The following is a 57,671-nucleotide window of genomic DNA, read 5'->3' as shown; positions in this document are numbered from 1 at the left end:
CATGATTAGACGTTGACTGAAATAAGTCATTTCTACTTAGTGCTAAAAACGTATAATGAACTGTTAATTGCTGAATCCAATTCGAACGATCCTGATCAGAAGCCAATAAATCCGATAAATAATGGTTTACCGTGTTCACGCCACTTTGAGCTGCTGTGATATACGTTTCTCCACTAGCCAACAGTACATAGGTAAGTTGAGATTGAAATGGAAGTTGTTGGTTTAAATGAACGATAATGGACTCATTATTTCCAGACCTTAATTGCTCTGTAAAATTCTCAGGTATATGTACAATGGCAGCATTTTGTTCCTCTTCAGCTTTTAGAGATTCCACCGACTGATGATGATCTCGTTTGAATGTCAAATGATTTTGCAAGGTCTCATCAGATTCAAGTTGACTTATTAACATTTCCGTTTCAAACGTTTGGTCTTCGTCATTCACTGTAATATTTATATTTGTAATTTCATCACCTAGGCTTAGGTAAATCACGAATCCTATCATTCCTATTAAAGCTAATGGAAAAAGTAATGTGAATATAAAAAGAAGCGGCTTCTGAATAATTCTTTTCCATTCATAATGTATTAAATGAAAAATCATATTCAGGCCGCTCCTTTCGAGTCACTTCTGTAATGGTTGTAGAATTAAAATGGAAATAACGAGTCAACAAAATCATCATAGTACTCAGTAGCATGTAGCTGTATTTCCGTCATGAATGTAGTCAATTCTTCCTGTGAATATTCATTAACTAATAATACAGATTCCGTATCAAATTCAGGCATTTCTACTTCATCACCAAAATAATAATCTTGAGCAATATGAATCTCAAAACGATTCATTTCGTCTGTTTCACTGTCATTAAAATGCAGTTGAATCTCATAATTTTCACTCGTTAAGGAGTCGTCACGCTCTAACGACTGTTTCACCCTACCATTAATGGAAGGGAAAAGGGATTGCAACATATCCGATTGTAATGAAAAGCTAGTATTAGCCAAATTATTGTCATATAAAGTGTCAGCCGTTAATTGAACAGACCCAGATTCTTCATGCTCATAACCGAGAGTTAAATGGCGATCCACTTTATATCCGTCTTCTTCCTTTTGTCCGTTTACATCTAACTGAAGAGTTACAAAATTATTAGTGTTTAAATCTTCTAAGCGTAATCTAGAATCTAGTTCATAAGCTTGATCTTCATACAATGTTGTGTCCGCATTCCAATCAATTTGATACAATTGATCTTCTAAAGCGGCATTTCCTGATAATTCCCTGTGTGCTACATATTCATTACTGTAATAAGCTTCATAGGTTAATCCCTCTGGAAATGTGATTTCATGTAATAACTCAGTAATAGCTTCTTCATTCCCTGGTATACCAGCAGTTAACTGTGCTTCATATTCATTTAATAACCCTCTAAACAGGGAATTTGCTTCTTCTTCTGGTATAAAAACAGAAAAACGGGCAAGTGTTTCCTCACCATAGGTTACATCCTCTTCTGTTTCAATTTCAAACTCCCCCATAGCATCTCTAAGGCGATTCACTATGTCTTCTGATAACCCGTCTTCAGATTGGGAGACAACATTTTGCTCTTGTTGCATCTCACTAATGTTAGGGATTTGTTCAATGACAGGGGCTTCACCAGTCGTTTGTAGAAGTTCACCTACTTTATTATTTTCAATACCAAATGGCTGATTATATAATATTGGTGAATCGAAAGCAGAAATTCGTTGGTCTTGGTATAGTTCTCCAGAAAATAACTCCGTTGCTTGAATTCTCATTCTAAGATCCATAAGTGTTTGATGTTGATGGGGATTCATATATGTATCTACCTCTAAAGTTGTTCCACCAATAAATGATTGAATCATTGAAAAAATCATATTATCTTGTGCGAAATTGTCATTTGCCAATTGCATGTCACCAGTAATAACAGATTCTTGCATACTCATTTCATTTTGAAGTTGTGACCTTAGTTCATTCTGTTCTTTTTGATGAGAAGCGGTTGGCTCGGTTATATGTGCAATAGTCTTTTCTTCTGCCTCACGATATTGAACCAATGGATGGTTCACCACAAAATATTGATAAGCTAAGGCGCCTCCTGCAGTAATAATCGCTAAGAATACAGAGACTACAATTATAATTTTTTTCTTACTTCCTCCACCACTAGACATAGTCTTCCCTCCTATAGATGGACAGTTATCGTATTATCATATGTACTTATACTTTGTTTTAGAACTATAATTGCTATTCTAACACAAGAAAAATAAAATGGAGATACGATCTTAAATATTTTATAATTCGAAGTACTTACTATAGATGAATCAGTTAGATCGTATAGGCAAGCATTCATCCGCTTCTAAGGGGCACCAACAATATTAACAATGATCATTAAAAGTGCCTACAAATAAAAAAACAGACCTTTTTGTTGGTCTGCGTTAATCATTAGCATTATTTTCTTTTTTCTTTTGTCCTGGCGGTGTAAAGTCTTTATCCTTACCTGAATTTCCAGGTGGACCTTCTGACTTGTCTTTCTCTTCGTCTTGATCAGTTGAATCCTTTTTTCCATTATTATGATCTTTAGACTTTCCCTTTTTGCTTGGATGGTTCTCATCCTTATCGCTATTATTGGATTTTTGGTTGGATGGGTGGTCCTCATCTTTATCACTATTATTCGACTTTTGATTGGATGGATGGCTCTCCTCTTTTTCACTATTATTCGACTTTTGATTGGAAGGGTGATCCTCATCTTTATCACTATTGCCTGATTTCTTATTGGAGGGGTGGTTTTCATCCTTTTCCCTATTATCTGAATTTTGGTTGGATGTTTGTGGTTCATTACTTTCTTCTTCAGCAACAGTAGGCTCAGGATCTTCTTCATGATCTACTGTTTCTTCCGTAGTTTCGGCATCACTAGAATAATCTTCTTCAGCATTTATTTGTTCTTCATTTTCCGAATCAAGAAATCGATTAAGTGCATCGCGCGTTTCTTCTTCCACATTGGAAAAGTTCATTTCTCCTTCTCCATCTTCTGGGTTCTCCATCAATTCATTGGCAAATACCGAATTCATCGATGATTCCAGTTCTATTGATTGTTCTCTAATATTCTTAGGTACCTCAAATAAAGACAATTTTCCATTTGAACCAAGTTGGTCACTTAACGTTTCAGAAAGGAGATCCAGAGCTTCTTGGTCGGTATCAAGCATTCGCTTAACGAAACTAACACCAAATAGAATATCTTGATCTTCTGATATAAAACCTAATTCCTCACTTGTATCTATCAACCCTTTGGAAACAAATTCTAACGACCTGCCTTTCCATTCACTCATTTCTTCCAACAGTTCATTTCCGTCATCATTGAGAGCATGGGCGTGAATAACTTTGTATCCTTGGTCAACTTGAAGTTCGATACTTGGATTAATATCAATATTTACATAGGCATATGTTTGGTCCTGAGACATCCATGTGTAAAATGGTATAATAAGGGCAAGACATAGGACGATACTCAGTATTGCTTGCCACTGTAAACGTCCACTGAACCAAGAAAGGATTCGGTCAAGTGAAAAAGATGCTTGTTGCTTAGGGTCAAATACAATTTCCTCACCAACAGCAACTTCTCGCTCTTGTTTCGTTTTATAGAAACCACCATCACGAGTCATTACTATTGATTTTTTTCTTTTTTGCTCCACGACAATTCCCTTTTCCATTTTAATTCACCCCCTCTACATATTCTCGTAAGTACACAAAGTCCTCTGAAAACAGAACAAAGATTGCTAATATGTACCTTCGATTTCTTTCAATCGTTTTTTTACTCACATTGACATGAGGTTCAATCTTTTTGATAGGTAATCTTTTTTGTTCCAGCACATAATCTCTAATTTCATCATTCTCATATACGAAACGTGCAACCTTTTTAGCTGATTCTTTTGCATCTTTATGTTTGGGACAAATATCTACCAATTCTTGAAAAGATAATTTATACTCTTTTAACTTCTCGTTGTACTCTTCAATTTCTACTTGTCTGTACCAGCTTTGTTGATCGAGTTCGTATGCTTCTTTTGAAACATTTGCCAATCTCCAGTCAGCACTAGAGGTCATCTCCTCATCACTACCATCATCCAATGGTATGTATGTCATTTCATCTGCTTCACTTCGGATGTAGTCAATCACTCTACGAGAGATAACAAGACGTGCGAATGTTAAAAATGAACTGCCTTTTTCTTCAGAATATAAATTGATTGCATCGTTAAATGCCATCAGACCTATACTATATTCGTCATCTCTTTCTGCATCAATGTAACGTTTACAAACTTTTGATACAGCTGTTGCTATAAATGGCTGATAATTTGACAACAGATGATGACGGGTTTGTTCGTCCCCGTTCTGAATAGCATTGATTTGCGATTCGAGGGACGCGCCTTCTGTTTCTTTACGACGCTTCAGCACCCCTCATCACCCCCAACTATTATAAATTTCGTTATTCCCCCCTCTTTTATGGGTGCAAACGATTAAATGTTACTCATTTTCTGATTTTAAATAATAAGAATCGATTGGAATGGACAATCCGATTCTACCGTGTTCCTCATCCTGTCTTGTTGCATAAATTACAGCAATCACTTCTCCATCTTGATTGATTACCGGACTACCACTATTGCCACGGTATATCGGAGCGTCAAGCAATAATACTGACCCTTCCACACTACTTGAACTTGCTTCGCCTATGATTTCACCTTGATTGGCGATGCCACTGAATCCTAATGGGCTACCTATAAAGTAAAATGGTTCTTGAGGTAAATAACTCGTCTCTTCTGCGAGTTCTAAATAAGGATGTCCATCTCCTTCTATTTGAAGAAGTGCTAAATCAATTTCTGGGTACTCTTCTACTATTGTAGCATCAACTGGACCCTCATCGGCTAGATAAATCCACAATTGCTCTCGGTCATCGATTACATGTTGATTCGTAAGCATATATCCATCTTCAGAGATTATGAAGCCTGTACCTGTACTTACACCGGTGTCAACTGTCACAATCGACTCACGATATTCTTGCACATCCTCATCCAACATAAGCTCGGCTGATGTTCGAATGAAATCAATTGCTGGCAAGGAAAAAATTGATGGCAATGCAGCTGCAATATTAAAAAATAATAAAAATGCGATAAGCCAAAAAACCCACTTCGGAAAGGGGCGTTTTGGCTTTTTTTCTTCTTCTAATTCTTCTTGTTTTTTTCTAGCACGTTCTTCTTCAATCAATTCACGCATTTCATCTTCATCTAAGTCTTCATACAAATCTTTATCTATTATATCTTTATGTTGATTATCACTCATTGCCATACCTCTCCCACTGGGAATTAGAAGATGCTACTAGTTTTTTTACCAAGTTGCATTTGATACATCTTATAGTATTCTCCACCAGTATTCAAGAGACTTTGGTGGGTACCTTGTTCCATTATTTCCCCTTGGCGTAAAACAAAGATTTGATCGGCATCTTGAATCGTCGATAACCGGTGTGCAATAACAATCGTTGTTCTGCCCTCTTTTAAGACTTTTAGAGCCTTATGGATCATTGCTTCGGTTTCTGTATCAATGTTTGCAGTAGCTTCATCTAATATCAGTATAGCAGGATTAAATGCAAGTGCACGAGCAAATGATAATAATTGACGCTGACCTGTTGAAAATTCCGATCCTTTTTCTTTTACAGGTTCATCATATTGATTAGGAAGTTTTTCAATAAACTCATCGGCCCCAACTGCTTTTAAAGCTGCAATTGCTTCTTCTCGCTTAATCGCTGGATTATTCATCGTAATATTTGAAAGAATGGTTCCAGTAAAAATATAAGGATCTTGAAGAACGATTCCCACATGCTTCCTCGCTTGCTGTCTACTTAACCGTTGAATATCTATGCCATCAATATATATCGTTCCTTTCGTAGGATCATAAAAACGGAAAAGTAAGTTCATAATTGTACTTTTACCAGAACCAGTATGACCCACAAAAGCTGCAGTCTCTCCTGCTTTAATGTCGAAAGCAATATTCCGAAGTACCCACTGATCCGTTTCATAGGCAAAAGAGACTTGATCGAATTGAATTTTCCCATAATAACGTTCAATCGGTAAATTCTCTACCTTTTCCCCAGGTTCATCTAACAGTTCGAAGACACGTCTACCGGCTACTCTAGCTTGTTCCAATTGCTGAAGCTGACTTACAATCTGGTCCATTGGTTCAAATAAACGCGTAAGATAATCGACAAATGCATAGAGTACCCCTGCGGTGATGACTCCTGTGCCATCTAACGAGATACCACCAAAATAAATAATAAACACTACAAAAGACGTGTTACGTAAAAAATCAACTAAATTAAAGGCGGTAAGTGCCGTGAAAGTATTCATTTTCTTTTGATACGTGTAATGGTGGTGATTTAATTGTTCAAACTCTCCAGTCATTCGATCAACTTGGTTATATGCTTGAATCATCGACATACCTTGAATAGATTCATTGATATTTGCGTTAATATTACTATTTGTTTCTCTAATTTCAAGGTTGTATTTTCCAGCAATTCGCTTATATAACCGCATGATTCCATACAATATTGGAATAAGAATTAAACAAATCATAGCTAGTTGAACGTCTAAAATAAACAAAGCAATAAAGATTCCCAACATATAAATAAATCCTGATGCAAACACTTCCAATACTTTCACATATAACTCTCTGATTGCTTCTGTATCATTCGTAATTTTCGCAACAATTTTACCTGCTGGTTGATTAACAAAATAATTAACGGGTAATCGTTGCACGTGATTAAATACATCTAAACGCATATTTCGAATAATTCTATTTGACGCATGCTGTAGCAAGTACGTTTTATAGTACAAAAATACCGATGCGATTAAGATTAATACCATGTATAAACTTAACCAAAAGATAATGGAAGAAATCTCCGGCTCAAAAAACGGAAATACCTCCGAAGTCGCTAACTCCTTACCAGGAACAGCAAAGGTGGCACCGTCTAACTCAAACACAATCTCCTCTGAGCCCGCCTCCACTAACCGAGCCTGAGTAGATACCGCATCCTCTGCAAAATAAAAGTTTAATCCGTCTTGATAAAGCGTTACTTGATCTGTATCTTCGCCACCTGAAGCACGACTTGACCTGATATAGTAATCACCTTCAAATTCCACTTCTCCAGTAAATTCATCCGTTACAGCATACTGACTCGCTACACCAACAATATGATCATCAATTACCTTCTTAGCAATTAAAGGGCCACTTAACTCTAGGCCAACAGCAATGATTAAACAAATCAATCCAATAATAATAATTTTCTTTACAGTTAAAGCATAACGATAGAGGCGCTTTTCCGTTGATGATTGTTGCATCTTATTCGCCCCCTTCCATTTGTTGCTTGATGAACTGACGGTAATACCAACCTTGTCGATCCATTAATTCCTGATGCGAACCATGTTCTACGACTTCCCCGTTTTCTAACACCAATATTTGATCAGCATGTTTAACAGCGGATAAACGGTGAGCAGCAATCCAGGTCGTTTTGTTGGAGCGCTCTTCGATTAAATGCTTGATGATTTTTGCTTCCGTCTGCCCGTCTACAGCCGATAAGGAGTCATCTAAAATGAGCCATTCCGGTTGTCTAATGAGAGCTCGCGCTAATGATACACGTTGCTTTTGACCTCCCGATAAAGTGACACCACTTTCTCCTACAAGTGTTTCTAATCCATCAGGTAATTGCTCGATATCCTCTTGAAGGGATGCCAATTTTAAAATATGCTTCATTTCTTGTTCGTCGATTCCATCACTACCAAAGGCAATATTATCCCAAACCGACTTTGAAAAAAGCACATGATCCTGCGGCACATAACCAATCCACTCACGAGTTGTTTCTAAAGAAATGTTTTCTAACGGTTGATTATTCACTTCAAGGAACCCTTGCTGAGAAGCGGGGTATTGTCTTAACAATTGTCGAATCAAAGTTGTTTTTCCTGCTCCTGTCTTACCTACGAGACCAACCGTTTCTCCGCGCTTTACTTCCAGGTTTATGTTTTTAAGTGCTTGATCTGAAGCGTTCGGATAGGCAAACGATAGATTTTGAAATCGGATCACATTTGGCTGATCAATTTTTATTGGTTTATCTGGATCCTTTACATCCGCCTCGTGCGACAATAATTCATCCGTACGATCTAAGGATGCATTCCCCCGCTGCATGACATTGATCAACTCTCCCACTGCGAACATTGGCCAAATTAACATTCCTAAGTAAACGTTAAAACTCACCAATTGACCAATTGTAATACCACCTTGCATCACTAAATAAGAACCAAATCCAAGGCCAACTGTGTAAGATATCCCAACTAATGTTTTAATAGTAGGTTCAAATAAAGCATCCATTTTAGCAACATGCATATTTTTTTCAAAAACATCTTCAGCCTTTGCTTCAAACCGACTTACATCTTCACGCTCTTGGACAAATGCACGTATCACCCGTACTCCTTGGATGGATTCCAACGTATCATTATTTAAATCACTAAAAGCTGTCTGGGCTTTCATAAAACGCTCATGAATCGCTTTTCCGTATTTTTGCATTAATAAAGCCATGATAGGAAGTGGAATTAAGGCGGCAAGTGTTAACTGCCAATCAATTAAAATTACCATCATTAAAACAATTAAAAACATAAAAACGGTTGCGTCTACTAATGTGAGAATACCGAATCCTGCAGTTATTTGAATTGCCCGTAAATCATTAGTAGATCGTGCCATTAAATCTCCTGTGCGATATCGACCAAAAAATGTCGGTGTCATTCTCATGAAATGACTCATCAATTTAGAACGCATCTTTCTTTCTAGTAAGAGAGCACGACCGAATAATGTATAGTCCCAGTAAAATGAGATCACATAAATTGCCACAACTAATGAAATAAATATGAATAATAATTCCATAAAACGTTCTTGGGTCAGTTGGTTAAACTGAATTAAATCAATAGCTTCTCCAATTAAGATCGGAGGAATCACTCCTAAAATATTCACGATGATTAATGCTGTAATAGCTAACGTATAACGCAACCATTGTTCTTTAAAATACCAACCTAATTTCCTGAAAACAGATATCATTTAAATCTCCCCCTTTCCTATTTACAAGAAATTCTTTACCCACCTTCTGTCCGCTGTCTCTTACGAACTAATTGCAACTGTAGTCGAATCATTTTTTTCACTCCTTTTCTCGTTTTATATTCAATGGAAAATGCAATCATCTGGATCCCTCCTTTGTATAGGTAGATGTAACGTATACTGTAAAATGAGATAAAAAAACACACTAGACCAATAGCCAAGTGTGTTCATCAAAAAAAGCCGCAACATACTAATGTATGCGCGACTTTACACGTTACGTCCTATATTTTTAAATAAAATTAAGAATAATAGGCATAAATCGGCAAGGTCGCATTCATATCATATTTAATTCCGCGTGTTTGTAGTAAATTTAATGTCATAGTCAGCAACCTACCTTTCTCCTATTTTCTTTTCATAGTATATACTTAAATTTGGAAAACAACAACCTCTTTTTTCAAAATTGTTTGTAAAATCTTTATTCGAATGTTACGACCGGCATTGGGTGTTGTTTTAATAAATTGGCCATATAGATGGTGTGATGAGCTAGCCATTTGACATGACTCTTTGTAAATTCATTTTCTATCCCGTTTGCCTCAATAAATGATGGGCCAGGTCCTGCCTCTCCAACCCAATACGCATCCACGTTTGGTGGTATAACAAAACCTATATGTGACATGCCATATAAGATGGAGCGTGCAGCATGTTTTGCTCCGTCCTCATTTCCAGTAATCACAGTACCTGCTACTCTATTTAAATAGATCGGATTGCCATCATCATCCTTTAATGTACTACTTCCATACAATCTTTCCATAGCAACAGTTGCTAGACTACTTTTCTCACCCAACCATACCGGTGTACCTAGAATAACGATATCCGCTTTTTTCACTTCTTCTAAAATTTGTGGCCACTCATCTCCATCCCCTAGATCATCAGCTATTCCATATTTAATATGATAATCGGCTAAGCGAATAGATTTGGTTTCGACGTGATGATTCGTATAAATTTTTTTCACTTCCTCAAATAGTGCGTCTGTATTTGATTCCTCTTCGCTAGATTTCAAGGAAGCATTTAAAAATACTGCTTTTAATACACTCATAACATTTCGCCTCTTTTCCTTATTTAAGAAATCATATTCCCTTAAGTGAAACGAGGTAAACGAATGGTTAACGGGTCAACTCAAGAACTGTCACCACTAAAAGTGTAATAAATAGTAAGGATATAAAAATAATCGATAAAATTCGGGACACATTCACTGTTACTTCTTTCTTCCATTTGACAGGTCGAATTCCTGTAAGAATAAATATAACTACCGCGCTTAATAAAATACAACTAACATTTGTCGTAATTAAAAGCAATGCTCCATACGTATCTGCCCATCTCGCTTGTCCGATCGACATTCCAAAAGTTACACAAGGTGGAAGAAGTGCAACAGCAACCATCACACCGATTAACCCACTAGATACACGGTTAATAATCGATAAAGCTCCAGCCGCGCCTGATGCAAGTGCCAACATAAAATCAGCAAGTGTCACTTCCGTTCGCATTAAGTATTGCCTTGTATCAAGTATTTCTTCAAAGAAAAAGCCGAAAGTAATAGCAATCACAGTAACAATAATAAATCCAACAAACAATGATAATCCAGCTCGGTATAGTCGTTTTCCATCACCTAAAACAGTCGCAAATCCGATAGAAATGGCTGGCCCAATCAAAGGAGCAATCGCCATGGCTCCAATTACAACAGCTTCACTATCCTTCATAAACCCAGCAGTTGCGACGATTGCTGAGAAAATAATTAATAAGGTGTAATTCATATTGAGCATACCTTTTTGCTCCATAATATGTGTTAATTCTTGTCTGCTAGCTCGCAATAGTTTCTTTGAGCTATTTTGATCAGACCCTTGCTCACTGTCACCATCATGTTTGGAACGCTCTTTTTCAATCGTCTTACGAGAAAAATACGTATGCACAGGAGATAAGATCGTTTCAAACCCTTCCGTAAGCGTAGAAATTGCTTCTAAATAGTCCAGTACTTCTTCTACATCATCATCCGCTACGATCATTCGAATTAAGTATCTTGTTTCTAGTTCATTTTCCTTCCATGCCCCTCTTGAGGAGAAATCTTTTAATACTTGTTCCACGGCATCATAGCGATCTTTCGGTATATACACTTCTACTAATTGCATGAAACTCACGTCACTTTCATTCAAATCTTATTTATTCATAGTATTTACATAAAAAATATTTTCCATCACATACTACCTAAGAAGATTAGATGACATTTCACCCAAGGGGAGAGTCCTATGAGAAGAAGAACAAATAAATCAAAAGGTATTTTTCCTTGTCAATTAACGGAATTAGAAAAGAAATTACATGAAGATTACTTTCTGGATTCACCTGATTTAACAACAAAACAAATCGATTTTGATAATAAATCCTGTGTTATTTTGTATTTAAACCACATGGTGCGCAAACAATACTTATATAACCAATTAATTAAGCCCATCCAATTTTCCACGACTGCTTCCTATGAGCAATTTAAACGAATCGTTCCGGTTGCTGGAGATGAAGCACTAAACACTTTAGATGCTATTGGAGAAGAGTTAATTGGTGGCGCAGCTTGTGTTTATATTGAAGGGGAGGATTACGCACTTACCTTTCCAGTACCAAAGTTAGAAAAAAGAAATCCAGAACGAGCAGAAGCAGAGTCATTAATTTTCGGTCCTAAAATCTCTTTTACAGAATCGTTAGATACGAATTTAAATATCGTGCACTGGCGTATGGATACAAAAACGTTAAAAGTCGAAAAATTCATCATTGGTAACACTGTGCCAACTGAAGTGCGGTTAATTTATTTAGAAGAATTAGCAAACGAGGATAATGTTATCGAAATGAGGAGGCGGTTAGAAGAACTCTCCGTCGATGACATCATTGAAAGTTCTACTTTAACCCAATATATTGAGGATAATTCTTATACGATCTTTCCTCAATTTCTCGTTACCGAACTGCCAGATCGATTTTGTTACAGCCTAAAAGAAGGAAAGTTAGGATTGTTAGTAGATAAGAGCCCCACTGGTATAATAGCTCCCATTAATTTTTTGAGCTTTTTTGAATCAACGGAGGATCTATACACTAGATGGAGCATGGGTTCGTTTATCCGGGTAATGCGGATCGTTGCTATGTTTATTTCAGTGGTGCTTACACCTTTATATGTTGCTGCATTAACCTTTCATTACGAAATCATACCAACTGCGTTACTTGTATCACTCGGACACTCGAGATCGCGCGTCCCCTTCCCCCCTTTAATAGAGGCGTTTGTATTAGAAATTTTAATAGAACTCGTACGTGAAGCTGGTGCTAGGCTACCTACTAAGGTCGGTCAGACCATGGGTATTGTTGGTGGGATCGTAATCGGACAGGCTGTTGTGCAAGCTGGATTCACAAGTAATATTTTAATCATTATTGTCGCACTAAGTGCCCTTGCCTCATATACTGCACCTAGCTATTTAATGGGCTCTGCTATACGGATTATTCGCTTTCCAATCATTTTATTAGCTGGAATGTGGGGCTTTATCGGTATCATTTTCAGTTTATCTTTTATTGTCATTCATTTAATTAAACAGCGTTCTCTGAACCGTCCATATTTTGCACCTATATACCCTTTTCAACCAAGAGACGTAGATAACTCACTAATACGACTACCGTTTTTGTCCAGTAATAAAAGAGCTTATTCCGGCTCACCTAAGAAAATTACTCGCTTTAAGAAACCAAATAAAAATAAACCTAAAGATATCGATGAGTAAGGTGGATCTATGAAAACACCACTACAAATTCCAATAGATAAAAAAATAAAAGCGGTTTATCTCTTGTTAATCATTCATACGATGCAAGTTGGTGTGGGAATCGCTGGACTTCCTCGGTTTATTTTTGCGGAAGCGAAACAGGATAGTTGGATTTCTTTGCTACTTGCTGGAATTATCATTCATATCGTTGTAGCAATTATCATATTTGTTTTGCGTACCTATCCTAATACGGACCTACTTGGTGTATTGTCATATTGTTTTGGAAATATATTCGGTAAAATACTTGGAATGATCTTCACGTTTTATTTTTTCCTCGTGTTTTTGAGTATTCTTTTGAATTATGTAGAGTTCGTACAGGTGTTTATTTTCCCAAGGATGCCTTCTTGGTTTATTTCTTTATTGTTAATATCACTAGTTTTCTATGCAGTTTACAGCGGCTTGAGAGTAGCAGTGGGTACGTGTATTGTATTCTATTTCGCTACGTTTTGGATTGCCCTTTTACTTATAGAACCAATCACAATGATTGAATTTGACCATTATTTCCCTATCTTTCATGCTTCACCTACGGAAATATTAGAAGGTGCTAGAATTACTACTTATTCACTATTAGGCTTTGAGTTGCTTTGGTTGATATATCCTTTTATCCAAGACCAGCGTAAAATCGGTAGGTACGCCCAAGGGGCCGTTGCCATAACGATTTTATACGGATTATATGTCGTGATAGTTTCTATAGGATATTTTAGTGCAGATCAATTAGAAGAAAAGATATGGCCCCTTCTTACAATGTTTAAGATCTTATCGCTTCCAATGTTTGAAAGGTTCGATATCTTAGCAGTTGCTTTATGGATGATGGTTATTCTCCCTAATCTAATTATGTTTGCCTGGATGATCTCTTATAGTTGTAAACGTGTTTGCGGTTTCAAGCAGAAACATTCTTTAGTTGCTTTCCTCCTAGTTGCTTTAATTATTTCAAGCATTGTTCAGAAGAGAGAGAACGTAAACGCATTCACTACCTTTATAGGTGAAATCGGTTTTGGGTTTGGAATTCTCTTTCCACTGCTCATTCTTCCGTTTGCTATATTCCATCGTTGGAAAGGAAAGAAACAATCATGAAACGTATCCTTCTTTTTTTTATAATAGGTAGTTTGATGTTCTCCTCTGCTTGTGTGGAGGAAAATTTAATTGAAGAATTGGGAATCGTGACTGCCTATGGTTTTGATTTTAATAAAGAGACTAATGAATATGATGCAACCACCGTTTTATATCAATTTAATCCAGATATCACCGATGCCTCGCAGATTATTAAAAGTAGTGGCCGTACGTTTCAAATGGCAAAATCTAAGGCAAATAAAAAAATCGGGATATAAAATTGTAAACGGACAGTTGCAAACAATATTATTTGGACCAGAAATAGCTGCTGAAGGGATCTTCCCTTTACTAGATACTTTAGAACGAGATGCCTCTATATCTGATATGCTCCATGTAGCAGTTTCCAGACAAAAATCGGATGATATACTTTCTGCTTCTAATTATGAGCAAGCACCTAATATTGGTACCTACTTAGACCGATTAATAAATACCGCTGTCGTTAACGAAAGATTAATAAGTAGTACCTTACATGAATTTTTAAGAGATTATTTTGAAGTAGGAAAAGATCCAATGGTTCCCATGCTTTATGTGGATGACAATAAAGTCGAAGTTAATAGCATCGGTGCCATGCAAGATGATCGTCTTGTTGGAGAGTTTACTCTTGAAGAAGCTTTCTATGTCAGATTATTAAACGGAACTTTTCACTCTGGGAGTGCAGAAGTGGAGATAAAAACAGATTTAGTGAAGGAATATTTATCAGAGTTTGTCACCGATGAAATGTATGAAGAATCTTTTATTGTTGTAATTGACAAGTTGAATAATAAAATGAATAGAACTTTAATTAGTAAAGATCCTCTCAAGTTTCACGTCGAATTAGATGTTTCAGCTCGAGTAATTGAAATGAATCAGCGTGTAGATTTAGATATTCCGGAAGCTTTAAAGATTATTGAAGAACAATCGGAGCTACATTTAAAAGAAGAAGCTGAGAAGATCTTGAAAGAAGCGCAAGAAATGAATTCAGATATATTTGGGTTTGGTCAAGAATATAGTACTCATGTACGTGACAAAAGATTAACTAAAGAAGAGTGGCGAGAGCTTTATCCTGATATGGAAGTCGATATCACTATTAACTTGGATATTGAACGTTTTGGGATTATCCATTAAAACAAAAATAGAAGCGCTCCCTATAAACTGGGGCGCTTCGTATATTTATAAATCAAAAGGTTAAGTTACTCCGCATCTTCCGCGATCAAACTAGATAGCACATGAACTCGCAGGATAATGCCCTCTAATCGATTTTCTTCATTTACAACTGCGATCGGATACGTGGTCTCTACTGCTTTCGGAATGATCTCTTCCAAATAATCATCCTTTTTAACCGTAGCTACATCCGTAAATACGACGTCTTCAAGCGTCTTCTTTTGATTAATGCCTTCTATTGCAGCATCAATCGTTACAATTCCGTGTAATTGGCGCTTTCGATCAGTCACAAATACACTTGAAAGGCCATTGGATTCCATTTCTTGTACCGCAACTTTTAAACCATCTTTTAAAGAAACCATCGCGTTCGGTCTAATCATAATATTTTCTGCTTGGATGATTTTCGAACGATCAATATCTTTAATAAAGTCAGATATATACTCATTTGCTGGATTTTCTAGAATTTCTTCAGGAGCACCGGTTTGAACCACTCGTCCATCTTTCATTACTGCTACGCGATCTCCGATTTTAAATGCTTCATTGATGTCGTGTGTAATAAAGATAATAGTTTTTTGTAGTCTTTCTTGTAGGTCTAATAATTCCAACTGCATTTCGCGTCGAATAAGTGGATCCAAAGCACTGAATGGTTCATCCATTAATAAAATATCTGGGTCATTGGCAAGTGCACGCGCTAACCCAACACGTTGCTGCATACCACCAGAAAGCTCATCTGGATACTTATCTTCCCATCCTTTTAACCCAACACTTTCTAGGTTTTTAGTAGCAATTTCTCGTCGTTCCTCCGCAGATACTCCACGAATTTCAAGACCATACTCTACATTGCCTAAGACGGTACGGTGACTGAATAAACCAAAGTGTTGAAATACCATCGCGATTTTATTTTGTCTATAATTTTTAAGCTTTTCCGTTTTGTATTTTACTACATCTTCTCCATCTACAACTATCGAGCCAGAAGTCGGCTTGTTTAGTAGGTTTAAACAACGAATGAGTGTTGATTTTCCACTACCGGAAAGCCCCATAATAACAAACAGCTCACCTTCATTTACATCGATCGTTGCATCATAAACCCCAACGGTATTACCTGTTTCAGCTAATATCTCATCTTTTGATTTGCCTTCCTTAATTAAAGGAATAGCTGATTTTGGTTTCGGCCCGAAGATCTTTGATACATGCTGCAAACTCATTTTTACACCCATTAGTGATCCCCCTTATCGCGTTGGAATTTATCACCGATACCTGCTGTAATACGGTCAATAATAATAGCTAAGAAAACAATACTGATTCCTGCCTCAAAACCGAGTGCAATATCAATTCTGTTAATAGAGATTAATACCTGTTCACCTAAACCACCTGCACCAACCATGGATGCAATAACCGCCATCGCTAAAGCCATCATTGTTGTCTGGTTTACACCAGCCATCATTGTTGGAATTGCTTGTGGTAATTGAACCTTTTTCAAAATTTGCATGCGAGAAGAACCGAATGATTCAGCCGACTCGATTACTTCACGATCCACATTACGTATTGCTAATTCTGTTAAACGAATTACTGGAGGTACTGCATAAATAATCGTTGCAAATACCGCCGGAACATTCCCTAATGAGAAAAAGAAAATAACTGGGATTAAATAAACAAAACTCGGCATCGTTTGCATTGCGTCCAATACTGGTCGCATAAAAACAGAAAAGGCTTTATTCATTGCCATAAATATACCTGTTGGAATACCGATTAATAAGGATATTATGACGGCTGTTAATACGATAGCTATCGTAATCATCATTTCATCCCATAATCCAAAACTACCGACTAAAAACATAAACCCTGCGTAAAGTATTCCAGCAGACACATTTTGAAAATAATATCCTAAAGCAAAAATTAGAATTAAAAATACCCACCATGGCAACATGGTTAAAAAGCCATCAAAACCTTGAATTGTATTCGATGTTAAGTAAAAAATAAAATCGAAAAATGGGGCAAATGTGGAATCGATCCACCTAACGATGAAATCAACCACATCACCAATCGGTATAGAAATATCCGGGAATTCTTGCATTTCATCTCACCTCTTTAAATTTATGTAAAACTTTGATTGAAACAAGAAAGTAGTTAGCCAACTAGCGTTAGTGGCTAACTACTACTTTTAAAACTACATTCCTAGACCAGATTTTACATCGTCCGCTACATCTTCTGGTAACCAATCTGTCCATAAATCTTCATTTTCTTCCATCCACCATGCTGCTGCTTCATCTGCATCAACATCTTCTTCTAACATGTATGCCAATGCATCTTCCGTTAAAGCCTCAGATGTTTCATAGTTTTGCAAGAACTCATATACTTCAGGAGCTTGATCAGGAAAATCACCATGAACAGCTACTGTTACATCATTTGGTGGAAATTCAGTACTGCGGTCTTCTTCCCATGCTTCTCTTTCGAATTCATTATCTTCTAATAAAGTCATATCATAAGAAGCAGTTACCCAAGTTGGAGACCAGTAATACCCAACCCAAGCTTCACCTGAGTCATATGCAGAAGCTAATGAAGATACTGCTGCAGAGTCTGAACCTGGTGATAGTACATTAAACATCTCATCTAAACCATATGTTTCAACTTTCTGAACGATTTGTTCGTTCACAGCCCAACCAGATGGACCATTTACAATACGACCCATGGAAGGATCTTCTGGATCTTCAAATACTTCTGGGTAGTCAGCCAAGTCTTCTACTGTTCTTAAGTCTGGCGCCATTGGTTCAATATCTCTTTCTTCGTCCCCTTCAATTACAAAGGTTGGAACATAAAGACCTTGTTCGTTATCGTCAAAGTTGATAGAGGTTTCAATAATGTCCCCATCATCGATTGCCCCTTCATATACTTCACGAATATTATCCGTCCAGATTTCGGAATAAACGTTTACATCTCCATCAATAAGTCCTTGAACGGTGTTTGCAGTAGAACCACTAATGACGTCCGTATCGTACCCATATCCGTGTTCCATGATGTTTTGCATGACTGAGTTATGGAATTTAATACTATCCCAACCAGCGTCAGCTAAAACAATTTCTTCTAATTCACTTTCGTCATCTCCTCCACAAGCTGCTAGTACCAGCATGGAAGCGACAATCACTAATGTAATTAACTTTTTCATGTCTCTTTACTCTCCCCTTTTATTTAATAATTTTACGAAACCATTATGTAGAATTTCGTTCCGCCCCACTCTTAATAAAAAAAAGACGGTTTTTTTCAAACCATCTTTAAGTATACGTATCAATGAACTTTCATTCAATTTTCAAATTAGCTTATAAAATTCGATATTCCGACAAATTTTACGAAAATATTTACTTAAGGTATGCGAGTGATACAATCAAGTAATTTTTCGCTTATTTATAAGCAATAACGAAAGATCATCGGCTAGATTTATTTCATTGTATCGTGAATTAACGAGATTACATCATTTTTTGTTTGTTTTGCTTCATATGTCTTCATCTGATCTTGCATGCTTTGTTTATTTTTATAAAGCTGGTTCACTTCTTTTGCCAATGACTCTGCAGTTACTTCTTCATCTTCTAATACAGCTGCAAAACCACGCTTTTCGAACGATTGAGCATTTAAAATTTGGTCCCCACGGCTAACTTGCTTCGATAATGGAATTAAAAGCATTGGCTTTCGTAAAGCGAGAAACTCAAAAATTGCATTGGAACCTGCACGAGAAACAATAACGTCTGACATAGCTAATAAATCTTTGAGTTCATCCGTCACATACTCATACTGAACATAACCAGGTTGTTCTATAGTGGGGTCTACCTTTTCTTTCCCACATAGATGAATCACTTGATATGTTTGAAGTAACTCTGGTAAGGCTCCTCGAACCCCTTCATTGATACTTTTTGCTCCAGCACTCCCACCCATCACAAGAATGGTTGGTTGATTCACATTTAAGCCTGTAAATTCAGCTGCTTGTGCTGGATCTCCTTGCATTAACTCTTCTCGAACTACTGCACCAATATGCTTTACCTTCTTTTGAGGTAAATGTTTGCCCGATTCTGGAAATGTCGTTAACACGTATTTTGCAAAATTCGTTGCTATTTTATTCGCTAGTCCAGGGGTATAATCCGATTCGTGAATAATAGAAGGAACTTTGGACCATTTCGCTGCCATAACAACCGGTACAGATACGAAACCTCCTTTTGAGAAGACTACTCCGGGTTTGAGCTTTTTCATCAATTTTCTAGCTTGAAGAACACCTTTAAGTACTCGAAACGGATCTTTCATATTTTCTACAGAAATATATCTTCGTAGTTTACCTGTTGAAATGCTATGATACGTAACACCTTTCATACCTTCTACTAATTCTTGTTCAATTCCTTTATGTGACCCTATATAGTGAACATCATAGCCATCTTCTACAAAGGAAGGGATTAATGCAAGGTTCACGACTACATGACCTGCAGTGCCTCCGCCTGTAAACACAATTGTATTACTCATTTTATATAAACTTCCTTTCTATTCTTTTCATCTAAACTAAGATATAATAACATACTAGCAAAATATGTACATGTGGAATACAGATGGAGGTAAAAAAGTGTATCAAACTAAAACGACCAAAGAAAAATTCAGCTTATTCATACGCATTCTTATTCCAATTCTTATTACACAAGTTGGAATTTATCTCATGAATGTGGTTGATACGATCATGGCAGGTCAAGTTTCAGCAGAAGACTTGGCTGGTGTGGCGATTGGCTCCTCTATCTGGATTCCAGTTTTAACAGGTATCAATGGGATTTTACTTGCGATTTCTCCAATTGTTGCTCAACTTCTTGGTGCGAATCAAAAGCAGTTGATTAGCAATGCGGTTAAACAAGGAGTGTATCTAGCAATAATCTTATCAGCTGTCATGTTCCTTGTAGGAATATTTACTTTAGATCCGATTTTAAACTTGCTTCAAGTAGATCCCGAAGTAAGACATATTGCTTTTTATTACGTAGTTTCTTTAGGTGTTGGGATGATTTTCTTATTCAGCTTTAATCTATTAAGATCATTCATTGATTCTTTAGGCCAAACGAAAATCTCCATGATCATTATACTTATTGCTTTACCCTTAAATGCATTTTTTAACTACATTTTTATCTTTGGAAAACTTGGAATTCCAGAACTAGGTGGAATTGGCGCAGGAATTGCTTCTTCGATCACGTACTTGATTACGTTTTTAATTACTGCTTTAATAGTACAATTTATGGACCCTTTTCGTAGATATCAAATTTTTAGTTATTTTGTGAAACCATCTCTACGGAGTTTTAAAGAAATTCTATTAATTGGCGTGCCAATTGGAATTACCATTTTCTTTGAGACAAGTATATTTTCAGCTGTTACGCTGTTAATGAGCAGTTATGACACTGTTACAATCGCAGCGCACCAGGCAGCTTTAAATTATGCTTCTATCTTCTATATGATTCCACTAGCAATTGCTATGGCATTAACCATAGCTGTGGGATTCGAAGTAGGTGGGAACAGACTTATTGATGCAAAAAGGTATAGTCAAATTGGAATTATAACAGGATTATTTTTTGCGATCATGAGTGGTATATTTATTTATGTGTTGCGTGAGCCAGTTGCCCAGCTATATAGTAATGACCCTGCCGTTATTGTACTTATGCAACAATTTCTCATTTATGCAGTCTTCTTTCAAATATCTGATGGATTTGGAACACCAATTCAAGGGGCTCTTAGAGGATACAAAGATGTTAACGTCACCTTAACAATTGCTTTTGTCTCTTTCTGGGTGATCGGGTTACCATCAGGAATTGCACTTGCCCACTTTACTGATTTAGGTCCATTTGGTTATTGGATGGGATTAATTATTGGTTTAGCAACAGGTGCATTTATATTAATCATCAGGTTGTTCTATATTGTTAAGCGATTCAAGTTAACTTAATTAAGATTTTATATAAAAAAATCCAGCCCTTTTTTAAAAAGAGCTGGATTTCTTTATTGTCTATCTTTTCTTGTTAATAGATAAAAAATCGGTGTATCTATTACCGCTATTGCAAGCTTAATAAGGTACTGACTTACAATCATAATCCATAACTCTGGAACTACACCTGCAAAGGCAATGGTAATAAATATCGTGGTATCAACAAACTGCGAAGATGCTGTACTGACATTATTACGTAACCACTTAAAGCGTGAGTTCGTTAGTTTTTTTAGTTTCGAAAAAACATAAACATCTAAGAATTGAGAAGCTAAATAAGCAGCCATAGAGGCAATAACAAATCGCCAATTTTGTCCAAGTAAAGTTTCATACGCTTCCTGTTGCTCGGGTGCAAAAGGAGCAACAGGTAGGTAATATCCAATTAAAATCATTATACTTGCAAATACTTGAGCAATAAAACCGAAAATGATCGTTCTGCGTGCTTGTTCTTTACCATATTTTTCATGAATGATATCGGTGATTAAGAATGTAAATGCATACGTAACAACGGCCGCAGGAATGACAAAGTTGTCACCAAACGCGACAACTTTTCCTGCTAAAACGTTAGCTGTTACTAGCGCAGTTGCAAAAATCGTATTTAAAAGAATCAATAATTGAGACCTATCCAGCATATTCACGAACCGCCTGAGTCGTTAGTTCAATTCCACCTCGTGCCGTTTGGTGAACCGTTACCGTCACGTTTTGAGCTTCTATTGCATACATCACATCATCAGCAATTTGAGCTGCAAGCGATTCACAAAAAGCACCCTGATCACGAAAGGACCACAGGTAGAATTTTAATGACTTTGACTCGATACATTTATCGCGAGGAGTATAGGTAATTTCTACTTTTCCGAAGTCGGGTTGTCCAGTCTTAGGACAAACAGCCGTGAACTCTAATGCTTGAAATGTAATAGACTGTACATTCGGTGCATCAAACGCTTCATTCTTCAAAATTTCTCTTCCATCTTCCACACTTTTTGGCCTAGGCATGGGCCCAGAACGCGGTAAATAATAGTTCTCTGACATAAATAATCTCTCCCTAGTTTTGTTTAAGCAGGATGGTTTCGAACTGCTTATTTCGGTAATCTACCGAATGGATATTATATCAGACTACACTGTATTTGCAATGAAAATAGAATGGCAAAAAATTTGAACAATTATTAGAGCTGGGTATAAGGGCAGTTGTGATGAGCTGACGAGCGATTGGAGCGTGCTGACGGGCGATTGGATATCAAGATAACAAGGAATGAATCGTTATCCAGAAAAGCCACCTCATATCCAGAATTCTCATCGTTTATCCACGAGAATTTTTTTATATCCAGAATAGTTACGAGGATATCCAGAATTCTTATGAATATATCCATAAAAAGTAAACTTTATCCATGAAAGTAACTTTATATCCAGAAATGTCTGCTGGCCAATAATAATTTATATAAAAAAGCTTTGAGTCCTCGGACTCAAAGCTTTTTGTGAAATTAATTATTTATAGGAATAAACCAGCGATTGTTGCAGAAAGGATCGATGCAAGTGTAGCACCAACAAGTAGTTTCATACCGAAACGAGAAACCATTTTACCTTTCACACTATCAATACCAGCTACTGTACCAGCAATAATACCAATGGAACCAAAGTTCGCAAAGCTTGTTAAGAATACAGATACAATACCTACTGTTTTATCGGACATTTCATCCATTACTTCTAAGAACTGTAGCATAGCAACGAATTCATTCGTTACAACTTTAAGTCCCATTAAGCTACCTGCTTCAACTAACTCTCCAGGTGCAATACCCATTAAGAATGTTAATGGAACAAAGAGGTAACCTAGGAATAGTTCTAATGAACCTCCTGGGAATATAGCACCAACAGCAAAGTTAACCATTTCTAGTGCAGCTAAGAAGGCAATTAACATTGTAGCAACAATTAACGCAATCTTACCACCATCCATGGCACCATTTGCCATTGCTTCGAAAACACTTTTCGATTCAGACACATTTTTAATATCTACTTCGTCGTCTTCTTCTGTAACGACAGGAGGTGCGATGATCGATGCAATGATTAGCGCACTGAACATATTAAGTGGAATTGCTACTAGTACGAACTCAGGCGGTAGCATTGTCATATATGCACCAATAATTGATGCAGATACAGACCCCATTGCAGAAGCAGAAACAATATATAGTCGGTTCTCCGTAATACGGTGGAACTGAGATTTAATTGCGATTAACGCTTCTGACTGTCCAAAGAACATACTGTTAACACCGTTAAATGATTCAATCTTCGGTAGACCAGTGATCTTAGATAATCCGCCACCGATATACTTTATGAAAAACGGTAGTATTTTTAAGTAAGTTAATACAGATAGAATAGTTGCAAAGAAAATAATAATTAATAGTACATCAAAGAAAAACACGTTTGGATCATCCGGATTTGTCATTGCGATTCCGCCAACAACAAATTCAACTCCGTTTCTACCAAACTCAATTAACTTTTCAAATACTGCTGCAATACCTTCAATAATGATGCGACCGATTTCCGTGTTAAACATAAATGCAGTAATCACTAATTGGAAAGCGATCATGATACCGATTCCTTTAAATGGAATCTTCGTGCGATTATTAGACATCAACATTGCTAGACCAAGGGTCGCAGCAATGGCGATGATCCCTAAAATAATATCCATGCTATGTAATCCTCCCCCAAATTTTTAGATATATCTCATATCGTTATTGAATTTTATCAATATATATATATGAAAACGCAATCATATATATAAAATAAATTCATTTCTCTCTATTTTTCTCTATTTATTTCCTATATACGCCATTGATTCTTATTTTTGGATAAACATTTGCGTCCAATATGTGGAATAGCTTCCACCAGTTGCATATCCTACCCCGATGTGTGTCATATTAGGATTTAAAGTGTTTTCTCGGTGCCCTTGACTATTCATCCAACCATCTACAACACCTTGTGCCGTTTGTTGACCTGCTGCAATATTTTCAGCACCACGCTGATAAGAAACATCAAAGTCACGCATCATCTGAAAAGGAGAGCCATACGTTGGTGACTGATGAGCAAAATAGTTCTGGTCCCGCATATCAGCTGATTTATATCTCGCGACTCTCGCAAGCTGCCAATCAATCTGTAATGTGGAAAGCCCGTTTTGTTGACGATATTGATTGGTTAGCTCCACCACTTCTTGTTCGATTGCTTTTACCTCTGTCTTAAGAGGAATTTTCACTTCATCGTTCGGATAAATTAAATCAGGGTTTTGAATTTGCTTATTAGCATTAATGATCTCGCTTAAGCCTATTTGATAACTGCGTGAAATTTTCCACAAGGAATCCCCTGGCTGTACAATATAAATATCATAACTTTGTGCATGACTTGTTATATGCGGTGGGACCAATGATGTAGAAGTCAACACAATTAATAACATTCCTGCAAGTACTTTTTTTATCAAAAGATACACTCCTTCCATTTAGAAAGTAGTGTCACCTATAAAAGTACTTTTTATGTGTGGATTTTGTAAACCTTCCGTAAATGCCCGACTGTTGTTTGACACGTGGATTAAATGATAACACGCATGTTGGTTTACTAAACTTAAAAGCTTGCTGACTGCACGGTCTACTAGCCTAGAAGAAATCAAACTATCTGTAACATGGGTGATTTCCATTTCTACATGTAGGTCTGTAAAATAATCTAAAACATGATGATAACTAGTTCCACCATCACATTCAAAATCCAATAGAAGCGAGTCGGAGTAAGCATTTATAAATTCCGTATGATAAAGGTTTAACCCAGGCTTCAATGTACTATTTATGATCTTTTTATTCTCAGAAGCTTTCCAAAATTGTTGCATGGACCGAGATACATCAATTAGGTTTATTATTATTTTCTTATTTTCTGTTACTAAGTCAATTTTATTAAATACGACTATATCATCCTGTAGCTTTTGATAAAGCAACTGATTAGTAATTGTTTTGGGAATATTAATAGTTTTAGTTTCTCTTGCTGCGTGTATTACGTGTTCATTAGACGCTTGGGCTTTTTCTAGGATCAATTGCTGCACTTCTTTTTTTGAAATAGGGTCACGATTGAATGATAAGGAACTGTTTCCTGTGAGTACTTGCTTCGAATCCAAATACTCTTCTGGAATCGATTGATGACCATGGAAGAAAGTGACATTACTTGCCTTAGAATTAAAAATTAACCTCACCACCCCCTACTTCCAAACTATTCATCTGAGACCATTATTATCATTCATTTAATATTCACTAAAAATAAGTGACTTAGATTGCTATATCGCTCGATATGGGTTAAGTTAGCCTTACTCATCAATTATGAATTGGTGTTAGTTATTCCTAACCGATAGATAGAGACAAAAGGGAGGGTATAACAATGCGAATGAATTATTTAGTTGCCTACAGCCTCGTTATTGTAGGGGCAGCATTTTGGGGGTTAACTGGATTATTCGTAGAGAACTTGTACGCGTTTGGGTTTACTCCATGGCAAGTTGTTACAGTTCGACTTACGATCTCCAGCCTAATCTTAGTAACCTTAATCACGACATTTGCAAAACACTATTTAAAGATCAAATTAAAAGATCTTCCATTCTTCATTGGGATTGGTGTTATTAGCATTGCCCTATTTAATTGGTGTTATTTCGAGGTGATGGAGCGTTCATCAGTTTCTGTCGCTGTAATTTTTGTCTACACTTCACCAATTTTTGCGGCGCTTATAGCAAGTGTTTGGTTTAAGGAGAAATTGACCCTTCAAAAAGCTATCGCTATATTCATAACGATGATTGGCTGTGGACTCGTCATTGAATTTTTACCTATCGGAGGACTATCTTTATCAGTGGGGACAATCATTTTAGGGTTTTTAGCCGGCTTATTCTGTGCTTCTTATAGCATATTTGGGAAATTTGTCAGTAGAAGGTATCATCCACTGACAATAACAGTATACGCCATGGTTTGCGGAACATTATTTATGTTTCCAACTAGCTCGATCTGGTCGCAAGGAGAAGCTTTTGTACACGGTGAAGTTTGGTTAAACATTTTTGCTATATCGATTATTTCAACGATCGCTGCATACATTCTATATACAATCGGACTAACTTATATCGAATCTAGTAAAGCTACGATCTTAGCATCCATCGAATTAATTGTTGCAGTATTGGTTGGAGTATTCGTTTTAAATGAAATTTTAACCGGTTGGCAATTAGTTGGTATTGCTTTAGTGATTTTATCGCTGTGCTTAACCGTTTTTTCTTTCAAAAACATAATAGCTTTACTCTTTAAATCTCGATTAGAACGATGATTGTGAACATTTATTTCCCACTAACAAGTACTATTTTGGTACTTGTTCTTTTTTTTTTAAAAAAACTCCCTAGCTCTAATAAAGAACTAAGGAGTTTGAAGTTAAGTTTAACCTTCTAAAAGTAGATCATACGGATCTTCAATCAATTCTTTCACACGTACAAGGAACTGTACTGCTTCACGACCATCAATAATTCTATGGTCATAAGACATTGCGATGTGCATCATTGGACGAACTTCGATAGAATCATCATCCATTACCATTGGACGTTTTTCGATTTTATGAAGTCCAAGGATCCCAACTTGTGGTGCGTTGATGATCGGTGTAGAATTCAATGAACCGAAAATACCACCATTTGTAATGGTAAAGGAACCACCTTGAAGCTCATCTAAAGAAAGCTTTCCATCACGTGCTTTCTTCGCTAAGTTCATGATTTCTCCTTCAATTCCAGCGAAGTTTAAACGGTCTGCATCACGTACTACTGGTACAACTAGACCTTCTTCTGTAGAAACTGCCATACCGATATCATAAAACTTCTTCATGACAACTTCATCACCTTGAATTTCAGCATTTACAAGCGGGAACTCTTTCAATGCTGCTACAACTGCTTTTGTGAAGAATGACATGAAACCAAGCTTGATGCCGTGCTTATCTTGGAATTCATCTTTACGTTCGCCACGTAGCTTCATCACGTTCGACATATCGACTTCGTTGAATGTTGTCAACATCGCTGCGTTCTGTTGTGCTTCGACAAGACGCTTCGCAATCGTTTGACGACGACGGGACATCTTCACACGCTCTACAGGCTTATCAAATTCTGTCTTTTCAGAAGAACCTTTATCTTCTTTTTTAGACTTAGATTTTTCTTTACTACCTGAGTCTTTAGATTTCGCAGCAGCTTCTACGTCTTCTGTAGAAATTTTTCCTACTGGATCTTTAGGTTTGATTTCAGAAAGGTCAATGCCAAGTTCACGAGCGCGTTTACGAGTTGCAGGTGACGCTACTGGCTGTTCAGACTTATCTTTCGAGTCTTCTTCCTTACTTTCTTGAGAATCAGATTTTTCCTCTTTCTTCTCTTCTTTCTTTTCCTCTTTGGACTCATCTTTTGCTTCTACTTTTGACTCTTCTTTTGATTCCTCTTGATCATCACCGGAGTCATCAGATTTAGCACCTTCGCCATTTTCATCGATCTTCGCGATTGCGTCGCCAACTTCAACGTCATCGCCTTCTTCAACTAGTAGTTCAGCAACGACACCTGAATGATCCGCGTTCACTTCTACGTTTACTTTGTCTGTTTCAAGTTCACAAACTGGATCACCTTTTTCTACTTGGTCACCTTCTTTGACTAACCATTCAGCTACGGTACCTTCCGTAATCGATTCAGCTAATTCAGGTACAATAATTTCCTTCACGTTATTCTCCTCCTTTAATCAAGCTTTAGAGCTTCGTTTATAATGCGACTTTGTTCAGATTTAGAGATATTTGGATCACCAACTGAAGGTGAAGAGCGGTATGGACGACCAATATAATGAAGTTTCTGTTTCACTTTCTTGATGTCTTGAATGCGTTCTTTAACGAAGTCCCAGCTACCCATGTTCTTCGGTTCTTCTTGAACCCACATGATCTCTTCTACATTTTTATATTTCTTCAGTAATTCTTTTAACTCTTCATCAGGGAAGGGATAAATTTGTTCTAAGCGTGCGAAATGAATTGCTTCATTAGCATCGCGTTCTTCAATTGCTTCTTCCAAGTCAACCATTACTTTACCACTTCCGATGATTAAACGTTTCACCGCTTCTGCATCTTCTCCGGTAGTACTTTGTTCCATCAATGTTTCGAATTTACCTTCTGATAATTCCTCGTGAGCCGACGCAACACGCTGGTTACGAATTAAGCTCTTCGGTGTCATTAAGATCAGCGGTCGAGCAGCCTCTGTTCCGACAATTGCAGCTTGACGCCTTAGTAAATGGAAGTATTGAGATGCAGTAGTTACATTCGCCACTGTCCAGTTATTTTCTGCTGAAAGCTGTAAGAAACGTTCAAGTCTTGCACTAGAGTGTTCTGGTCCTTGTCCTTCATAACCATGTGGAAGAAGCATAACCATACTAGCGATTTGTCCCCACTTTGCACGACCAGACGAAATAAACTGATCAAATATTACTTGAGCAGCATTCGCGAAGTCACCATACTGAGCTTCCCAAAGTACAAGTGTGTCATCAGACTGAACACTATAACCGTATTCAAAACCTAATACACCAGCCTCCGATAAGGGACTGTTATAGATACTAAATGACGTATCAACATCTTCTAACCCATGAAATGGACTATACGTTTGTTGATTTTCGACATCATGTAAAACCGCATGTCGGTGAGCAAATGTACCACGTTCTGAATCCTGACCAGACATACGAATCGGTGTACCATCGTTAAGGATCGAAGCAAAAGCTAAAGCTTCGCCTAAAGCCCAGTCAACCTTCTCGTCATCTTCAAATGCTTTCTCACGGCGTTGTAAGATTTTTTCTAGCTTTTTAAATCCATTAAAATCTTCTGGACGGTTCAGCATATCTGCATTCAATTTCTTAAGCGTATCTTCTTTAACCGCCGTCTCGATTTTATTTAATCCATTAACCACTTCGTCCGGAAGCTCTGGAATCGAAGGATCAGACTTTTCATGCTCAGTCATATTATTATAGATTTCACGCAAATCTTTGACTACATCATCTTTAAACTTGTCCACTTCGTCTTTTGAAATGACGCCTTCATCTGCTAACTGATTTGCAAAGATTTTATACGTTGTATCATGAGCATCAATGTCTTGGTATAGATGTGGTTGTGTACCACGTGGTTCATCCATTTCATTATGACCATATCTTCTATAACCAACCAGGTCAATGATCACGTCTTTCGCAAACTCTTTACGATACTGATAAGATAGTTCCACTGCATTTTGACAGGCAATTGGATCATCCGCATTTACATGAATAATTGGAATTTCAAATCCTTTTGCAAGGTCACTAGCATACTTCGTAGAACGAGCATCAGTGTGGTTAGTCGTAAAACCTACCAAATTATTCGCAATGATGTGGATCGAACCACCTGTGTGATAACCTCTTAGTTGAGACATATTAAGTGTTTCTGCTACAACACCTTCCCCAATAAAGGCTGCGTCTCCGTGAATTTGAATAGTAAATGCTTTATTAAAATCAGAACCTGCATAACCACTTTGATCTCGCAAGTCTTGAACTGCACGTGTATAACCTTCCACAATTGGATTGACGAATTCTAAGTGAGAAGGATTGTGTGCGAGTGTCACTTTTGTCGTGTGCTCGTCATTTCCATATTCGCGATCCGCTCCAAAGTGATACTTCACATCGCCAGTCCATCCATAGTTAATACCCGTTGAACCTTCAGAAGGAACTAACTCTTTATCTGGTGAATGCGCAAATTCAGAGAAAATCATATCATAAGGTTTTCCTAATATATGTGCTAAAACGTTTAGACGACCGCGGTGTGCCATACCCATTAAGATATGTTCCACTTCATCTTTATTACCGTTTTTCATCATTCGATCAATCATCGGTACCATCATGTCTAAACCTTCGATAGAGAAACGTTTTTGAGCTACGAATGTTTTCCCTAAGAAGTGTTCAAAACCTTCCACTTTAGCTAAGCTATTTAGAAGTTCTTTCTTCTCCTCATTATCAAGAGAAACATCAAATGCGCCAGTTTCGACTTTATTGTAAAGCCACTCACGCTCATCATCTTCTGGTATATGGTTGAATTCAAATGAAATATTACCAGAATATTTAGCTTTTAAATGATTGATTAAATCTAAACCATTCTTAACATTTTTAGGTGGATCGGATGTAAGTAATTTTACATCGATTTGTTTTAAATCGTTTTCACTTAAGTCATACGTTTTCGGATCGACCATTGGTGCGGTACGCTCATCTTGCTTCCCTACAGGAAAAATATTAGCTTCTAAATGTCCATGACGACGAATGGAATCAACTAACTTCATAGTCGAAGTCAATTTCTTCAAATCTGCCTGTGAAGATCCTCCACTAACAGCTGTTTCATCACTTGAAGACATCCAGTCCGGTTCACCGTGTTCTTCAAACATTTCACGTAATGATTCATCAACTGCATCGGGGTCATTTAAAAATAATTCATATTGCTCTTCAATATAGCCCATGTTAGGACCGTGAAAAGCATGCCACACGTTGTCGCTAGACCCATTGATTGCCACTATTACTACCCCCATTAAAGTTTGGTTAAATAAAGAATTAACTATTATTAGTCTATAACAGTTTTTCATCACAATCTATAAAGATGTTTTCCCTAAAAGAAATGGAAACAAACAAGCTTCTTTAGAATCGACGAAAAACAAAACATATCTCCAATTAGTATATATGAAAATGGTTCATACGAAAAGGTTATGCTCCATTAAAGTACAAAATTTTCATTTGAGAATGGACTCATAAACCCAATCTTCTATCATTTCAAACGTAATTTGTTGATTTCTGTTTATTTCCAGTAGAAAGGTTTCTCTCACCCAATCTAAAAATTTTTCAGGAGATTGAAATTGATGAAAGAAGGAAAGAAATATTTTCTGTCGAAGTTCTTCTTGAATGAAATCAGGAAACATACTCATGGATTCCGCCCTAATCGATTTAGAGCAGATCCATTCTTCAAGCCTTTCTTCCTTAAAAGAATCTGTAGTCTCTTTATCGATAAAAAGGTCTTTAGCACTTAATTTCTTTACTATTTGCTGTAAAAGTTCTTGCCATCTGTCATACTCATACTCTTCAAGAGCTTGATACACTTCAAATGCTATTCGATTATAATACAACTCTCTAGCTATTTCGATACTTATTTTATACTTCTCTTTTTCAGAGGATTTTAACCGTAAGTCGCTATCAATTCGAAACTTTAACTGGTTTAATAAGACATTTGCATCCACAATTTCAAACTTACTCATACACTCACTGAGTACATCTAGAACAAAACGAGGCTGCATTCCAATAAATCCATCTTTTCCGAACGGTTCATCTAACCCACTCTTATATAACTTTAACCTCTCTTCGATCGAATACTCAGCAGTGTGAAACACGAGTCTTGAAATAATCACAGTTTCTGCAAGTGTATTTAATGCATGAAAACATAATTTTTCATGATCCTCGCTCTTCATTTTCATTCTATAATATTTCACCTCATCATCTACATTTAAGTTATAAGGGATCGAATGAAACAACATACGAGTAGATAAACTTTCATTTTCTGGTCTTTTAAGAAATGATTCTAATTCAGCCATATTTGTATGAGCAATGGGAAGAACATCTGGATATACATTTGATTGCTTTGGAATTTTATACAATCGCTCCTCCGTTATACTTTGAAAGACATAGAGAAAACTAGGAATATTTTTAAAAAATTCATGTAATTCTACTATACCTCTATTGGCAACTTGAAACTCTCCATCATATCGATAGCTTCTAGGATCAGAAGAACTTCCATAAGTGGTTATGGAACTAAAATCTATTGACCCTATCAACTCATTTAGTTCCTGATTATATGGGTCTCCCGGATGAAAATCTCCAATGCCAATTCTTTTTTCAAAAGAAAGATACACTCTTTCAACAGGAAGTTTTCGCCAGTCCTCTTGGAAATTCTCCTTTAATCTAAGCTGATTTTTCGATGAAAGAAACCCTTCAATTTGTAAGCTCACTGCATGATTTAATTCTTTTCTCTCTTTTTCTGGTAAGGCTAACAACGGGTCCTCATGTAACGGGCATTCTTTAAGCTGAAATATTGCTCCTTCTTCTGTCTTTGATATATATACCAATGCTTCTTTTAGCAAATGTACCAAGGTAGACTTTCCACTGCCAGGGGGACCAGCTAAAACAAGCATTCTTTTTCGAACATCATAGCCTTCAGCAGCAGGTGTGATATAACGATCCAGTAGATCCTGAAGATGTTCTTGTAAATGTCCTAATGTTTCAACTCTATGATTTAATAGCCAGTGTACTGCCATTTCTAAGCGCTCATGAACTGTTCGTGGTCTAAATTCCCCCTCATGAATCAAGGTATAATATTCTTCAAGTGTTCCTTCTTTAAACATGTAATCACCTCAATCATCAGATGATACAGTTTATTCATTCGTCATAAAATAAGAAGATTATTTGAACTTATTTACACTTTCATTAACAAATCGTATACTTTTGGTTATAATGAATGTAATATGTAATGTGGACAAAGAGGAGGATTCTTCATGCGAACTGCAATTGTCATGGGTGTTTGCCTAACGTTTCTAGTGTCAATCTTTACAGCAGGTTATGACGCTACACCAGGTGAACCACGAAATAAATAAGTTATCACACAGAAAAAGCTTGGCTATTCGCCAAGCTTTTCTATTTAATACCTGGAAATCCTTGTTGTCTCAATGCCTCGTATATAATAATTGCAGCTGTATTAGATAAATTTAATGATCTGACTTGGTTCGTCATATGAACACGCAAGCAGTAATCTTCTTTACCAATTAGTAATTCTTTAGGAATTCCATCTGTCTCTCTTCCAAAGATAAAGAAAATATCTTCCTTTTGATCACTGTAATCATAATCCGTATAATGCTTCGTACCGAAATTTTCAATATAATAAAACGTACCCTCAGGATATGCCTGAAGTAATTCTTCGACTGAGTCATAATAACGAATAGCCACATCATGCCAATAATCTAACCCAGCGCGCCTTAACATCTTATCATCTGTAGAAAACCCTAACGGTCGAATCAAATGTAATGTTGTATTTGTTGCAAGTGCTGTTCTTGCAATATTTCCTGTGTTCGCAGGGATTTCTGGTTGATACAATACCATATGTAAACCCATATATTCACCTCTTCATTAATTGCTCCGCGAGTATTATACCACAACTTATAAAGAGGATTGCATATTTGAATGGGTTTTGTTTTCTATTTTTAATAAGTTTGTTTTTTTATCCAACCCACCTGCGTATCCCGTTAAAGACCCATCTTTCCCAATCACTCTATGACATGGAACTAATATAGAGAGTGGGTTTTTGTTAATCGCACCGCCAACTGCACGAACAGCTTTTGGTCGACTTATTTCCCGGGCAATATCTCCATATGTCGACGTTTCTCCATAAGGAATAGAGACCAGAGCTTGCCACACATCGATTTGAAATGGTGTGCCCTGAAGCCGATAAGGAATTCTTTGAAGTTGATCTTCTCCCCTGCTTTTCAAATAATTTTCGACGGCCTCTTCCGTTTCAACAAACAAAGCTGTTTTTCCTTCTGAAACCATACCTAGCGAATGTTTTGTTACAAACTTATCCACCCACTCCTGGGTTTCTTTAAGAGAACCAAAGTTAATAAAATATAATTCTTCCTTGTTTCCACCCACTGTCATTGGTCCTATCGACGTTTGAATAGTTGCTACAACCATATCAGTCATCAGATCCACTCCTTTTATATTTAAACAGATGTACTTAAGAAAGCTAATCCTTTTTCAATTTCTATCTTAACAGAATTATCCTCTTCTTTAAGCAGTGATTGTTCCAATATTTCTTGTGAATCATCTCTACCAATTTTTCCTATTGCCCAACCAGCTGTTCCTCTTATGACAGGGCGAGGATCGTTTTGAAGAACGTAAATCAAGGTGTCAACTGCAGTTTCATCTTTATAATGGGCAAGGGCAATGATGGCATTGCGTTGAATCGGTTTCTTTCCTCTCCAGGATCCAGCCATCTCTCCAAACGTTTCTTTAAACTCACGATTAGACATTCTTAATAGAGGTTCTAATTTCGGTTTAACGCGTTCAGGATCTGGTTCTAGTTGAGGTTGAACATGAAAATCAATACCTTTGTTTTTCGGACATACGACTTGGCATGTATCACAGCCGTATAGACGATTTCCCAACTTTGTACGAAATTCATCAGGTAAGTATTCTTTTGTCAGGGTTAAATAAGCAATACAGCGATTAGCATTTAATTGTCCACCTTCGACTAATGCTCCAGTCGGACATTTATCTACACATATATTACAATCCCCGCAACCTTCTTGCACGGGTGTATCCGGTTCAAAAGGGATATTGGTAATCATTTCACCTAAATAAACATAGGAACCGTATTCTTCCGTAATTAAATTGGTATTCTTTCCGACAAAACCTAAACCAGCTCTTTCTGCAACAGCCCGGTCATGTAGCTCCCCTGTATCCACCATTGCTTTCCAAGTTACCCCTTCTACTTTTTCATCTAAGAAACTTCCTAACGCATTCAGTTTTTCCCGAAGCACATCATGGTAATCCCTTCCCCACGATGCTCTTGCGAAAATACCGCGGCGATCTCCCTTTTTACTTTTGGGAGCATCCTTCATACGAGAGGGATAGGCAACTGCGATCGATATAATCGATTGTGCTTTAGGTAGTAATTCAGAAGGGGTTGTGCGCTCTTCAATCGAACCCTTTTCAAATCCTGATTGATAGTTGAATTCCTGCTGAACGACAAGTCTTTGTTTTAACGTATCAAAGGTATCTGCAGAAGCAAAACCAATCTTCTGAATATTTACTTCTTCACTATAAGCTTGCAACTCTTTTTTTAAAGTTTGAAAATTCACGTACAACCCCTCCTTTCTCCTTATCTAATCCATTACTTTCTACCTGGTGACTCTACTGTCATACCTCGAAGTCGGTTGATTGCTGCCGCTATTTCAAAACGACGTGGCCTTGCTAAGTCACCTGGGTGCTTATTTTTTTGTTTTTGAGTAAATTGCAACCCTTGTTGGTTGATTAGCGTTTCTATTTCGTCTAGCCATTCTTGCATAGTCTTCTTATTGTTCTCTGCAAACGCCATATATTTTAACACATTTGCAATCATACGTGTTTGCGATACATCAATTAATTGCTCTACTAAAGAAAGGTCAATCGACTGTTTATCAATTAAAATTGTCTGTTTTCCTTTTGCCTGTACTTTCGCTTTCGAGCCAAGCTTTCGCTTAATGGATTCTGTTTGAATAACCCGATCAGACCATTTACCAAAAGAACTATCTTTTTCCTTTAAAACTTCCTTTTGATCTGCTTCTGCAATAGCTAATGCCTTAGAAGTAACATTAACTGGAACATACTGATCCATCATTATAACTTCATCAGCGATATCAAAATAGTCTCCTGAACCACCCATTACCAAAACAGTCGAGATTCCAAGGTCATCTCTTAGCTGTTTTACTTTCTGAACAAATGGAGTGATTGGTTCCTTATTTTTTGCAACAAGCTGCTGCATTCGTTCATCGCGAATCATGAAATTCGTTGCACTTGTATCTTCATCAATTAATAAACTCGTTGCACCCGCTTCTAATGCCTCCATCACGTTGGCAGCTTGTGATGTACTTCCACTTGCATTCTCTGTAGTGAAGTGATCTGTGTCAGCTTTGTTTGGCAAATCATTTATAAATGGAGAAATGTTTACTTTCGATACGCTTCTTCCATCTTCTGCTCGAATTTTTACTGCAGCAGGGTTCGTTAGTACGTATTCTCTTCCATCTCCTGCAATATGCTCGTACACACCTTGTTCCAATGCTTCTAGTAGCGTGCTTTTTCCGTGGAATCCTCCACCGACGATCAAAGTAATTCCTTGTTTAATCGCCATTCCCTTCATAGGTGCTTGAAGGTGAGGAATAGAAAAACTAACTTCATTTTCTTCTGGACTCTGAAATGGAATAGCATCTTTCATAGGTTTTGTACTAATTCCACTGCTCCTCGGAAGGATTGCCCCATTCGCTATGAATGCAATCCAATTCTCCTCGTCCATTTTCTTTCTAATAGCATCATGTTGATCAGCTAGTTGCATTGCTTCGGTCAATTGTTTCTCTTGTAACGAAAAAGCAGACTGTTTCATGATCAAAGGAAGAGCTTGGAAAAATAGTTTCTCCGCTTCTTTGCCATTAATTTTACGCCCGTTAGCTGGCAGTCCAATCGTTAAACAAATTGTTAATTCCTCATGTGTTAATTGCACTGCTGTTCGGTCAACAATATGTTGATCTGGTCCATCAATTGCGATTAAACCACTTTTCCCCGTACCTTTTACATGTATATTATTTTTTGAAATTGCTTTATTAATCACCCGAGCAATATAGTCTTCTACATATACACGACGTCTAGTTGTTTCTAACCATTCTGACTCAATCTTCTGTTGATTATTCGGAATCGTAATTCTTATTTTAGAAGGTGCCGCAAACGGGTCACCTTGCACATAATCCATGTGCAACTTGTACTTCTCAAAAGAAAAAATTCCTTGGATATCTTTATACGCTTTATAGCTTTTGCCATCAATGCGTTTAAGCTGTTCTTCTAGTCGTTTCATGTTAACCCTCCAACTGGTTAGTCAGCGCGTTTAATTTTATCAATCGTTTTCATGATGTTCGTATTCCATATAACCGGAACCGCAATAACTAAAACGTAGGCAGTAACAACCAGGATTACTGTTACACGGTCTCCTTCTACAATACTTGCTCCAAGAAAATTGTATAAAAGTGTACCTGGTAAAATACCCAAGACGGTTGCTTTGACATAATCACTTAATTTCACCTTTGAAAGTCCGGCAGCATAACTTATTAAATCAAAATTAACAATCGGTAAAAATCTTAATAATAAAATATAGCGAAATCCTTTTTCTTCAAACTGCCTACGGAAATATCCGAGCTTTCCTTTCTCTTTCAACTTGATTGCGTTGGTACCAAACTTTCTCGAAAGCATAAAAGCAAGGATCGCTCCAAATGTCGCTCCGCTTAAGGCTAGTACTGTTCCAAAATAAGCCCCAAATGCAAGTCCTGCAACAATAGAGAAGACAGAGGCTGGGAATAAAATTAATGGACGGAGCGTAAATAATAATAAGTAAAAAAGTGGAGCAAGCCATCCAGCTGCATAAATAAATGAACGTATATCTTCAGGAGAAAATACCAATAATCGTTGGTTAAAGGAATAAAGAAGAATGACGAACAAGATGACAAGGGTAATACTTATGATGGTTTTTCGATTCATCGTAATCATCCTTCCCTTTCTAATAGTCTATTCCCATATCTAAATTGACTCAATCACAATAAATTATTTTACTGTCACGTTCTTTTATTATACGCGTCTACTTAGATATAAAGCAAAACTTGACTCACTTCCAACTGCTTACCAAAAGGAGGTTTCACAAATGAAAACAATTCGTAACTATCTACTGCTATGTACTATATTATTCATTCCGATCGTTCTTGTGGCATGTTCTAGTAACGATGGGGATGCAGCTTTCGATGATGCAAACGAAACAACTCAAGAAGATTCTGATCAATCCGTTTCCATGAACACTAACTCAGATCATGCTACAGAAGACGAACAAGCAAGAGAAGAGAGTTCCAATGGTGGCACAGATGGGCAAGAATCAACGGAACATACTGAGGATGCTATCGAATCAAGTCGTCAGCAAATGGTAATCTATACAGGTGATTTAACAATAGAAGTCGATCAATACGAGGAAGCAGAAACCTCCATTCGAGAAGAGGTAAATGCAAGGAATGGATATATCGTAGAAACATCTTCTGAAGACCATGAAAATGATCGTAAAAGTGGACACATGACCGTACGTATACCACAAGAACATTTCCAAGACTTTATGAATAACGTGCAAGGAAACGCGATGAATGTCATCAATCAATCGACTCGTGGCAATGATGTAACAGAAGAATTCGTAGACTTGGAATCAAGATTACGGTCAAAAGAAACACTCGAAGACAGACTGTTAACCTTCATGCAAGATGCAGGAAACACCGAGGATTTATTAGAAATATCAAATGACTTATCCCGCGTCCAAGAGGAAATAGAGCAACTAAAAGGACGCATGCAATACCTAGAAGATCATGTAGCATTCTCTACTGTCACGATTCATTTACAAGAAGCCTCTGTAGAAGTACCAGAACTTCAAGATCAATCTTCTTTAAACACATTGGAACGAGCACAACAGTTATTTATGAGTACAGTAAATAGTTTATTGTCAGCAGGTTCACACATAGCTGTTTTCTTAATCGGACTATCTCCTGTTTTAATACCGCTATTAATCGTAGGCGGAATTATTTATTGGAGAAAGAGAAGGCGTCGAATTTCAAATGAGTAGCTTCAGCTAAAGCAGAGGAAAACAACAATTAACGCTAGAAAAGCAAAACCAGCCAGAGATATTATAAAATATTTTCTCCGGCTGGTTTATTATGTATTTGCACGAGCTTATTCTATAATTTCTTTTACTCGTCCAACTTGTCCATCTTCTAAGCGCACTTTAATTCCATGTGGATGGTTGGCTGACTTGGTTAAGAGATCTTTGACCACACCTTCTGTTAATTTCCCAGTACGTTGATCTTGTTTGAGAACAATTTTGACCTTTTTTCCTGGCTGAATATTACTTCTTTGTTGCCCACTCATGTGATACACCTCTTTTCCATTTTCGCTTATTATATCATTAATTTTATAATGTTATGTTACATATTCGTTGATTACTTGCCAACTGACTACTTTTTCATCATACGATTTATTATACTTGCCTGGGACTGGACTAGTAGATGGTAGTTGTTTCACATCATAATTAGACATTAAATACTTAAAATGTCTCTTAAAAGTTTGATAAGATTTTGTTCCGTTACATGCAATCAGTTGAATACTCGGATGTTCTTTTAACAACGTTTCTATTGGATTAGGTATAGCATTTTTAATTTTCGAATCCAAACTTCCCTCTCGTTCACACGAACCTATTACATCCCATAGAGCAATTTGGTTTCGTTTTAATAAGTTTAAACGCTCTTCGTAACCTTGGATTGGATTAACGTCTAACAATGTAAACATAATTGGCCAAAAATGATTGCGTGGGTTCCCATAATATTGTTGAGTTTGAAGGGATTGTACTCCTGGAATAGACCCTAGAATTAAAACCTTTGGTCGGTCTCCTATTACAGGGGACATGGATTGTATTACTGTCATATCAATCACCTTTCATTGTAAATTTTCATACAGACCTTCCATCTCATTACCACCTATTCTATACTAAAAAATATATAATCACATTCCTACTATAAATATGGGAGGGATTTCATGAAAGAAAAAGTTTTTTGGCTCGCAATCTTAGGGACAGTTCTCGTTTTCATTTGGCAAAGCATTGTCTTTCATCAGAACCAATTAGATGAACCAGTTCTATACGATGCCACGATTGAAATTCACAATGAGGAAGAAGCTCCGTTTCTAATTACATATATTGATAATAAAGCAAACCCTAGAGGATTGCATGCGGTTTATTGCGAAGAAGAGCAAGCTTTCTTGTGTGCTGATCAACCATATCACTCCAACATTGATCAACATACAGGTCGTCAGGTTGATCAAACATTATACACAAATAATTATCATGAACTTCGACAAGCGACCCTTACTCTTAGAGAAGAATTTGATGAAGGAGAGTTCCCTTCTGAATTTGAATTGTTCTTTAATGATGGCACTAGTATTAATGTAGAAATGGACATCATAGAGAAAGAAAATCCAGCCACGCTATATGAAGGAGATACTTCCCCTTCTCTTATCGAACAGAAAATTAAAGAAGCATTGGATGGTGAATAGAGTGACGAACCCATTCCTTTTAATTTTATTAGGTTTTATTCTTGTTTTTGTTGACGTTCATTTATTTTTCTTTGATATTTTAGCAGACCCAGTTGGTTACATACTCATTATGTCTGGCGCTCAATTTTTTAGTGAGCAATTTAATAAAGCGTTTATTCTTATGGTATCAAGCTTTGTATTAATCTTCCTATCGATTTCCGCAATTGTTTCCCTTTCCATTATAGGATTCGCACTCTCTATTTGGTTCTTTGTATTGATTTACCGTTTTAAAGTCGATATGGATGATGATATAAATAGTGTCGATCACATATTATCTACAAACTCTGATAACTATTAGGATTTTAAAAGAAAAACACTGCCATTTTAAATAATGACAGTGTTTTCCTATTCCATATGTTGCATTAAAAACGACCCTAACGTATCCATATATCTACTAGGATAAAGTGCATAGGCTTCCCCGTGCCCTGCATCTTTGAAAATATGAATCTCTTTTTCTCCTGAAGTATTTTCATAAAGTTCTTCTGCCATATAAGTTGGGACAAACATATCGTTATCCCCATGTAAATAAAGTACAGGTAAATTTGTCTGTTTCACTTGATCTAATGCAGAAGCTTCACTCAACGTATATCCAGCTTGTAAATTAGTTACCATATTCGTAGTAGGTAGGATTGGGAACGATGGAAGGTTGTACATTCGTTCCATTTGATACTTAAACAAGTCATAGCTACTCGTATACGGACTATCAGCAACAACAGCCTTCACATTATCAGGCAATTCTTCCCCGCTTGCCATTAATACAGTAGCAGCTCCCATAGATAAACCGTGTAACACAATTTCCGCATCTTCCCCTTGCTGTTCAATAACTTTCTGCACCCAATCAACAATATCTAAACGGTCATGCCAACCAAAGCCTATATAATCGCCTTCACTATTACCATGGCCACGCAAATCCGGTTTAAGTGTATTGTATCCTAGCTCCTCATAATAGTGCTCCCCGTATAAAGCCATATCACGAGACCTTCCTAAATAACCGTGCGCAAAAATCACCGTTCGATTCGTCATTTCTTCCGCTTGCAAATACTTTCCCTCTAAAGTCAAACCATCAAAGGACTGAATTTCCCACGTTTCAAAAGTTTGGTCACGATACCATTCACGCCAACCACCTTCTAAAAAAACATCCATCGCATCTGCGGACACCTCTAGATCTTGATTCCCCACTAAGAAGTCTTTTTGTTCTCGTTTAATTGCCAAGTCATAGAAATAGAAGCCCGCTATGATATCAGCAATCAAAAGGATCGACAACAAACCGACTGTCAATTTGAACCATCTCTTTTTCTTCACAACTCTGCTCCTTTCGACTTTCTCTTACTTCTATTATACTAGAAAATCGAATTTTCGGAATACTGAAATTTTTGGAAGAGGTATTTAGACATATGTTTCTACCAGTTCATACACCATATTGAAGGTATATTAGAGCTTAAACGTGTCTAAAATGTAAATAAAAAAGATGGAGACTAAATGAATGAATCAAACGCTATGGGACCTATTAGTTGTTTTTGGAAGAATAATTACCATTCTCCCTTTACTTTTAATTGTCATCATTTATATGGGAAAAAGAGCTGTTGGCCAGCTTCCTATCTTTGACTTCCTCATAATAATCACATTAGGATCCATTGTTGGTGCAGATATTGCTGATCCTGGTGTGAATCATTTACCTACTGCATTTGCAGTAGTTTTAATTGGGGTTATTCAAAAGATTGTGTCCAAATTAAAACTTCAGAATAGGCGCTTTGGAAAACTACTAACATTTGAACCCACCGTGATCATCCAAGATGGAAAGTTGTTGCCTGAGAACTTGAAAAAAGAAAGTTATTCCATTGATAGTATTTTGCAAATGCTACGTGAAAAAGATGTCTTTGATGTAAGTGAGGTAGAAACAGCAACAATCGAAGCTAATGGTGCATTAAGTGTCTTGAAGAAGCCTGCGCATTTAGGAGTTACCATTGAAGATCTAAATTTATCTAAATCCTCCAACCTGCAATTTCCTGTTATTATGGAAGGCGAAGTTTACGAAAATGTATTACAACAATTTGGACTCTCCAGCAGGTGGGTATATCAAGAACTAGAAAAGAAAGGTATAAAAAAAGTTGATGAAGTGTTTTTCGCCTCCATCAACAATCAATTAGAACTATTCGTTTCTCCAGCTAATGTTAAAACAAATGTACCTTTTATCAGACATTAAATCTCAAGTTTCTAATTGCTACCTCACAACTTACTTGTCTTGATCCTTTGCCTTTTTAAATAAGACTTCTGGAATCATTTCAAAGCCGTCAATAACAGTGTTTTCTTCTACTTCTAACATTAAAGAAAGCTTTCCATTCATCTGAACTTGGCGAACATATTTTAGATCTTGGGGACTAATAGAGATATCTGCAATTTTCGTTTTTATCTTAATCGACTTAGACGTATACTTTGGAACGATATTATTTGCTTTTATCTCATATTTTTCGTCATCGATGACTTGTTTAAAAGCTGTTTCTACTTTCTCTGAATCAACATCTTTTACACCACTACTAGTCAGCACACGTTCGACATCTTTATAATCTAATTTCGGTGCTTCTTCTTCCTCGTTTTCTTCAATGGTTCGGTGCACTTCATCATAAACTTGCGAGAGAGTTGAGGTGTTGATTTGGTTTCCAGAAACCCGCTTCACTATCTCTTCAAACACACCTTTATCTTCTTTGGCAGTCATGATCTCTTCTGCATTAATTACTTCTTCGATAAATTCCTCATCTAGCTCATTCGCTTTTCCAGAGGCGTATAAAATATGATTAACGTCTTGCGCATTATCCGTAATGGTTGGGAATAAAAAACCGGAAATAGGTGATTTCAAATCAATAATCGGGTCTACAACAACATTATATTTGAATTCTTTCTGCACATAATCAAATAACAATTCCTTTTTCGGTTCTTGTGTCTTATTCATACTACATAAAATAAATGGATGAGAATAAACGGTGTCCAGACCGCTTTCTTCCGCTTCTGCATTACTCGCTTTCATCGGCTTTCGGTATTCCCCGCGAATAAACGTGACAACGATATCCATTTCATACTGTTGATGATTCAACATCTTCTCGACAATTTTAAGCATTTCAGCTGTCCAGTCCTCTGCGCTTTGACCCAAAAGCCCTTGATGCAACATAAGCTGGCTACTATTTTCTACATCTCTTTGAAATTTTAATTCGAATAACTTTTCATCTAACTGACCTGTAAGTACTTTTTTAAAATTGTTCATAAACAACTCTTTCTGCTCTTCTTCTAACAGGTCAAAAGCTAAACTCTGATAGTGATAAATTTCACTAGATTCTTTCATAATATAAACGTTAAAAATATCATTGATTTTCATTAATTCATTATCTAACTTAAACTGTTTTCTTATATTTGCGATGTCTTTTTTATTCATGTTCTAGCACCCCTATGTAGATTTTCGGTGTGTTAAGTTGGCACACATCTACTCATCTTATCATAGAAATCACATGATATGAGCCTAGAAAATAGGTTACTGTTTATTTTTTTCCTCATTAGATGTACCTAATGCTTTCATAAAATAAGCTGTTGGAAGAAGTACACCTAAATACTTGCTTCAACCAACGCAAAAAATCGTGCTGGCCCAACCGGCACAAGATCCCCATAACCAACGGAGAGGATTGTTTCACCACTAAAATATAATGCATTTAGGAATGTTACTGGAGCAGGATCTCCTGAATTGGTTTCAATTACTACATTATTAATTCCTAATGCATAATATAAAACACCGAAACCTACCGTGATTCCGGTTAATACAATGAATAATTTCATGAACAAAACCGAACTAAAATAACTGTATTTATAAGACTTGTTAGTGAAGAAATAATACAAATTCACCACAATAAAAATACCTGCTAATGCTATTAATAATGTCGCCATCTAACCCCTCCTCCTATTTAAATCTCCTGAATTAAAAGTCGATAAACCTTTTTAAGAAACCAATATGTAACCTTTTAATACAATTTAACCTATGCTAGGTTCTAACTAAAAAATGGTAAGTACTGCAAAGAGTACTCACCATTTCTATTAAATTTATCATACGATATCCCAAGTGACAGCAATACCTCTTCTGACATCACGATTCACTTTTTTCCCTAACAGCACATTATAATACTTTGGAGGTATTCCATGTCCAGGCCGAATTGCTTTTAGGTTTTCTTTTGTGAATCGTTCCCCTTCCTTCATATCTTTCGTAACATAAAGTGAACGGCGATATTTCATAGAGGCTTCTTCCTCTTTAGTCGCACCATACGTTACTCCGCCGAGTGCTTGCCATGCCCTTTGTACTTCCGTTGTCAGGTTTAAGAGTTCATCAGGCTCTAAGGAAAAACTTGCATCTACTCCACCATCACTGCGCCAAAGGGTAAGATGCTTTTCAATGACTGTTGCTCCTAATGCCACACTCGCTACAGCCACCCCACTCCCCATCGTATGATCTGATAACCCTACTTCACATTGGAAAAGTTCTCTCATATGAGGAATTGTGCGTATATTAGTGTTTTCTGGCGTTGCCGGATAGGTACTAGTACATTTTAGTAGAATTAAATTTTCGCAACCTGATTCCCGAGCGGCATTAACTGTTTCTTCAATCTCCCCAGCAGTACACAAGCCGGTTGAGATAATCATTGGTTTTTTAGTTTGGGCAACTTTTCTTATTAAAGGTAGATCTGTACATTCGAAAGAGGCAATTTTGTAACAAGGGGTTTGAATGGATTCCAAGAAATCGACTGCTGTTTCATCGAATGGGGTACTAAAACCGATCATTCCTAATTCTTTGCAGCGGTCAAATATAGGTTGATGCCATTCCCATGGAGTGTGCGCTTTTTTATACAACTCAAATAGCGATTGACCGTTCCAAGGGCTGTTATCATCTTGAATAATAAATTCCTCTCTTGCGTCATCGAGCGTCATCGTTTCTGCAGTGAAGGTTTGAATTTTTATTGCGTCAGCTCCAGCTTTTGCAGCAGCATCTACAATCTCTAGTGCTCGTGTTAAGGAGTGGTTATGATTCCCTGACATTTCTGCAATGATAAAAGGTGGATTACCTGAACCTATTTTGCGTTCACCTATTTTCATTTCATTCATTTTCTTCCCCCTTTCTATTATACCTTTTGAATAGTTTATCTTTTGAAATCTCCCATTGACTTGAAAAAATCGCCATTGGAATGATATCTACGTAGTTGTTATTTTTTCTTAAATGATTTTTAAACAAACCTTCTTCTTTGAACCCTAACTTTTTATGATAAGATAGACTGCCAGTATTTGTTGAGATCACTTCAGCACAAACTTTATTCAATTTAATTTCTTCGAATATTTTATTTAATGCTAACATCCCCATAATTGTTCCGGAGCCTTTAGGGGCGGAATCATCTCCAATATAAAACCCCCAATAACACCTGGAATGTTCCGGGTTAATATTAGAAATACTCACTAATCCTAATGGCTGAGCGAATCTATAGAAGATCCATACTCTCAACCTAGAATCCGCACTTACTTTCTGGTACCACTTATAGTGTTCACTCCATGATATTTGTTTTTCAGTGTACATAACGGATCTAATTCGATCTGAATTTCTCCAGCGCAACACTAAAAACAAATCATTAGAAGTTAGTTCTTTTAATTGAAATTCATCTATACTAACCATCACTCTTCTCCTTTGAGTAATAGATTAACTAGTGCACTTTCATCAAAATCTTTCATTATTGACCGGGCTTCTTTCTCCATTTTTTTCACCTTGAGAGGGGAATTCATCAAATGCTGAAGTCGGGCTGTTATGTCCATTGGCTTCACATCCTCACTCTTTCCAAGGTGTTCAATCACTCCCCTTTCTGAAAGCAAGGATAAGATTTCAGATTGATTATCTGCAGTCTCAATAGTCAATGAAGGTAATCCCATAAAGCAACGCTCCCAAGTAGTACTCCCACCAGCCCCAATAGCCAAGTCTGCTTGAAACATCAGTTTTGCTATATAATCAACTTGGAAATGAATAGTTGCTTCAGGTATGAATTCACATATATCTTTTATATCCGAGAAGTTCGGGTTTGTGTCCCCAATCACTACGTCTACTATGATTTCGGGTCGATCCATGACATGAATCGCTTGAAGCACTTTAAAAGTTTCATTTGTTGGATCGCTCCCTCCAAAAGAAATTAAAATCCTTTTCACTTTTCCATTCCTAGCTCTCGTACATCTTTTCTCTCTAAATTCTTGTCTGAGTAAACAGTACTTCGGACCCGATAAAACCACCGTGCCTTCTGTGACTAGATTCAAGTATTTACACGGCCCCATTTTGGCTACATTTTGGTCTAATAAAAGCGCACATTCATGTAATCGATTTGCTAAATCATCGATTACCATCAGACGATTTACATACGGCTTGATCATTCGTTCCCATTTGATTTCAAGTGAGTAATGATCCACAATTAGCCAGCTTACTTTCACCTGTTTGGATAGTAACTCAATCGTTTCTTTTGCATCTGTTTCCCAATTCTTCTCGATCCATTTTTGTAAATTTGTTTGTGCGTTTTTGTATTGCGGTAAAGTCCATACTTCGAACCCCTTTTGTTCTATAACCTTTATCATATGACCTGAAGTCTCTCTACATATAAAAATTACATGACACTGGTGTTGGCGTAAATCTTCTGCAAGTACTAAACAACGCATGACATGACCTGTGCTGATATCCACGGAGGCATCTGTTCGAATAAAAATATTCATGTTCTCACGCTTTCATTCTCGTTTTTGTTCAATATGGGAATTGATCTGTTTCCATGCAGGTTTCTTCTCTAACAAATGAATACAATCTTCCATTGTAAAGTGTGGTAGGACTGGATAGATTGCTTCGATCATATTTTTCACAAGGGCAAAATCCTCCCGTGTGTCCACTGTCCATCGAAAAGAACTATAATCTTTATTGTGAGTAACATTAAATAATTTAAAAGAACTCGAATGAGTAGTTATATAACGCGTGACATGTTCTCGGTCAATCTTTGACTTCGCTTGAGCATGCGACGCTTCTAGTGCTTGAAACGAAAACACTTCTGTATCCATTCCACGGGGATAAGTTCGTTGCAATGTGTTGGAAGCGTATTGTACAGCGTCCTTTTGTTTCAAATAATTTTTCATAACTGTATCAATAACCTGTGGATCAATAACCGGACAATCGCCAGTAAATCGTGCTATGACATCAGCCCTGTGATATTTGGCTGCTTTATAATATCGATCTAACACATCCTCTTCCTCTCCCCTGTAAAAGGGAAGGTGGAGTGATTGACATAGCTCTACGATTTCGTCATCCCTTGCTTGATCCGTAGTAGCAACTATTACCTCATCTAATAGTGTAGAGCGTTTTATACGTTCGACCTGATAGGCAAGCAATGGCTTTCCAAGAACTTCCTTTAGAACCTTTCCCTTTAATCTACTTGATCCCATTCGAGCCTGTATAATTCCAACTTTTTTCATCGTTTTCTCTCACTCCACAGCATAATATGAAATAACTTTCTTCACTCCAGCGATTACGTCCTCGACATCCCTATTAGTCATTTTCGGAAACAACGGAAGGGTTATTACCTCTTCGTAAAGACTTTCGGTATGAGGGCATAACCCCTTTTTATAACCCAGGTGTTGATAATAGGGCTGAAAGTAAACGGGAATGTAGTGAACATTCACCCCTATATTTTCTGCTTGTAATGCTTTATATATTTCCTCACGGGTGCCATTCAATTTGTTTAGTTTTAAGCGAATGATGTACAAGTGCCAACTTGAACTACTTTCAAACCTTTGATATGGAGTTACGATCTCCTTTAAATGTTCCAATGCAGAAGTATAATTCTTTGCATATGACTTTCTTTTCTCCAGAAACAAAGGTAATTTTTTCATTTGACTTACTCCTAAAGAAGCTTGCAGATCAGTCATTCGATAATTAAATCCAAGTGATTGCATTTCGTAATACCAAGGTTTATTCTTTTCTTTTATTTTCGATGAATCACGGATGATCCCATGACTTCTAAAATCCACTAACTTTTTATAGAGCGCTTCATCATTTGTTGTAATCATGCCACCTTCACCTGTAGTGATGTGTTTAACTGGGTGAAAGCTGAACATAGTCATATCTGCAATGGTTCCAATATATTCCCCTTTATAATTAGCACCTAAAGCATGTGCCGCATCATCAATTACTACTAAATTGTGTTCTTCTGCCAAAGACATGATCGCATCATATTCAGATGGCTGCCCAGTGAAATCAACAGTTATAATCGCTTTAGTATTTTTAGTAAGGAGATTTTTAATAGATTCTGGGGAAATTGTATATGCTCGGGGATCAATATCTGCGAAGACGGGCGAACCACCCATATATAAGATGCTATTTGATGTTGCTGCAAAAGTCATAGCTGAAGTGATTACTTCATCTCCCTTTCCGACTCCTGCAGCATAACAAGCTCCATGTAAAGCAGCAGTGCCACTCGAAAAAGCTACAGCATATTTTGCACCTACGAACTCTGCGACAGCCTTTTCAAATTGACCGATAGCAGGTCCAGTTGTAATAAAATCATTTTTTAACGTATTTACCACTGCATGAATATCCTCTTCATCTATCCATTGCTGGCCGTAAGGTAAATAAGAATCTCTAATGGGTGTACCCCCGAAAATCGCTAGTTCTTTCTTTTTATCCATGTTATTCCCTCTCCATGACCTAAATCAGAGTAGTAGATTTAATCCATTCCTCCGTCTTTCGAATCCCTGTTTCTAAATCAAAATCCGGGTGCCAACCTAGCAGTTTATTTGCCTTGCTGGAATCACATAATAGCTTTTGAATTTCACTTTGTGGATGAATATGCTCTACATATTTAATCCGTGAATGATCTCCACTAATTAATTTTGCAAGCTCTTTAATACTGACATCCATACCTAGTCCAGCATTCACAATCTCCCCATTCACCTGATCAGAGTAACCGGCAGTAACTACGAACCTCGCACAATCTTCTACATATAAGAGATCTCGCGTTTGCAACCCATCTCCGTAAATTTGTAGCGGTTTATTAGCCAGCTTATTTTTAAGAAAAACAGCAACAACTCCACCTTCGCCCCCTGTTTTCTGATAGGGTCCATACGTATTGAATGGTCTGATAATCGTAACTGGAAGACCATACGCATAATAGTAGGATAAAACCATGTTCTCCGCTGCAAGTTTTGAACCGGCATACGGTGACGCTGGTTTTACTGGATTTTGTTCGGTTATTCCATCTTTCGATTTCGCCATTTCATATACCATACATGTACTCATAAACACCATCTTTACTTGGTGATGCTTGCATTGTTCTAGAATATTAAACGTTCCAATCACATCATTATCGAAAGTCTTTTTTGGAAGATCTATACTATCCTGTACATTAATGCTCGCCGCCAAATGATAACAAACATCAAATTTATTTCGGAACAACTCACGAAGTACTTGAGTATCTTTAATGTCTCCTTCTACAAACTCTACAAAGTTTTTACCAGTTTTGATCTCTTGTAAATTTTCCACACGCCCATTGGAAAGATCATCTAACACCCACACTTGATGGCCATCTTTTATTAGTAAGTCTACAACCCATCTTCCAATAAACCCCGCTCCTCCTGTTACAAGAACCTTCAACTTATTCACACTCCTTCCTAATCGTTCTCCATTTATTTTATTCACTCAAGTAAAACAAGTTCATGGCAGATCTACTAGCATAAATCCCTATTTTAAGTTGCTGTATCATTTGCTAAGTCTATTCACTAACTCTTGTAGACGATTACCTGAGGAACCTACATTAGGATAGGCATATTTCAAAAATTCCTCTCTCGCATTGTCAATTGATTTTTTCCAACTTTCATCATTGAAATAGTTGATGATTTGTACCGCTAACCTTTGAGGATCTTTCTGAACTGCTTCTCCAAGAGCATCAAAGTAACCGGTATAACTCGGTAACCGTGTATGCATAATGAAGACTGGTTTATGAATTAACATAGCTTCGAGTCCAACTGTTGAAGTATAGGAAATTACACCATCTACAATAGGTAGAAGATCATAAAGTTCTTCATTTTTTGTCGACTGGGCAAAAGGATAACGCTTAACTAATTCATGGGAAGGATTACTGGGAAAGTCTTTGATTAATATATTCATATCGAGTTCTTTTGATTTAGAAATCGTATCTAGGAGAATTTTCCACTTCTCTATGTGACGATTTCCTCTCACAATAACCATTAAGGTTTTCTTTTTTGTGTTTAGTCCTAACTTTTTGTACATGTTCTGTTTATTAGGGATTTTATTTTCGAATAATTGGTCAAATCTTGGGTGTCCAATGATCTCAAGTGATTCAACCGGTGCACCCATTTTTTTATACCAGTCGACCTCATATTGACCATAGACGGGATCTACTGTCGCAATCTTTGGCAAGTAACCAAACTCATTGGCGACAATGCCATGTTGTATACAAATGGTTGGAATTCCTCGTTCAGCTGCAACTAATGCAACAACACGACTGAAATGATTAGGGCTAGAAATAATAATACAAGAAGCTGTTACATCATCTAACATTCGATTACTAATCTCAATTTGATTGGCCACATCAGCTGCTTTTCTTAGAAGTAGTTTCTGAAAATACTCTTTACCATATAGGTGATGACCTTTATACGCTTTAAGAATCTGTCTTAACTGATTTTGAATAATGATCTTCTGCTTCTTTATATTAATTTGGTATTCACTAATATATTTATTAGGGATACGTGTTGGAGTTATTATTGATTTTTCTTTATTGCTAGTTTTGACTATCACCGTATTGGATGGGGGAAAGTAGTCTTGGTAGGTTTGATCTGGTAAGCGAATCAGCCGGTCACCTATCACTATTACTTTCCCTTCTGCTTTTTTAGCTGAAGGGGACTGTTTATGTGATTGAAAGTACTGCGTAAAGATTTGTTGGAACTCTTTTTGGTCCGTAATTTGTCTTGCCAGCCTTTCTGCAAATGCATCCTGATGAAAAGCATTCCACACTTCAGGTCTTTTTCGAATCAACGAAGGAAAGTGGATCAAATATGATAAGGAAAGCCCTCTATATGTCACCTTTTGAAAATCAAGAATAAATTCGAGGTATAATGACCAATAATTTTTAATATACGTATTCATGATTACCTCCTAGAAAAGTCTATCTCGTAAGCTTTGTAACTAATTGCTTAAGTCTTTCTGAAGAACTAGTGACAACGGGATAAGCATACTTCAGAAATCTTCTTTGTCTTGCCCTCGCATAATTTCTAAAAGATGGATCACTAAAGTGTTTTCTAATTAATTTCCCTAATACCTTAGGGTCTGAATGAATTAGTCGGTCTAAGGATAGGTAATAATCTGTATAGCCTTTTACTTGATTATTCAAAATAAATACTGGCTTTTTCGCAAGCATTGCTTCAAGTCCAACTGTAGATGGATAAGCTACAACCGCTTCTACATGAGGAAAAATGTCATAAATAGAATAGCCTTCTGTAGAATGAACAAAAGCATATTCCTTTGTTAACGGGTGAGCTGTTTTGCTAGGGTAGTTTTTAATAATGATATTTATCTTCATCCCTTTTATTGTTTCAATAAATGTTCGCCATAACTTTATATCCTGCTCCCCTCGACAAACAATCATTAGTGTCGGACGATTGGAGTTCAACCCGAGACGACGCTCAAACTTCAATCGATTCACTGTGAGGCGTTCAAAAGCTTGATCGAACCTCGGATGACCGATTATTTCGATGGATTTCTTTGGTGCACCAATTTTTTTATACCAATCCACCTCGAACTTCCCGTAGACAGCATCTACAGTAGCGAGTTTGGGAAGATATCCGAATTCACTAGCGATGATTCCATGTTGCATGCAAATCGTTGGTATACCCTTGCTAGAGGCTACTAAGGCGAGAATTCTACTAATATATCCATGAGTAGTAGAAACGACGACGCAAGATACAGAATGCGTATTAAAAAATTGACGTGATTGTTCAAGTCTATTAATAATCTCTGGAATCGTTCTCAAGAAGTGCGTTTGAAAATTTTCATCTTGATACAACGGATGATTTTTATGTGCATGAAAAATTTTGCGTGCATCATTTTGAACTTTTGCAATCGATTCAGGTGTTGCTGTTTTATAGTTCGATAAAAAACGAATAGGAAATTTATGATGGAAGACCTTATTGGGTACTGTTTGTACTGGTGCCTTCGTTTTTCCTGCTGGAGGAGCCGAAATAACTCTAGATTTTCCTTGTTTCTTTTTTTTATTGGAATGTTTACTTTTATTTGTACCTGCTTGAAGAATCATCGTATTAGAATTAGAGAAATTCCTTCGAATAGCTAAAGGGGAAATACGCAACAGTTTATCCTGATGAAAAACTACTGCACCACTTTTATGCTTCTGTTTTAAGCTACCTCGATGCTTTGAGGTAAACTGATTAAAGACATCCTGCACTTCTTTGCGATCATTTACATGAATCTTTAAGTGCTTAGAGAATTTCTTATCCGCTAATGCGTTCCATAAAGTTTTATTGTTACTAACAAAGCTATAAAAATGACCAAATAAATAAGGGATCGAATACCCATTGTAAGTCAGTGCTTCAAAGTCTTTTAGAAAATCTAAATACAAAGACCAGTAATTTTTTATTTGTGTATCCATGGTTTACCTCCTGTCTTGAGTTTTCTCTATTAAATCAAACCCGCTTCTTTAAGCAACATTCGTAATTCTTCTATTGAAAGAGCTTGCTTGCCACTAGAACTATAGGTTCCATGGAGAGCCTTTTTTGCTTTACGAGGCGGAGAACTGTTCGTAAATCCGGGAATGAAAAACATATGATCTAGCTCCCATGCAAGCTTTGATTCATCATAAGTCATTAATTCTTCATACCATTTCTCCCCTGGTTTCAGCCCAGTAACTTCCACTTCGATTTCCGCTTGATTGAATCCATATTTTTCACACACTTCTTCCACTAAGATGTTTGCTAAGTCACCTAGTTTAATGACAGGCATTTTTAACACATAGACTTCTCCTCCTTTTGCTTCTTCTAAGGATTTAACAGTCAGATTAGTTGCCTGTACCAACGTCATCATAAATCGTGTCATGTTCTCATCAGTAACTTCTATTTTCTTATCATTAATGATTTTATTTTTAAACAGAGGGATGACCGAACCTCTTGACCCCATTACATTACCGAAGCGCACACTAGCAAACACGGTAGAATGATTTTTTATATAAAATTCTGTAGCCGTAATCATTTTCTCTCCAATTAATTTAGTAGCCCCATACGTATTAGTTGGGGAAATAGCTTTATCTGAACTTGTAAAAATAACCTTTTTAACACTCTGTGCGATTGCACCCCTGATCACGTTTTTCGTTCCATGAATATTTGTTTTCACAGCTTCATCTGGGTTCATTTCACAAGCATCTACTCGTTTCATAGCAGCTAAGTGAAACACATAATCAATATCCTCCATGGCATGTAAAACACTCTCATACTCCCTGATATCTCCAATAACATATCGTACCTCTTCTTTGTAACCAATTTCTGATTGAAGCTGTTGTTGTTTATACTCATCCCGACTAAATATTTTAATATACTGTACTTGTTCTTTTAGTAAGTATTTCAATATGCTTTTTCCTATTGTTCCTGTACCACCAGTAATAAGTATCTTTTTATTTTTATAAAACACTCACGGGTCCTCCTTTCCTTAACCAAACTGTTTACCTAACTAGTGTTCTATTTATGTATATTTCATTTTCAGTCAAACCGATAAAGCTTCAAGCCTACTAAATCAACCCATTTTCCCTTTTAACAACAAAAATAGTTGCCCTTCTTGACGCTTTACTAGGTCATCTATCACATATTAAAAAAACTTCAATATTATATTAATGTGATAAAAATCGGAATGGTTGAACGGAAAGGAGATCGATTGAATGGTAGAAAAATCGAAACAAAATGAGGGTGCGGAAATGAACGATGTACAGATAGAATTAAGCAATATATTATTAGCGATCAAGGAGTTAAAAGAGGAATTAACAGGCATGAAAGGAAAAATAGAAGGACAGGAAGAGAAACAACTGCTTGAAGAGATGAAGCAAATAGTAGATCATACAGAATCCAATATAGATAAGTTAATGAAGGAGATTGCCTCCCGTAAAAAAGATTTTATAGCACTAAAAGAATTATTGATTGACGATAAGGAAAACGTAAAGCTTCAGTCAGAATATAGTATTTTGCAAAATATACTTCAGAACATCACACCGCCTGCTGACCTTAATACAACACAAGCAAACAATAACCAACGTAAGAAATCAAACTCATCATTATATAGAAAGCCCAAACCAAGAAACCCAAACGCTAAACAAACAAAAGATAAGTTACAAAAGAACCAATCCATTTCAAGAAGATATAGATCAAAGCCTTCGCTGAATAATCAATACGTCTCAACGAAACATATGCCTAAAGCTATTTCGCCATCATTTAGAATGAGATAATTCAAGATATGGTAGGCAAAGATTACGAAAAGGTTCCTACAATTGCCCTGTCAAAAATTGATGAATTCCTTATAATATACTAGATGTGAAAGGAGATGATTCTTTGAAAGCAAGAGACATAAGTAATAAGGAGAACTTATCAAGTTATCAGGAAAGAAGAAATAAACCGATTGATCTAACTGCGCCTGGTGTGAAATATAACACTACAAGACGTGGAGGTTGCGGGTGCGGGAAAAAAAGATAAGTTAATCCAAACCTAGAATAAATTTAACTACACCAAAAAGGTATAATTCCGCATGCAGCATTTGCGAAATTATACCTTTGAATTTTCCCCCTATTAAAATGTTCTACCTACTATGAATCTCAAAAAGATTTTTTGCTAATTTAGTAATTTTTACAGGAAAGCTATTGTCCTCTAATTTATTTAACTTTTGAAAGTAGGCTTGAATTTCCTCCTCTTGTAATGAAAATTGTCTCTTCGATTTCTTTCCTTTAGGATATAGTATTTTTTTTGGCAAAGAAGTCCCTACTGGTTCAGAGCCAAGTAATGGAATAGTGTCACATAAACTTAAAATCGATTCATAGGCATGCGTTTCCTTATCCCAATTACAATAATAAGATAATTCATCTTCACTTAAACCGCTAAAATAATCTAGATAACCACTTCTGTCGTCCTTCAAAAATATTTTGATAAAATTATGGAGCTCGTGTGCATTCCTGGCTTTTACCCCTAATTGATTTGGCATACTTATTTCGTCCTCACTTGAATAAGGTGGCACATAAGAAATAAGTCTTTTTCCAAGAAGGAACGCTTCAATACCTGATGTACACCCATTGTGAATAACAATTTGTGCAGCCATTAGCCACTTCACAATATTGCCTTCGCGGATCACATGAACATTCTTATAAGAGGAGAAGGCTTGTTGATAGGTTTTCATCGATTCACCTGGATGAGGCCTAATCACTATATTTAGATCTGGAAAGCTATCACACGTTTTTCTAATCATATCCATATAGAGATAAAACAACTTCTTAATGAGTCGAAAATGAGGATTTTCCTTTTTTCCTTTTGCAGTATTGTAACGTGAGAACCGCGTATTTATTAAGACGAAATCTCCATAAGTAACTTTTAACTTCTCTACTTCTTCCTCATAAATCGATTGAAATTTCGGCTTTAGCAGGTCGATTCTAGGATTCCCTGTGACGCGACACTTATTGTTCATTTCGGGATTAGCAGATGTAATCAAATCTTTTTGATATTTCCCCCAACAAAATTCATACGTCACGAGATCAAGAAGTTCAGAAGTCATTCTTCCAGATAAATAATTATTTCCCTGAACGAGTAAACCTTCTTCATCCAATTCGACTACATGATGTCTGGAATGTTTCGCATTTGTTATAACTTTCTTTCGAAAACCACGTGGGTATCCCTTTGAAAAAAATATACCAGCAGGCAAATGGTCAGCTGCGTTTTCCACTAAAATATGATCGCCGATAATAACATGATAACCGCGTTTTGATGCATAATATGCTAACAATAACTTAGAATCCAGCTCCCGAACTTTGATCTCTATAGGTAAGTACAGCGACCCTTTAAAATTCAATCCATTCCTACATCCTTTCTTCCTAATTAAATCATCTTAATCTTCACAGAAATAAAAGAGAGGAAAAATTACCTCTCTTTATTTCTATGTGGAGTTTTTATCCATTATTTCCATTCGATGCGACCCCGTTGGGAAATACGACAGGACACTGAAGTGGCATAGCAGGTGCAGGGCAAGGAGGGAACGGAAGAATATCTCTTGGCTGACAGAACCCAGCTACAATCTCAAGTGTGACATCAAATGTTGATTGTATACTTTGGCACAAACGAACAGTTACCGTTACATCCAACTCATCCGCTTCTGTTGTAGTACCGGTATCACAAGATGCAGTACAAACAAAGCAGTCTAAATCAGTATACGTTACGTCGATATCGGTGCCATCTGGTGCACATAGAATTACTTGCTCACAGCGTGTAAATTCTGCAGATCCAACCTCAACAGTTGTACCACCAAGCTCAGGAATTAGGTCTACAAAAATAGTTACTTCAAAGTTCTTGCGAATATTCACAAGCTGTAAAGTTACCTCTGCGCCATCTACTACAAACTCTTGATCCTCTCTGTCTAATATTACGATTGGATCGATTTCGGCAGGACTTACCACACATGAAACAGAGTCCAGATCAATATCATCACATTCTAGATCATCACCATTATTCGGATTTAGAGGTAAGTCTAAATCAGTTAAACTCAGATCAAAGTTAGCTTCATTCAGTATCCAGTCATAAACCTTCTCTGTATTTATACACAAAAGCTCTTGATCTACATCCAAATTATCATCGTGCATATTACAAACACCTCCAAAAGATTGATTTCAATTATAGCTTATGCCTACTAGACATAATGCGTTAATGAATACGCGGAGATAATATGATATTTAAAGAGATAGGTGAATATATTATTAATAATAGTCCTCCGCTCCAAACAATAATCAAATATAAATGGTCAGTGCACTACTTAAAAATCATATTAGTTCATTTATTAAATCAAAAAAATGCACATGTTGTATAGTGCAAAATAAAAGTAGTGAGAATTGCAAAGAAAACTTTAGAACGCTGTAATCGACAAAAAGCAAAAAAAAGGCTTGCCAGCCCAATCAAAACACCCTACCGTTAATGGTGACTAAACAATTAATGGTGGAGGGGAATGAAAGGATGCTGGCAATGCCTGAAGTTAATCATATCAAAAAACTAAGAAACGAGAAATCATTATCGATCAATGAAATATCAAAAAGAACGGGTTTCAGCTGGGAAACAGTAAAGAAATATGCAGATGAGGATCAATTTCCTTCGGAGATTCTCCCTAAAAAGGGCGGCATGATGTATGAAGAAAA

The 57,671-nt window shown here is 36.8% G+C and carries 54 protein-coding genes (1 of these 54 running past the window's edge); 12 read left to right on the top strand and 42 right to left on the bottom strand.

All coding sequences use genetic code 11. The features are described 5' to 3' along the window. From G532_RS0105090 to G532_RS0105045, 9 genes are all read right to left on the bottom strand, one after another. Positions 1-598, bottom strand: the 5' portion of a protein-coding gene (locus G532_RS0105090) for an ABC transporter permease (RefSeq protein WP_027963821.1). 596 nt of this gene lie to the left of the window's left edge; only the first 598 of its 1,194 coding nucleotides appear in the window; the start codon lies at positions 596-598; the stop codon falls past the left edge of the window. Positions 599-642: 44 nt separating this feature from the next. Continuing rightward, positions 643-2,163 (bottom strand): DUF6583 family protein, encoded by a 1,521-nt coding sequence (locus G532_RS0105085; protein ID WP_027963820.1) that lies wholly within the window; start codon positions 2,161-2,163, stop codon positions 643-645. 264 nt (positions 2,164-2,427) lie between these two features. Beyond that, positions 2,428-3,696: an anti-sigma factor domain-containing protein gene (locus G532_RS0105080; protein ID WP_027963819.1), complete on the bottom strand. Its 1,269-nt coding sequence runs from the start codon at positions 3,694-3,696 to the stop codon at positions 2,428-2,430. Position 3,697: 1 nt separating this feature from the next. Next, on the bottom strand, positions 3,698-4,435 hold the full coding sequence (gene sigI, locus G532_RS0105075; RefSeq protein ID WP_027963818.1) for an RNA polymerase sigma-I factor: 738 nt from the start codon (positions 4,433-4,435) through the stop codon (positions 3,698-3,700). Positions 4,436-4,504: 69 nt separating this feature from the next. Then, the gene (locus tag G532_RS0105070; RefSeq protein WP_084500555.1) at positions 4,505-5,317 is read right to left on the bottom strand and encodes a S1C family serine protease; all 813 of its coding nucleotides are present in this window, start codon (positions 5,315-5,317) and stop codon (positions 4,505-4,507) included. Positions 5,318-5,340: 23 nt separating this feature from the next. After that, a complete protein-coding gene (locus tag G532_RS0105065; RefSeq protein WP_027963816.1) occupies positions 5,341-7,368 on the bottom strand; it encodes an ABC transporter ATP-binding protein in 2,028 nt (675 codons plus the stop codon). A 1-nt stretch (position 7,369) separates the two neighbouring features. Continuing rightward, entirely contained in the window at positions 7,370-9,112 is a 1,743-nt protein-coding gene (locus tag G532_RS0105060; protein WP_027963815.1) for an ABC transporter ATP-binding protein, read from the bottom strand. Between the two features lie 472 nt (positions 9,113-9,584). Next, positions 9,585-10,205 (bottom strand): flavodoxin family protein, encoded by a 621-nt coding sequence (locus G532_RS0105050; protein ID WP_027963814.1) that lies wholly within the window; start codon positions 10,203-10,205, stop codon positions 9,585-9,587. A 67-nt stretch (positions 10,206-10,272) separates the two neighbouring features. After that, entirely contained in the window at positions 10,273-11,292 is a 1,020-nt protein-coding gene (locus G532_RS0105045; RefSeq protein ID WP_035512593.1) for a TIGR00341 family protein, read from the bottom strand. A gap of 117 nt (positions 11,293-11,409) precedes the next feature. Between G532_RS0105045 and G532_RS0105040 the strand changes: the two genes are divergently transcribed. From G532_RS0105040 to G532_RS0105025, 4 genes are read left to right on the top strand one after another with little or no spacing between them, the layout of a single operon-like run. Further along, positions 11,410-12,909, top strand: a complete 1,500-nt coding sequence (locus tag G532_RS0105040; protein WP_027963812.1) for a spore germination protein — start codon at positions 11,410-11,412, stop codon at positions 12,907-12,909. A gap of 9 nt (positions 12,910-12,918) precedes the next feature. Next, positions 12,919-14,022 carry a GerAB/ArcD/ProY family transporter gene (locus G532_RS0105035; protein ID WP_027963811.1) on the top strand — a complete coding sequence of 368 codons (1,104 nt, stop codon included), beginning with the start codon at positions 12,919-12,921 and terminating at the stop codon, positions 14,020-14,022. Next, complete coding sequence (locus tag G532_RS16180; RefSeq protein WP_027963810.1) at positions 14,019-14,276, top strand: Ger(x)C family spore germination protein; 258 nt, start codon at positions 14,019-14,021, stop codon at positions 14,274-14,276. Before G532_RS0105035 ends, G532_RS16180 begins: the two co-directional genes overlap by 4 nt. Before the next feature lie 16 nt (positions 14,277-14,292). After that, the gene (locus tag G532_RS0105025; RefSeq protein WP_027963809.1) at positions 14,293-15,162 is read left to right on the top strand and encodes a Ger(x)C family spore germination protein; all 870 of its coding nucleotides are present in this window, start codon (positions 14,293-14,295) and stop codon (positions 15,160-15,162) included. Between the two features lie 65 nt (positions 15,163-15,227). Here the strand turns inward: G532_RS0105025 and G532_RS0105020 are convergent, their stop codons facing one another. The 4 genes from G532_RS0105020 to G532_RS0105005 all read right to left on the bottom strand — a co-directional run bounded on the left by G532_RS0105020 (position 15,228) and on the right by G532_RS0105005 (position 19,698). Then, positions 15,228-16,415 (bottom strand): quaternary amine ABC transporter ATP-binding protein, encoded by a 1,188-nt coding sequence (locus G532_RS0105020; RefSeq protein ID WP_027963808.1) that lies wholly within the window; start codon positions 16,413-16,415, stop codon positions 15,228-15,230. Continuing rightward, positions 16,415-17,272, bottom strand: coding sequence for an ABC transporter permease (locus G532_RS0105015; protein ID WP_027963807.1), 858 nt, complete (start codon positions 17,270-17,272; stop codon positions 16,415-16,417). The genes G532_RS0105020 and G532_RS0105015 overlap by 1 nt, the downstream gene beginning before the upstream one ends. A 93-nt stretch (positions 17,273-17,365) precedes the next feature. Then, a complete protein-coding gene (locus G532_RS0105010; RefSeq protein ID WP_027963806.1) occupies positions 17,366-18,361 on the bottom strand; it encodes an ABC transporter substrate-binding protein in 996 nt (331 codons plus the stop codon). A 269-nt stretch (positions 18,362-18,630) separates the two neighbouring features. Then, a complete protein-coding gene (locus G532_RS0105005; protein ID WP_027963805.1) occupies positions 18,631-19,698 on the bottom strand; it encodes an undecaprenyldiphospho-muramoylpentapeptide beta-N-acetylglucosaminyltransferase in 1,068 nt (355 codons plus the stop codon). Positions 19,699-19,795: 97 nt separating this feature from the next. On the opposite strand from G532_RS0105005, the gene G532_RS0105000 reads away from it, so the two are divergent. After that, positions 19,796-21,145, top strand: a complete 1,350-nt coding sequence (locus G532_RS0105000; RefSeq protein ID WP_027963804.1) for an MATE family efflux transporter — start codon at positions 19,796-19,798, stop codon at positions 21,143-21,145. A 53-nt stretch (positions 21,146-21,198) separates the two neighbouring features. Here G532_RS0105000 and G532_RS0104995 read toward each other — a convergent pair whose 3' ends face one another. The 5 genes from G532_RS0104995 to G532_RS0104975 all read right to left on the bottom strand — a co-directional run bounded on the left by G532_RS0104995 (position 21,199) and on the right by G532_RS0104975 (position 25,403). Further along, complete coding sequence (locus G532_RS0104995) at positions 21,199-21,813, bottom strand: queuosine precursor transporter (protein ID WP_027963803.1); 615 nt, start codon at positions 21,811-21,813, stop codon at positions 21,199-21,201. After that, positions 21,803-22,210, bottom strand: a complete 408-nt coding sequence (gene queF, locus G532_RS0104990; RefSeq protein ID WP_027963802.1) for a preQ(1) synthase — start codon at positions 22,208-22,210, stop codon at positions 21,803-21,805. The genes G532_RS0104995 and queF overlap by 11 nt, the downstream gene beginning before the upstream one ends. A 457-nt stretch (positions 22,211-22,667) precedes the next feature. Then, positions 22,668-23,864 (bottom strand): NupC/NupG family nucleoside CNT transporter, encoded by a 1,197-nt coding sequence (locus G532_RS0104985; RefSeq protein WP_027963801.1) that lies wholly within the window; start codon positions 23,862-23,864, stop codon positions 22,668-22,670. Between the two features lie 150 nt (positions 23,865-24,014). Continuing rightward, positions 24,015-24,644, bottom strand: coding sequence for a CAP domain-containing protein (locus G532_RS0104980; RefSeq protein ID WP_027963800.1), 630 nt, complete (start codon positions 24,642-24,644; stop codon positions 24,015-24,017). Positions 24,645-24,665: 21 nt separating this feature from the next. Further along, positions 24,666-25,403: a hypothetical protein gene (locus G532_RS0104975; protein WP_035512592.1), complete on the bottom strand. Its 738-nt coding sequence runs from the start codon at positions 25,401-25,403 to the stop codon at positions 24,666-24,668. A 182-nt stretch (positions 25,404-25,585) separates the two neighbouring features. Here G532_RS0104975 and G532_RS0104970 point away from each other — a divergent pair, with 182 nt between their 5' ends. Next, on the top strand, positions 25,586-26,506 hold the full coding sequence (locus G532_RS0104970) for an EamA family transporter (RefSeq protein ID WP_245570113.1): 921 nt from the start codon (positions 25,586-25,588) through the stop codon (positions 26,504-26,506). Positions 26,507-26,613: 107 nt separating this feature from the next. On the opposite strand, the gene odhB is transcribed toward G532_RS0104970, so the two are convergent. From odhB to G532_RS14800, 8 genes are all read right to left on the bottom strand, one after another. Beyond that, a complete protein-coding gene (odhB, locus tag G532_RS0104965; protein ID WP_027963797.1) occupies positions 26,614-27,918 on the bottom strand; it encodes a 2-oxoglutarate dehydrogenase complex dihydrolipoyllysine-residue succinyltransferase in 1,305 nt (434 codons plus the stop codon). Between the two features lie 14 nt (positions 27,919-27,932). Further along, the gene (locus G532_RS0104960) at positions 27,933-30,755 is read right to left on the bottom strand and encodes a 2-oxoglutarate dehydrogenase E1 component (RefSeq protein WP_027963796.1); all 2,823 of its coding nucleotides are present in this window, start codon (positions 30,753-30,755) and stop codon (positions 27,933-27,935) included. A 213-nt stretch (positions 30,756-30,968) separates the two neighbouring features. After that, positions 30,969-32,627 (bottom strand): P-loop NTPase family protein, encoded by a 1,659-nt coding sequence (locus G532_RS0104955; protein WP_027963795.1) that lies wholly within the window; start codon positions 32,625-32,627, stop codon positions 30,969-30,971. 289 nt (positions 32,628-32,916) lie between these two features. Next, on the bottom strand, positions 32,917-33,390 hold the full coding sequence (trmL, locus tag G532_RS0104945; protein WP_027963794.1) for a tRNA (uridine(34)/cytosine(34)/5-carboxymethylaminomethyluridine(34)-2'-O)-methyltransferase TrmL: 474 nt from the start codon (positions 33,388-33,390) through the stop codon (positions 32,917-32,919). Positions 33,391-33,435: 45 nt separating this feature from the next. After that, a complete protein-coding gene (locus G532_RS16295; protein WP_035512590.1) occupies positions 33,436-33,975 on the bottom strand; it encodes a methylated-DNA--[protein]-cysteine S-methyltransferase in 540 nt (179 codons plus the stop codon). A gap of 20 nt (positions 33,976-33,995) precedes the next feature. Next, positions 33,996-35,135, bottom strand: a complete 1,140-nt coding sequence (gene queG / locus G532_RS0104935) for a tRNA epoxyqueuosine(34) reductase QueG (RefSeq protein WP_027963792.1) — start codon at positions 35,133-35,135, stop codon at positions 33,996-33,998. A 32-nt stretch (positions 35,136-35,167) separates the two neighbouring features. Continuing rightward, positions 35,168-36,877 (bottom strand): ABC-ATPase domain-containing protein, encoded by a 1,710-nt coding sequence (locus G532_RS0104930; RefSeq protein ID WP_027963791.1) that lies wholly within the window; start codon positions 36,875-36,877, stop codon positions 35,168-35,170. A gap of 17 nt (positions 36,878-36,894) precedes the next feature. After that, on the bottom strand, positions 36,895-37,554 hold the full coding sequence (locus tag G532_RS14800) for a TVP38/TMEM64 family protein (protein WP_035512588.1): 660 nt from the start codon (positions 37,552-37,554) through the stop codon (positions 36,895-36,897). A 160-nt stretch (positions 37,555-37,714) separates the two neighbouring features. Here G532_RS14800 and G532_RS14795 point away from each other — a divergent pair, with 160 nt between their 5' ends. Further along, entirely contained in the window at positions 37,715-38,668 is a 954-nt protein-coding gene (locus G532_RS14795; RefSeq protein ID WP_035512586.1) for a DUF4349 domain-containing protein, read from the top strand. A 107-nt stretch (positions 38,669-38,775) separates the two neighbouring features. Here G532_RS14795 and G532_RS0104915 read toward each other — a convergent pair whose 3' ends face one another. Both G532_RS0104915 and G532_RS0104910 read right to left on the bottom strand, forming a co-directional pair. Continuing rightward, positions 38,776-38,970 (bottom strand): YwbE family protein, encoded by a 195-nt coding sequence (locus tag G532_RS0104915; protein ID WP_027963790.1) that lies wholly within the window; start codon positions 38,968-38,970, stop codon positions 38,776-38,778. Positions 38,971-39,021: 51 nt separating this feature from the next. Continuing rightward, positions 39,022-39,522, bottom strand: a complete 501-nt coding sequence (locus tag G532_RS0104910) for a DNA-deoxyinosine glycosylase (RefSeq protein WP_027963789.1) — start codon at positions 39,520-39,522, stop codon at positions 39,022-39,024. 111 nt (positions 39,523-39,633) lie between these two features. Between G532_RS0104910 and G532_RS0104905 the strand changes: the two genes are divergently transcribed. Beyond that, positions 39,634-40,149: a hypothetical protein gene (locus tag G532_RS0104905; RefSeq protein ID WP_027963788.1), complete on the top strand. Its 516-nt coding sequence runs from the start codon at positions 39,634-39,636 to the stop codon at positions 40,147-40,149. A 1-nt stretch (position 40,150) separates the two neighbouring features. Beyond that, complete coding sequence (locus tag G532_RS0104900) at positions 40,151-40,486, top strand: hypothetical protein (RefSeq protein WP_156882539.1); 336 nt, start codon at positions 40,151-40,153, stop codon at positions 40,484-40,486. 47 nt (positions 40,487-40,533) lie between these two features. On the opposite strand, the gene G532_RS0104895 is transcribed toward G532_RS0104900, so the two are convergent. Next, entirely contained in the window at positions 40,534-41,490 is a 957-nt protein-coding gene (locus tag G532_RS0104895; protein WP_027963786.1) for an alpha/beta hydrolase, read from the bottom strand. Between the two features lie 181 nt (positions 41,491-41,671). Here G532_RS0104895 and G532_RS0104890 point away from each other — a divergent pair, with 181 nt between their 5' ends. Further along, positions 41,672-42,391: a DUF421 domain-containing protein gene (locus tag G532_RS0104890; protein WP_027963785.1), complete on the top strand. Its 720-nt coding sequence runs from the start codon at positions 41,672-41,674 to the stop codon at positions 42,389-42,391. A gap of 30 nt (positions 42,392-42,421) precedes the next feature. Here the strand turns inward: G532_RS0104890 and G532_RS0104885 are convergent, their stop codons facing one another. The 11 genes from G532_RS0104885 to G532_RS0104835 form a co-directional block, all read right to left on the bottom strand. Next, complete coding sequence (locus tag G532_RS0104885; protein ID WP_027963784.1) at positions 42,422-43,612, bottom strand: DUF4317 domain-containing protein; 1,191 nt, start codon at positions 43,610-43,612, stop codon at positions 42,422-42,424. Positions 43,613-43,779: 167 nt separating this feature from the next. Further along, the gene (locus G532_RS14790; protein ID WP_342662645.1) at positions 43,780-44,115 is read right to left on the bottom strand and encodes an ion channel; all 336 of its coding nucleotides are present in this window, start codon (positions 44,113-44,115) and stop codon (positions 43,780-43,782) included. 156 nt (positions 44,116-44,271) lie between these two features. After that, positions 44,272-45,321 (bottom strand): pseudaminic acid synthase, encoded by a 1,050-nt coding sequence (gene pseI / locus G532_RS0104875; protein WP_027963783.1) that lies wholly within the window; start codon positions 45,319-45,321, stop codon positions 44,272-44,274. After that, on the bottom strand, positions 45,314-45,880 hold the full coding sequence (pseH, locus tag G532_RS0104870) for a UDP-4-amino-4,6-dideoxy-N-acetyl-beta-L-altrosamine N-acetyltransferase (protein WP_027963782.1): 567 nt from the start codon (positions 45,878-45,880) through the stop codon (positions 45,314-45,316). Before pseH ends, pseI begins: the two co-directional genes overlap by 8 nt. Beyond that, on the bottom strand, positions 45,880-46,953 hold the full coding sequence (gene pseG / locus G532_RS0104865; RefSeq protein WP_027963781.1) for a UDP-2,4-diacetamido-2,4,6-trideoxy-beta-L-altropyranose hydrolase: 1,074 nt from the start codon (positions 46,951-46,953) through the stop codon (positions 45,880-45,882). The genes pseH and pseG overlap by 1 nt, the downstream gene beginning before the upstream one ends. Before the next feature lie 12 nt (positions 46,954-46,965). Then, positions 46,966-47,697 (bottom strand): cytidylyltransferase domain-containing protein, encoded by a 732-nt coding sequence (locus G532_RS0104860; protein WP_027963780.1) that lies wholly within the window; start codon positions 47,695-47,697, stop codon positions 46,966-46,968. A 9-nt stretch (positions 47,698-47,706) separates the two neighbouring features. Further along, the gene (pseC, locus tag G532_RS0104855) at positions 47,707-48,909 is read right to left on the bottom strand and encodes a UDP-4-amino-4,6-dideoxy-N-acetyl-beta-L-altrosamine transaminase (protein ID WP_027963779.1); all 1,203 of its coding nucleotides are present in this window, start codon (positions 48,907-48,909) and stop codon (positions 47,707-47,709) included. A gap of 19 nt (positions 48,910-48,928) precedes the next feature. Further along, positions 48,929-49,873, bottom strand: a complete 945-nt coding sequence (locus G532_RS0104850; RefSeq protein ID WP_027963778.1) for a dTDP-glucose 4,6-dehydratase — start codon at positions 49,871-49,873, stop codon at positions 48,929-48,931. A gap of 105 nt (positions 49,874-49,978) precedes the next feature. Continuing rightward, a complete protein-coding gene (locus G532_RS0104845) occupies positions 49,979-51,385 on the bottom strand; it encodes a CDP-glycerol glycerophosphotransferase family protein (RefSeq protein ID WP_027963777.1) in 1,407 nt (468 codons plus the stop codon). Between the two features lie 19 nt (positions 51,386-51,404). After that, the gene (locus G532_RS0104840) at positions 51,405-52,901 is read right to left on the bottom strand and encodes a glycosyltransferase family protein (protein WP_027963776.1); all 1,497 of its coding nucleotides are present in this window, start codon (positions 52,899-52,901) and stop codon (positions 51,405-51,407) included. A 29-nt stretch (positions 52,902-52,930) separates the two neighbouring features. Next, entirely contained in the window at positions 52,931-53,932 is a 1,002-nt protein-coding gene (locus tag G532_RS0104835) for an SDR family NAD(P)-dependent oxidoreductase (RefSeq protein WP_027963775.1), read from the bottom strand. Positions 53,933-54,176: 244 nt separating this feature from the next. Here G532_RS0104835 and G532_RS0104830 point away from each other — a divergent pair, with 244 nt between their 5' ends. Both G532_RS0104830 and G532_RS16005 read left to right on the top strand, forming a co-directional pair. After that, on the top strand, positions 54,177-54,737 hold the full coding sequence (locus G532_RS0104830) for a hypothetical protein (RefSeq protein WP_027963774.1): 561 nt from the start codon (positions 54,177-54,179) through the stop codon (positions 54,735-54,737). A 103-nt stretch (positions 54,738-54,840) separates the two neighbouring features. Then, positions 54,841-54,981, top strand: coding sequence for a hypothetical protein (locus tag G532_RS16005; RefSeq protein ID WP_156882538.1), 141 nt, complete (start codon positions 54,841-54,843; stop codon positions 54,979-54,981). A 103-nt stretch (positions 54,982-55,084) separates the two neighbouring features. Here G532_RS16005 and G532_RS0104820 read toward each other — a convergent pair whose 3' ends face one another. Both G532_RS0104820 and G532_RS0104815 read right to left on the bottom strand, forming a co-directional pair. Continuing rightward, a complete protein-coding gene (locus G532_RS0104820) occupies positions 55,085-56,341 on the bottom strand; it encodes a surface carbohydrate biosynthesis protein (RefSeq protein WP_027963773.1) in 1,257 nt (418 codons plus the stop codon). 97 nt (positions 56,342-56,438) lie between these two features. Then, the gene (locus G532_RS0104815; protein ID WP_027963772.1) at positions 56,439-57,125 is read right to left on the bottom strand and encodes a BMQ_0737 family morphogenetic spore coat protein; all 687 of its coding nucleotides are present in this window, start codon (positions 57,123-57,125) and stop codon (positions 56,439-56,441) included. Between the last annotated feature and the right edge of the window lie 546 nt (positions 57,126-57,671).

Origin of the sequence: Halalkalibacillus halophilus DSM 18494, assembly GCF_000423105.1 — a bacterium.
Lineage (GTDB): Bacteria > Bacillota > Bacilli > Bacillales > Alkalibacillaceae > Halalkalibacillus > Halalkalibacillus halophilus.
This window is presented reverse-complemented; position numbering and strand designations above follow the sequence as displayed.

Coding starts and splice junctions, on each gene's coding strand:
- queF (WP_027963802.1), bottom strand. CDS start 22,210: ATGTCAGAGAACTATTATTTACCGCGTTCTGGGCCCATGCCTAGGCCA.
- G532_RS0105085 (WP_027963820.1), bottom strand. CDS start 2,163: ATGTCTAGTGGTGGAGGAAGTAAGAAAAAAATTATAATTGTAGTCTCT.
- G532_RS0105040 (WP_027963812.1), top strand. CDS start 11,410: ATGAGAAGAAGAACAAATAAATCAAAAGGTATTTTTCCTTGTCAATTA.
- G532_RS0105005 (WP_027963805.1), bottom strand. CDS start 19,698: ATGAGTAATACAATTGTGTTTACAGGCGGAGGCACTGCAGGTCATGTA.
- G532_RS0104910 (WP_027963789.1), bottom strand. CDS start 39,522: ATGACAGTAATACAATCCATGTCCCCTGTAATAGGAGACCGACCAAAG.
- G532_RS14800 (WP_035512588.1), bottom strand. CDS start 37,554: ATGAATCGAAAAACCATCATAAGTATTACCCTTGTCATCTTGTTCGTC.
- G532_RS0104970 (WP_245570113.1), top strand. CDS start 25,586: ATGCGAATGAATTATTTAGTTGCCTACAGCCTCGTTATTGTAGGGGCA.
- G532_RS0105035 (WP_027963811.1), top strand. CDS start 12,919: ATGAAAACACCACTACAAATTCCAATAGATAAAAAAATAAAAGCGGTT.
- G532_RS0104905 (WP_027963788.1), top strand. CDS start 39,634: ATGAAAGAAAAAGTTTTTTGGCTCGCAATCTTAGGGACAGTTCTCGTT.
- G532_RS0105050 (WP_027963814.1), bottom strand. CDS start 10,205: ATGAGTGTATTAAAAGCAGTATTTTTAAATGCTTCCTTGAAATCTAGC.
- pseI (WP_027963783.1), bottom strand. CDS start 45,321: ATGAATGAAATGAAAATAGGTGAACGCAAAATAGGTTCAGGTAATCCA.
- trmL (WP_027963794.1), bottom strand. CDS start 33,390: ATGGGTTTACATATGGTATTGTATCAACCAGAAATCCCTGCGAACACA.
- G532_RS0105060 (WP_027963815.1), bottom strand. CDS start 9,112: ATGATATCTGTTTTCAGGAAATTAGGTTGGTATTTTAAAGAACAATGG.
- G532_RS0104915 (WP_027963790.1), bottom strand. CDS start 38,970: ATGAGTGGGCAACAAAGAAGTAATATTCAGCCAGGAAAAAAGGTCAAA.
- G532_RS0105020 (WP_027963808.1), bottom strand. CDS start 16,415: ATGGGTGTAAAAATGAGTTTGCAGCATGTATCAAAGATCTTCGGGCCG.
- G532_RS0104930 (WP_027963791.1), bottom strand. CDS start 36,877: ATGAAACGACTAGAAGAACAGCTTAAACGCATTGATGGCAAAAGCTAT.
- G532_RS0104885 (WP_027963784.1), bottom strand. CDS start 43,612: ATGAATAAAAAAGACATCGCAAATATAAGAAAACAGTTTAAGTTAGAT.
- G532_RS0104955 (WP_027963795.1), bottom strand. CDS start 32,627: ATGTTTAAAGAAGGAACACTTGAAGAATATTATACCTTGATTCATGAG.
- G532_RS0105010 (WP_027963806.1), bottom strand. CDS start 18,361: ATGAAAAAGTTAATTACATTAGTGATTGTCGCTTCCATGCTGGTACTA.
- G532_RS0104830 (WP_027963774.1), top strand. CDS start 54,177: ATGGTAGAAAAATCGAAACAAAATGAGGGTGCGGAAATGAACGATGTA.
- pseH (WP_027963782.1), bottom strand. CDS start 45,880: ATGGTTAGTATAGATGAATTTCAATTAAAAGAACTAACTTCTAATGAT.
- G532_RS16180 (WP_027963810.1), top strand. CDS start 14,019: ATGAAACGTATCCTTCTTTTTTTTATAATAGGTAGTTTGATGTTCTCC.
- pseG (WP_027963781.1), bottom strand. CDS start 46,953: ATGAATATTTTTATTCGAACAGATGCCTCCGTGGATATCAGCACAGGT.
- G532_RS16295 (WP_035512590.1), bottom strand. CDS start 33,975: ATGACTGATATGGTTGTAGCAACTATTCAAACGTCGATAGGACCAATG.
- G532_RS14790 (WP_342662645.1), bottom strand. CDS start 44,115: ATGGCGACATTATTAATAGCATTAGCAGGTATTTTTATTGTGGTGAAT.
- G532_RS0104860 (WP_027963780.1), bottom strand. CDS start 47,697: ATGAAAAAAGTTGGAATTATACAGGCTCGAATGGGATCAAGTAGATTA.
- G532_RS0104845 (WP_027963777.1), bottom strand. CDS start 51,385: ATGAATACGTATATTAAAAATTATTGGTCATTATACCTCGAATTTATT.
- G532_RS0105065 (WP_027963816.1), bottom strand. CDS start 7,368: ATGCAACAATCATCAACGGAAAAGCGCCTCTATCGTTATGCTTTAACT.
- G532_RS0104840 (WP_027963776.1), bottom strand. CDS start 52,901: ATGGATACACAAATAAAAAATTACTGGTCTTTGTATTTAGATTTTCTA.
- G532_RS0105070 (WP_084500555.1), bottom strand. CDS start 5,317: ATGAGTGATAATCAACATAAAGATATAATAGATAAAGATTTGTATGAA.
- pseC (WP_027963779.1), bottom strand. CDS start 48,909: ATGGATAAAAAGAAAGAACTAGCGATTTTCGGGGGTACACCCATTAGA.
- G532_RS0104815 (WP_027963772.1), bottom strand. CDS start 57,125: ATGCACGATGATAATTTGGATGTAGATCAAGAGCTTTTGTGTATAAAT.
- G532_RS0104985 (WP_027963801.1), bottom strand. CDS start 23,864: ATGGATATTATTTTAGGGATCATCGCCATTGCTGCGACCCTTGGTCTA.
- G532_RS0105080 (WP_027963819.1), bottom strand. CDS start 3,696: ATGGAAAAGGGAATTGTCGTGGAGCAAAAAAGAAAAAAATCAATAGTA.
- G532_RS14795 (WP_035512586.1), top strand. CDS start 37,715: ATGAAAACAATTCGTAACTATCTACTGCTATGTACTATATTATTCATT.
- G532_RS0105015 (WP_027963807.1), bottom strand. CDS start 17,272: ATGCAAGAATTCCCGGATATTTCTATACCGATTGGTGATGTGGTTGAT.
- G532_RS0104995 (WP_027963803.1), bottom strand. CDS start 21,813: ATGCTGGATAGGTCTCAATTATTGATTCTTTTAAATACGATTTTTGCA.
- G532_RS0104890 (WP_027963785.1), top strand. CDS start 41,672: ATGAATCAAACGCTATGGGACCTATTAGTTGTTTTTGGAAGAATAATT.
- G532_RS0105045 (WP_035512593.1), bottom strand. CDS start 11,292: ATGCAATTAGTAGAAGTGTATATACCGAAAGATCGCTATGATGCCGTG.